51 protein-coding genes and 1 pseudogene are annotated in these 56,668 nt (G+C 63.6%); 30 read left to right on the top strand and 22 right to left on the bottom strand.

Annotation, left to right across the window (positions count from 1 at the left end):
• Window positions 1–65: 65 nt before the first annotated feature.
• The 6 genes and pseudogenes from IPF85_RS15310 to IPF85_RS15335 all read right to left on the bottom strand — a co-directional run.
• Window positions 66–362, bottom strand: a complete 297-nt coding sequence (locus IPF85_RS15310; protein ID WP_343408945.1) for a MoaD/ThiS family protein — start codon at window positions 360–362, stop codon at window positions 66–68.
• Complete coding sequence (locus tag IPF85_RS15315) at window positions 359–1,474, bottom strand: exo-alpha-sialidase (protein WP_343408946.1); 1,116 nt, start codon at window positions 1,472–1,474, stop codon at window positions 359–361. The genes IPF85_RS15310 and IPF85_RS15315 overlap by 4 nt, the downstream gene beginning before the upstream one ends.
• A 78-nt stretch (window positions 1,475–1,552) precedes the next feature.
• Entirely contained in the window at window positions 1,553–1,981 is a 429-nt protein-coding gene (locus IPF85_RS15320; RefSeq protein ID WP_343408947.1) for a pyridoxamine 5'-phosphate oxidase family protein, read from the bottom strand.
• Window positions 1,982–2,126: 145 nt separating this feature from the next.
• A complete protein-coding gene (locus tag IPF85_RS15325; protein WP_343408948.1) occupies window positions 2,127–3,236 on the bottom strand; it encodes a winged helix DNA-binding domain-containing protein in 1,110 nt (369 codons plus the stop codon).
• A complete protein-coding gene (locus IPF85_RS15330; protein WP_343409079.1) occupies window positions 3,223–3,696 on the bottom strand; it encodes a VOC family protein in 474 nt (157 codons plus the stop codon). The genes IPF85_RS15325 and IPF85_RS15330 overlap by 14 nt, the downstream gene beginning before the upstream one ends.
• Before the next feature lie 111 nt (window positions 3,697–3,807).
• Window positions 3,808–4,032 (bottom strand): annotated as a pseudogene (locus IPF85_RS15335) (metalloregulator ArsR/SmtB family transcription factor); the annotation flags it as partial.
• A 208-nt stretch (window positions 4,033–4,240) separates the two neighbouring features.
• Here IPF85_RS15335 and IPF85_RS15340 point away from each other — a divergent pair.
• The 5 genes from IPF85_RS15340 to pstB are packed head-to-tail and all read left to right on the top strand — an operon-like array spanning window position 4,241 to window position 8,459.
• Window positions 4,241–5,131, top strand: a complete 891-nt coding sequence (locus tag IPF85_RS15340; RefSeq protein WP_343408949.1) for a PstS family phosphate ABC transporter substrate-binding protein — start codon at window positions 4,241–4,243, stop codon at window positions 5,129–5,131.
• Window positions 5,132–5,137: 6 nt separating this feature from the next.
• Window positions 5,138–6,034 carry a phosphate ABC transporter permease subunit PstC gene (gene pstC, locus IPF85_RS15345; RefSeq protein WP_343408950.1) on the top strand — a complete coding sequence of 299 codons (897 nt, stop codon included), beginning with the start codon at window positions 5,138–5,140 and terminating at the stop codon, window positions 6,032–6,034.
• Window positions 6,031–6,891: a phosphate ABC transporter permease PstA gene (gene pstA, locus IPF85_RS15350; protein WP_343408951.1), complete on the top strand. Its 861-nt coding sequence runs from the start codon at window positions 6,031–6,033 to the stop codon at window positions 6,889–6,891. The genes pstC and pstA overlap by 4 nt, the downstream gene beginning before the upstream one ends.
• Window positions 6,885–7,679 carry a phosphate ABC transporter ATP-binding protein gene (locus IPF85_RS15355; RefSeq protein WP_343408952.1) on the top strand — a complete coding sequence of 265 codons (795 nt, stop codon included), beginning with the start codon at window positions 6,885–6,887 and terminating at the stop codon, window positions 7,677–7,679. The genes pstA and IPF85_RS15355 overlap by 7 nt, the downstream gene beginning before the upstream one ends.
• A gap of 9 nt (window positions 7,680–7,688) precedes the next feature.
• Entirely contained in the window at window positions 7,689–8,459 is a 771-nt protein-coding gene (gene pstB, locus IPF85_RS15360) for a phosphate ABC transporter ATP-binding protein PstB (protein ID WP_343408953.1), read from the top strand.
• Window positions 8,460–8,488: 29 nt separating this feature from the next.
• Here the strand turns inward: pstB and IPF85_RS15365 are convergent, their stop codons facing one another.
• Entirely contained in the window at window positions 8,489–10,075 is a 1,587-nt protein-coding gene (locus IPF85_RS15365) for an AAA-like domain-containing protein (RefSeq protein ID WP_343408954.1), read from the bottom strand.
• Window positions 10,076–10,197: 122 nt separating this feature from the next.
• Between IPF85_RS15365 and IPF85_RS15370 the strand changes: the two genes are divergently transcribed.
• Both IPF85_RS15370 and IPF85_RS15375 read left to right on the top strand, forming a co-directional pair.
• Window positions 10,198–10,452 carry a hypothetical protein gene (locus tag IPF85_RS15370; RefSeq protein ID WP_343408955.1) on the top strand — a complete coding sequence of 85 codons (255 nt, stop codon included), beginning with the start codon at window positions 10,198–10,200 and terminating at the stop codon, window positions 10,450–10,452.
• Entirely contained in the window at window positions 10,446–10,817 is a 372-nt protein-coding gene (locus IPF85_RS15375; RefSeq protein WP_343408956.1) for a type II toxin-antitoxin system PemK/MazF family toxin, read from the top strand. Before IPF85_RS15370 ends, IPF85_RS15375 begins: the two co-directional genes overlap by 7 nt.
• 60 nt (window positions 10,818–10,877) lie before the next feature.
• Here IPF85_RS15375 and acnA read toward each other — a convergent pair whose 3' ends face one another.
• From acnA to IPF85_RS15390, 3 genes are all read right to left on the bottom strand, one after another.
• Window positions 10,878–13,595 carry an aconitate hydratase AcnA gene (acnA, locus tag IPF85_RS15380; RefSeq protein WP_343408957.1) on the bottom strand — a complete coding sequence of 906 codons (2,718 nt, stop codon included), beginning with the start codon at window positions 13,593–13,595 and terminating at the stop codon, window positions 10,878–10,880.
• Between the two features lie 398 nt (window positions 13,596–13,993).
• Window positions 13,994–14,326 (bottom strand): DUF433 domain-containing protein, encoded by a 333-nt coding sequence (locus IPF85_RS15385; protein ID WP_343408958.1) that lies wholly within the window; start codon window positions 14,324–14,326, stop codon window positions 13,994–13,996.
• A 76-nt stretch (window positions 14,327–14,402) separates the two neighbouring features.
• Window positions 14,403–14,699, bottom strand: coding sequence for a DUF2442 domain-containing protein (locus IPF85_RS15390; protein ID WP_343408959.1), 297 nt, complete (start codon window positions 14,697–14,699; stop codon window positions 14,403–14,405).
• Between the two features lie 157 nt (window positions 14,700–14,856).
• Here IPF85_RS15390 and IPF85_RS15395 point away from each other — a divergent pair, with 157 nt between their 5' ends.
• Window positions 14,857–17,811 (top strand): SIR2 family protein, encoded by a 2,955-nt coding sequence (locus IPF85_RS15395; protein WP_343408960.1) that lies wholly within the window; start codon window positions 14,857–14,859, stop codon window positions 17,809–17,811.
• A gap of 13 nt (window positions 17,812–17,824) precedes the next feature.
• Window positions 17,825–19,027, top strand: a complete 1,203-nt coding sequence (locus IPF85_RS15400; RefSeq protein WP_343408961.1) for a hypothetical protein — start codon at window positions 17,825–17,827, stop codon at window positions 19,025–19,027.
• Window positions 19,028–19,039: 12 nt separating this feature from the next.
• Here IPF85_RS15400 and IPF85_RS15405 read toward each other — a convergent pair whose 3' ends face one another.
• From IPF85_RS15405 to add, 3 genes are read right to left on the bottom strand one after another with little or no spacing between them, the layout of a single operon-like run.
• On the bottom strand, window positions 19,040–19,279 hold the full coding sequence (locus IPF85_RS15405) for a hypothetical protein (RefSeq protein ID WP_343408962.1): 240 nt from the start codon (window positions 19,277–19,279) through the stop codon (window positions 19,040–19,042).
• A 20-nt stretch (window positions 19,280–19,299) separates the two neighbouring features.
• Window positions 19,300–20,154, bottom strand: coding sequence for a GNAT family N-acetyltransferase (locus tag IPF85_RS15410; RefSeq protein WP_343408963.1), 855 nt, complete (start codon window positions 20,152–20,154; stop codon window positions 19,300–19,302).
• Window positions 20,147–21,217, bottom strand: a complete 1,071-nt coding sequence (add, locus tag IPF85_RS15415) for an adenosine deaminase (RefSeq protein WP_343408964.1) — start codon at window positions 21,215–21,217, stop codon at window positions 20,147–20,149. Before add ends, IPF85_RS15410 begins: the two co-directional genes overlap by 8 nt.
• 219 nt (window positions 21,218–21,436) lie before the next feature.
• Between add and IPF85_RS15420 the strand changes: the two genes are divergently transcribed.
• From IPF85_RS15420 to IPF85_RS15440, 5 genes are all read left to right on the top strand, one after another.
• Complete coding sequence (locus IPF85_RS15420) at window positions 21,437–21,949, top strand: protease complex subunit PrcB family protein (RefSeq protein WP_343408965.1); 513 nt, start codon at window positions 21,437–21,439, stop codon at window positions 21,947–21,949.
• A 49-nt stretch (window positions 21,950–21,998) separates the two neighbouring features.
• Window positions 21,999–22,457: a hypothetical protein gene (locus tag IPF85_RS15425; protein WP_343408966.1), complete on the top strand. Its 459-nt coding sequence runs from the start codon at window positions 21,999–22,001 to the stop codon at window positions 22,455–22,457.
• A 78-nt stretch (window positions 22,458–22,535) separates the two neighbouring features.
• The gene (locus IPF85_RS15430) at window positions 22,536–23,474 is read left to right on the top strand and encodes a hypothetical protein (RefSeq protein ID WP_343408967.1); all 939 of its coding nucleotides are present in this window, start codon (window positions 22,536–22,538) and stop codon (window positions 23,472–23,474) included.
• A gap of 330 nt (window positions 23,475–23,804) precedes the next feature.
• Window positions 23,805–24,233 carry a CBS domain-containing protein gene (locus IPF85_RS15435; protein ID WP_343408968.1) on the top strand — a complete coding sequence of 143 codons (429 nt, stop codon included), beginning with the start codon at window positions 23,805–23,807 and terminating at the stop codon, window positions 24,231–24,233.
• A 72-nt stretch (window positions 24,234–24,305) separates the two neighbouring features.
• On the top strand, window positions 24,306–25,709 hold the full coding sequence (locus IPF85_RS15440; RefSeq protein ID WP_343408969.1) for an FAD-dependent oxidoreductase: 1,404 nt from the start codon (window positions 24,306–24,308) through the stop codon (window positions 25,707–25,709).
• A 44-nt stretch (window positions 25,710–25,753) separates the two neighbouring features.
• Here the strand turns inward: IPF85_RS15440 and IPF85_RS15445 are convergent, their stop codons facing one another.
• The 3 genes from IPF85_RS15445 to IPF85_RS15455 all read right to left on the bottom strand — a co-directional run bounded on the left by IPF85_RS15445 (window position 25,754) and on the right by IPF85_RS15455 (window position 30,321).
• Complete coding sequence (locus tag IPF85_RS15445) at window positions 25,754–27,232, bottom strand: ATP-binding protein (protein WP_343408970.1); 1,479 nt, start codon at window positions 27,230–27,232, stop codon at window positions 25,754–25,756.
• 280 nt (window positions 27,233–27,512) lie between these two features.
• Window positions 27,513–29,906: a hypothetical protein gene (locus IPF85_RS15450; RefSeq protein ID WP_343408971.1), complete on the bottom strand. Its 2,394-nt coding sequence runs from the start codon at window positions 29,904–29,906 to the stop codon at window positions 27,513–27,515.
• On the bottom strand, window positions 29,800–30,321 hold the full coding sequence (locus tag IPF85_RS15455; RefSeq protein WP_343408972.1) for a hypothetical protein: 522 nt from the start codon (window positions 30,319–30,321) through the stop codon (window positions 29,800–29,802). Before IPF85_RS15455 ends, IPF85_RS15450 begins: the two co-directional genes overlap by 107 nt.
• A gap of 738 nt (window positions 30,322–31,059) precedes the next feature.
• On the opposite strand from IPF85_RS15455, the gene IPF85_RS15460 reads away from it, so the two are divergent.
• From IPF85_RS15460 to IPF85_RS15485, 6 genes are all read left to right on the top strand, one after another.
• Window positions 31,060–31,938: an ABC transporter ATP-binding protein gene (locus IPF85_RS15460; protein ID WP_343408973.1), complete on the top strand. Its 879-nt coding sequence runs from the start codon at window positions 31,060–31,062 to the stop codon at window positions 31,936–31,938.
• 296 nt (window positions 31,939–32,234) lie between these two features.
• Window positions 32,235–33,440 carry a GNAT family protein gene (locus IPF85_RS15465; RefSeq protein WP_343408974.1) on the top strand — a complete coding sequence of 402 codons (1,206 nt, stop codon included), beginning with the start codon at window positions 32,235–32,237 and terminating at the stop codon, window positions 33,438–33,440.
• Complete coding sequence (locus IPF85_RS15470; RefSeq protein ID WP_343408975.1) at window positions 33,437–34,261, top strand: ABC transporter permease; 825 nt, start codon at window positions 33,437–33,439, stop codon at window positions 34,259–34,261. The genes IPF85_RS15465 and IPF85_RS15470 overlap by 4 nt, the downstream gene beginning before the upstream one ends.
• 28 nt (window positions 34,262–34,289) lie before the next feature.
• Complete coding sequence (gene rsgA, locus IPF85_RS15475; protein ID WP_343408976.1) at window positions 34,290–35,318, top strand: ribosome small subunit-dependent GTPase A; 1,029 nt, start codon at window positions 34,290–34,292, stop codon at window positions 35,316–35,318.
• Between the two features lie 3 nt (window positions 35,319–35,321).
• Window positions 35,322–36,272, top strand: a complete 951-nt coding sequence (locus tag IPF85_RS15480) for a GNAT family N-acetyltransferase (protein WP_343408977.1) — start codon at window positions 35,322–35,324, stop codon at window positions 36,270–36,272.
• Window positions 36,273–36,290: 18 nt separating this feature from the next.
• Window positions 36,291–37,241 (top strand): GNAT family N-acetyltransferase, encoded by a 951-nt coding sequence (locus tag IPF85_RS15485; RefSeq protein WP_343408978.1) that lies wholly within the window; start codon window positions 36,291–36,293, stop codon window positions 37,239–37,241.
• 131 nt (window positions 37,242–37,372) lie between these two features.
• Here the strand turns inward: IPF85_RS15485 and IPF85_RS15490 are convergent, their stop codons facing one another.
• The 6 genes from IPF85_RS15490 to IPF85_RS15515 form a co-directional block, all read right to left on the bottom strand.
• A complete protein-coding gene (locus tag IPF85_RS15490) occupies window positions 37,373–37,834 on the bottom strand; it encodes a Fur family transcriptional regulator (RefSeq protein ID WP_343408979.1) in 462 nt (153 codons plus the stop codon).
• 136 nt (window positions 37,835–37,970) lie between these two features.
• Entirely contained in the window at window positions 37,971–39,008 is a 1,038-nt protein-coding gene (locus IPF85_RS15495; RefSeq protein WP_343408980.1) for an SIS domain-containing protein, read from the bottom strand.
• A 160-nt stretch (window positions 39,009–39,168) separates the two neighbouring features.
• Entirely contained in the window at window positions 39,169–40,401 is a 1,233-nt protein-coding gene (nagA, locus tag IPF85_RS15500) for an N-acetylglucosamine-6-phosphate deacetylase (protein ID WP_343408981.1), read from the bottom strand.
• Entirely contained in the window at window positions 40,398–42,995 is a 2,598-nt protein-coding gene (locus IPF85_RS15505) for an AAA family ATPase (RefSeq protein ID WP_343408982.1), read from the bottom strand. The genes nagA and IPF85_RS15505 overlap by 4 nt, the downstream gene beginning before the upstream one ends.
• A 56-nt stretch (window positions 42,996–43,051) precedes the next feature.
• Entirely contained in the window at window positions 43,052–43,411 is a 360-nt protein-coding gene (locus IPF85_RS15510; protein WP_343408983.1) for a DUF86 domain-containing protein, read from the bottom strand.
• Window positions 43,408–43,788: a nucleotidyltransferase family protein gene (locus IPF85_RS15515; protein ID WP_343408984.1), complete on the bottom strand. Its 381-nt coding sequence runs from the start codon at window positions 43,786–43,788 to the stop codon at window positions 43,408–43,410. Before IPF85_RS15515 ends, IPF85_RS15510 begins: the two co-directional genes overlap by 4 nt.
• Before the next feature lie 467 nt (window positions 43,789–44,255).
• Between IPF85_RS15515 and cysK the strand changes: the two genes are divergently transcribed.
• From cysK to IPF85_RS15565, 10 genes are all read left to right on the top strand, one after another.
• Window positions 44,256–45,188 carry a cysteine synthase A gene (gene cysK / locus IPF85_RS15520; RefSeq protein WP_343408985.1) on the top strand — a complete coding sequence of 311 codons (933 nt, stop codon included), beginning with the start codon at window positions 44,256–44,258 and terminating at the stop codon, window positions 45,186–45,188.
• An 87-nt stretch (window positions 45,189–45,275) separates the two neighbouring features.
• Window positions 45,276–45,974, top strand: a complete 699-nt coding sequence (gene cysE, locus IPF85_RS15525; RefSeq protein ID WP_343408986.1) for a serine O-acetyltransferase — start codon at window positions 45,276–45,278, stop codon at window positions 45,972–45,974.
• A 99-nt stretch (window positions 45,975–46,073) separates the two neighbouring features.
• Window positions 46,074–46,583: a YbaK/EbsC family protein gene (locus IPF85_RS15530; protein ID WP_343408987.1), complete on the top strand. Its 510-nt coding sequence runs from the start codon at window positions 46,074–46,076 to the stop codon at window positions 46,581–46,583.
• Window positions 46,580–47,521 (top strand): glycosyltransferase family 1 protein, encoded by a 942-nt coding sequence (locus tag IPF85_RS15535; protein ID WP_343408988.1) that lies wholly within the window; start codon window positions 46,580–46,582, stop codon window positions 47,519–47,521. The genes IPF85_RS15530 and IPF85_RS15535 overlap by 4 nt, the downstream gene beginning before the upstream one ends.
• Before the next feature lie 193 nt (window positions 47,522–47,714).
• Window positions 47,715–49,718: a transketolase gene (gene tkt, locus IPF85_RS15540; protein WP_343408989.1), complete on the top strand. Its 2,004-nt coding sequence runs from the start codon at window positions 47,715–47,717 to the stop codon at window positions 49,716–49,718.
• 33 nt (window positions 49,719–49,751) lie between these two features.
• The gene (pgi, locus tag IPF85_RS15545; RefSeq protein ID WP_343408990.1) at window positions 49,752–51,440 is read left to right on the top strand and encodes a glucose-6-phosphate isomerase; all 1,689 of its coding nucleotides are present in this window, start codon (window positions 49,752–49,754) and stop codon (window positions 51,438–51,440) included.
• A 68-nt stretch (window positions 51,441–51,508) separates the two neighbouring features.
• A complete protein-coding gene (gene pgm, locus IPF85_RS15550; protein ID WP_343408991.1) occupies window positions 51,509–53,188 on the top strand; it encodes a phosphoglucomutase (alpha-D-glucose-1,6-bisphosphate-dependent) in 1,680 nt (559 codons plus the stop codon).
• Between the two features lie 14 nt (window positions 53,189–53,202).
• Window positions 53,203–54,147: an ATP-binding cassette domain-containing protein gene (locus tag IPF85_RS15555; protein WP_343408992.1), complete on the top strand. Its 945-nt coding sequence runs from the start codon at window positions 53,203–53,205 to the stop codon at window positions 54,145–54,147.
• A 15-nt stretch (window positions 54,148–54,162) separates the two neighbouring features.
• Window positions 54,163–55,416: an ABC transporter permease gene (locus IPF85_RS15560; protein WP_343408993.1), complete on the top strand. Its 1,254-nt coding sequence runs from the start codon at window positions 54,163–54,165 to the stop codon at window positions 55,414–55,416.
• A 29-nt stretch (window positions 55,417–55,445) separates the two neighbouring features.
• Window positions 55,446–56,636 carry an ABC transporter permease gene (locus IPF85_RS15565; RefSeq protein WP_343408994.1) on the top strand — a complete coding sequence of 397 codons (1,191 nt, stop codon included), beginning with the start codon at window positions 55,446–55,448 and terminating at the stop codon, window positions 56,634–56,636.
• Window positions 56,637–56,668: the final 32 nt, after the last annotated feature.

Genomic DNA, 56,668 nt, shown 5'->3' on the forward strand with positions numbered 1-56,668 from the left:
CACCCATCTTCTCCCATCGCGTGCAGCAAGTCCTCTTGTGCCTGCCGGCTTTTCACCTGACTCCATCAGCCGCCCGCAATCGCCCCGATGATCAGAAAAGGCTCGGCGCCCGTCGCGATTGCCGCGGGCAGCGGGGCATCCGGCGCCTCATGCGACACATCCTGGCCGCAGGCGAAGAAGCGGACCAGCGCTCGTCGCCGCTGGCTGACGTGATCGCGGAGGGTCCCGCGCAGCATCGGGTACTGCGCCTCCAACGCGTCCAGGACCGAACGCTGCGTCACCGGCCCGGCGACCTGAAGCTCCACCTCTTTGTTGATGTTCGCCAGCCTGCGCAGATGGAAGGGGAGCACGATGCGTATCATGGCAGGGTTTGGACCGCGACAGACAGGACAGCCGGAAGATCACGCACGATGGGCGCCCAGTTGTCGCCAGCATCGGCCGATGCGTACACCTGCCCGCCGGTCGTGCCAAAGTAGACGCCGCACGCGTCGAGTGTATCAACGGCCAGCGCGCTGCGCAGCACGTTGACGTAGCAGTTGCTCTGCGGCAGCCCGTTGGTCAGCGCCTCCCACTCGTTCCCGCCCGTGCGGCTGCGGTAGACGCGCAGCTTGCCATCGGGCGGGTAATGCTCCGAGTCGCTTTTGATCGGCACGACATAGACGGTCTCCGGCTCATGCGCATGCATGGCGATTGGAAAGCCAAAGTCGCTCGGCAGATTGCCGCTGACCTCGCGCCACATCTCGCCGGCGTCATCGCTGCGCATCACATCCCAATGCTTCTGCATGAACAGCACACCCGGACGCGCCGGATGCATGGCGATACTGTGAACGCAATGCCCCACCTCAGCATGAGGGTCGGGCATTTCGTAGTTGGACACCAGGCCGCGGTTGATCGGCCGCCAGGTCTCGCCGCCATCGTCGGTGCGGAACGCGCCCGCCGCCGAGATCGCGATGAACATGCGCTGCGGATCGCTTGGGTCCAGCACAATCGTGTGCAGACACATCCCGCCCGCACCGGGCGCCCACAGGTTCCCCTTGACGCTGCGCAGCCCGGCCAGCTCCTGCCACGTCTTCCCGCCGTCGCTTGACTTGAACATGGCCGCGTCTTCCACTCCCGCGTAGACCGTGTCCGGATCCGTCAGCGATGGTTCCAGGCGCCAGACGCGCTTGAACTCCCACGGATGCGGGGTGCCGTCGTACCACTGGTGCGTACCGGGAACGCCCTGGTAGACGAACTCATTGCCCACCGGCTCCCAGGTCGCGCCGCCATCATCGGATCGCTGGATTAGTTGCCCGAACCAACCGGTGGATTGCGACGCATACAGCCGATTCGGGTCAGCGGGTGACCCCTGAATGTGGTAAATTTCCCAGCCCGCAAAGTGAGGCCCGGCGACGTCCCATTCTTTGCGCCGTTCGTCCGACGTCAGAATGAACGCGCCCTTGCGCGTCCCAACCAGTACGCGTACGCTGCTCATAAGTTACTCCTTTCAAGTGGTTGCATGACAACCTCGAGAGTCCCAGCGGCACGGTTTGTCATCGTGTCTGCTCCTGAACTACATCAATCCGTAGCCGCGAATGACTTCGAACTCGTAAATCAGCCGATTTTCCTCAACCATCACATGCAGAAACTCCTCGAGGCTCAGCTCCCTTCCGAACCAATTAAGATTCCCAGTCGGGCGATTCTGCATTTGCTGGAAGAGACGCAGATTCATCTTGGGTGCATCCGCCCCTTCAAGAATACGCACAGTCGTGTCCAGAGTCAACCACCCCCAACGGGCATCGAACACGAACAGCGTGCAGCGAGGGTCACGACGCAACCTCGCAGTGCGTACACGATCCTGCGTTCCGCTGCTCCACAGCTTTCCGTCAACCAGCGCAACGCCGACACGTACTGCCCGAGGTGCGCCGTCATCACCTATGGTTATCATCGCCGCCGACTGATTGCTCTCCAAGAACGAACGCTGACTATCTGAGAGGTTCATCCCTTTCACCTTTCAATGGCACCATGATCGGTCTGAATGTGAGTGGACATGGTTCTCCTGCACGTCATTAAGTATCGCAGATTACAAAGTGTTACGGATTATAGAATATTTGTTCTATTTTGTCAAATGGTTCTGTCTAGCCCGGTTAGGGACTGCTTGTGTGAGGCAACACGACTGGCAGATCGAGAAACTCACCATACCGCTCGGCCTCGGCGTCTATCGCATGATTCTCCGCTGGGGTCAAAGGTCGGAAGGGCGCTACTTCGATGACGACGGCGTTCTTCTTGAAGGTGCGTTTCCATGTCCCTGTAACCTCGCCATCTATCACCAGGGTTGGGATGAACATGCCGTTGCTGCCGGGGCAGATGCTTTGGGCGTTGGCCGGATCGAGCACGGCGCTGCGATCACCATAGCCAAGCACATATTCGTCAAAGCCAGGCAGCAAATAAGTAGTTTTGATTCCATTAATCAAGTCTGGCAGGTCGCGCGCCAGCCAATAAACGCGTTCCGCGATGGTTTCGTGGATCAGATCCTTCCCGGCTGCCTCCAAGCCTATTTTCGCCTCTGCCGCCGTAAGCCCTGCCCACCGCATCAAATCTTGCACCGTGGCCGGCCCATGTCCGCTGAAATAACGCCTGGTCAGCTCAGCCAACGCCTCGTCGCGCGCCAGGGGCTTGGTCTGTGGAACCCAATCGTCGAGTAGCGCAAACGTATGCTGTTTTCCACGTCTCGATCCAAAGCAGATCAGCCCATCCTGCGCCGACCGCGCGAGGAGATGGTAGCCACGCTGGCCGGTCGTGGAGATAGTGGCTTGCTCCAGCGCTTGAAGCATTTCGTCGCGGGTGAGCTGCTTGCCGCCCTGAAGGGCTTTGGCAAACACCTCTTTGCTGCGCGCAAAGGTCGCTTCGTCCAATTCAAGCTGGCGAGAGCGGCCGACACTCCCGGCAATCACCCGCGGGGCGAGCAGCGCAAGCATCCAACGCACATCGTTTGCGGCGACAAAATGCAGCGTGCCGCGCATCGGCCAGGTGCGCACGATGGTTCGCTCGGCTATCGTCTGTTCGATGCCTTGCTCGGTCGCGCCAGCCATGCGCAGCCCAATCGCCCACAGTGTCCCGCCATAATCCTGCGCCTGCAGTGCACCCAACCAGGCTACGACATCGCCAGCCTCGGCAAACGTGGGGTGGGAGATGCCTTGATTTGCCAGCCGAGCAAGTGCAATTCGATGGTTGTGCGCTTGCTTAGGCCGCGTCATAGGCTTGTTGCAACGCTTTGATGTCAATTTTGCTCATTTGCAGCATGGCCTGCATGACCCTTCCTGACTTCGTAGGGTCTTTGTCTTGCAGCAACTCGCCCAAAATGGTGGGAATGATTTGCCACGACAGTCCATATTTATCTCTTAACCAGCCGCACCTTGATTCTTCTCCGCCTTCCGTCAGCTTTTCCCACAGCTCGTCCACTTCTTCCTGCGTCTCACAGTTCACGAAAAGCGAGATGGCCTCCGTGAAGATGAAGTGCGGGCCGCCGTTAAGTGCGGCAAATTCTTGCCCATCGAGCTGGAACGACACAGTAAAAGTCGCTCCCTCTGGATGTGGCCCGTCTTTCTGCTGTCGAGTAACGCTTAGGATCTTCGAATTTTTGAAGACTGAGACATAGAAGTTCGCCGCCTCTTCGGCATTGTCGTCGAACCACAGGAATGGGGTGATTTTCTGCATACGGTCTCCTTGTGTCTGCCATTCTTTGAGATAGTCGGCCAGGCGATCAAAACGCTCGCGCCATAAGTGCTCGAATGGCTTAACCCAATCGTGGACGGGCTTCAGACCTTCGCCTTGCAGCCGATACAGCCGCTGCTGTCCCAACTCACGCACGCTGACCAGTTCGACCTCGCGTAAGACCCGCAGGTGCTTGGAAACTTGCGGCTGCTTGAGCTCGAGCAAGGCGGCGATCTCATTCACCGATCGCTCGCCTTGCGCGAGCAGGTCGAGGATGTGGCGGCGTTGTGGTTCCGCCACCGCGTTGAAGGCGTCTGAAGTTGTTGCTAAGCGTGCCATGCCGACATCATATTTCGATATGGGAATATGTCAAATCTGGCGATAACCACGCGCAGTGCGGGAGAACCAGGTTTCATGTGCCCAAAACACCTGGCAGCCATGCAACCGTTGAGGCCGTACTAGCGCGAACGGTCAGAGCGGTTATAATAGAGATATGCCGAAGACAGACCTCGTCATGGCGACTTTTTACCCTTTCACCGGAGGTTGGATGTCCAGAAAAGGAACTTGGGTTGGGCTGGCTCTGCTCGGGCTAGGCCTACTCGCGCTGCTGCCCGGATGTGCGTCGCGCCCCGCGGCGGCGGGCGAAACGACGACCACGGTCGCCAGCGTGATCCAAAATACCGGCTCCGACACGTTGGTCAACCTGGCGCTGGCCTGGGCCGAGCGTTACATGCCCGCGCACCCCGGCGTGCGGATTTCTGTGACCGGGGGCGGGTCGGGCACCGGGATCGCGGCGTTGATCAATGGCACGACCGACATTGCCAACGCGTCGCGAGCCATGAAGCAGGAGGAGTTCGACGCGGCCCGGAAGAACGGCATCACGCCAATCGAATTCGCCGTGGCGCGGGATGCGATTGCGGTCGTAGTCAATCCCTCCAACCCCGTCAACGGGCTGACCCTGGCGCAGATCTCCGACATCTATCAGGGCAAGATCACCAACTGGCGGCAGGTGGGCGGCGAGGATCGGCCCATCGTGCTGCTGTCACGCGAATCGAACTCCGGCACTTACGTTTACTTCCTGGAAAACGTACTGCGGCTGGGCCAGAAGAGCGACATCCTCTTCTCGCCGGATACGCTCCTGATGCCGTCCTCCGAAGGAATCAGCGCCGAAGTGCGGCAGAATCCGAACGCCATCGGCTACGATGGCCTGGGATATGTGACCTCTGACCAAAAGGTGATCGCCGTGGCCCAGGACCCCGACGGACCTTACGTCAAGCCGTCCGTTGCTACTGTCAATGACGGCTCCTATCCCGTCTCGCGTCCCCTCTTCATGATTACGGCCGGTCAACCCACGGGCCAGGTGAAGGATTACCTGGATTGGATCCTGCGCGACGGTCAGGCGTTGGTCGTGGAGTTGGGGTTCGTTCCGCTGAGGTAGGTGTTCATGTTCAGGTCCTTGTACGCTCGTTGGGGTGAATTTGCTGTCGAAACGCTGATTCGCGTCTTAGGCTTTTCGACCGTTGCCTTTGTCCTGCTGATCTTTCTCTTTCTGCTGCGCGAAGGGTTGCCGGCGTTTTTCACGGTGGATGCGGCCAACCTCTTCGGCGCCCGCTGGTATCCCACTTTCGACCTGTTTGGTACGCTGCCGCTGATTCTCGGCTCAGTCGTGGTGACGGTGACGGCGATTGCCATCGCGCTGCCATTGGGACTGGCGACGGCGGTCTTCGTGCGCGAGGTGGCGCCGGGCTGGGCGCGCGATCTGCTCAAGCCGATGATCGAGGTGTTGGCGGGCATCCCGTCGGTGGTGCTGGGCTTTTTCGGCATCATCGTGCTGGCGCCGCTCGTCCGTCAGGTGCTTGGCGCGCCGACCGGGCTGACCGCTTTTACCGGCGCACTGATTTTGGCCTACATGGCGCTGCCCACCATGATCAGCGTGGCTGAAGACGCGCTGGACGCGGTGCCTAAGAGCTATCGCGACGCAGCGCTCGCGATGGGTGCGACTCGTTGGCAGACGATCTGGCGCGTGGTGGTGCCGGCCGCCCGCTCCGGCATCTTGACCGCGGCGATGCTGGGGATGGGCCGGGCCATCGGCGAAACGATGGCGGTGATGATGGTCACCGGCAACGCGGCGCGGCTGCCGCTCTCGCTCGACTCGCTCTTTCGCCCCGTGCGCACGATGACCGCGACCATCGCCGCGGAGATGGGCGAGGTAGCCCAGGGCAGCACGCACTATCACATCCTCTTCGGCATCGGCATCATCCTGTTTCTACTGACCTTTGCGATCAACCTGGCAGCCGCCTCGACCATGTTCCAGAAGCGCCGGCGGGGAGGGCTGCGATGATGACAAACCCCATTCGTCGCCAGCGGGTTGAACGCGCCGGCTTCGCACTGCTCGCCGTGGCCGCGCTGCTGGTCGTGTTGCCGATCCTGTTGGTCATCGTCGCTATCCTGGTGCGCGGCATCAGCGCCATCAACTGGGAGTTTCTAACCGCCATGCCCAGGGATGGCATGAAGGCTGGCGGCATCTTCCCGGCGATCGTTGGCACCCTGCTGCTGACCCTGGGCACGGCGCTGGCCGCCATTCCTGTCGGCGTGGCCGGCGCGATCTATCTGGCCGAGTATGCCCGCGACACCTGGCTGACGCGCGCGATCCGCCTGGCGGTGATCAACCTGGCCGGCATTCCGTCGGTCGTGTATGGGCTGTTCGGGCTGGGGCTGTTCGTGCTCTTCTTGCAGTTCGGCACTTCGATCCTGGCCGGCTCGCTGACCCTGGCGATCATGACGCTGCCGGTCATCATCAGCACGTCCGAAGAGGCGCTGCGCGCGGTGCCGGTCGAATTCCGCACGGTCAGCGCCAGCCTGGGCGGCACGCGCTGGCAGGCCACGCGCACGGTCGTGCTGCCGCAGGCGCTGCCCGGCATCATCACCGGCGTGATCCTTGGCCTGCTGCGCGCGGCCGGCGAAACCGCGCCGATCCTCTTCACCGTGGCCGCCTTCTACCTGCCGCAGCTGCCAGGCTCGCCGTTCGATCAAACGATGGCGCTGCCCTATCATCTCTACGTCATCGTCACCCAGGTGCCCGGTATGCCGGCCGAGATCCAGTACGGCACTGCGCTGGTGCTGTTGGTCCTGGTTCTCTCGCTCAACCTGGTCGCCACCCTGATCCGCAGCCGCTTCCGGCGGCAGAGACAATGGTAAAACACGGTCAATCCATGCTTGCTCGAACGACAACACCGCCTAAAATCTACCTGGATCACATCACCTACGCGTATGCCGACCAAGCGGTCTTGCGCGATATCACCCTGGAAATCCCCGAACACGCGGTCACCGCGCTCTTTGGGCCGGCCGGCAGCGGCAAGAGCACCCTGCTGCGGCTCATCAACCGCCTGAACGACCTGGTGGACAACACGAAGCTGACGGGCAAGGTGCTGATTGACGGGCAGGACATCTACGCGCCCGGCGTTGATGTGTCGGCCCTGCGCCGCCGCGTCGGCATGGTCTTCGCCCTGCCGCTGCCGCTGCCGGGGACCATCCGCGAAAACATCGTTTACGGGCCGAAGCTGGCGGGCGAGCGCGATCGGTCGCGGCTGGAGGAGATCGTCGTGCGCAGCCTGACGCAGGCCGCGCTGTGGGATGAGGTCAAGGATCGCCTGGATGCGCCGGCCAGCGCTTTGTCAGGCGGCCAACAGCAGCGGCTGTGCATTGCGCGCAGCCTGGCGCTGGAGCCGGAAGTGCTGCTGCTGGACGAGCCAACCTCTGGGCTGGACCCCATCTCGACCGCCAAGGTCGAGGATTCGCTGTACCAGTTGAAACGCCAGTACACGATCGTCATCGTGCCACACAGCGTCCAGCAGGCCGCGCGCGTCGCGGATTACAGCGCTTTCTTGCTCATGGGTGAACTGATCGAATACCGCCGCGGCAAGGAGATGTTCGTGGCGCCGACCGATCAACGCACCGAAGACTACATCACCGGCAGGTTTGGATGAGCGATCCTGATGAACAAAATCACCGTTGACCAACTGGGCTTCTATTACGGGGCCAAGCGCGCCCTGACCGATGTGGCCATCAACGTACCCGATCGGAAGATCACGGCGCTGATTGGGCCGTCGGGCTGCGGCAAATCCACGTTTCTGCGCTGCCTCAACCGCATGAACGATACCATTGCGGGCACGCGGGTGGTGGGCAAGGTGCTGCTGGATGATGTGGACATCTACGCGCCGGGCGCGGATGTGGTTGCGCTGCGGCGCCGGGTCGGCATGATCTTTCAGCGGCCCAACCCTTTCCCGCAGTCCATCTTTGCCAACGTGGCGTTTGGGCCAACCGTGCTGGGCATGGCGCGGGGAGGCGAGCTGGCGGACATCGTCGAGGCCAGTCTGCGCAGCGCCCATCTGTGGGATGAGGTCAAGGATAACCTGCGCGGGGATGCGTTGGGGCTTTCGCTCGGCCAACAGCAGCGGCTCTGCATCGCGCGCGGGATTGCGGTCAAGCCCGAAGTGATCCTGATGGATGAACCGTGCTCTGCGCTGGATCCGATTGCGACGTTGAAGGTCGAAGACCTGATGCGGGAGCTGGCGCAGGACTACGCCATCGTGATCGTGACCCACAACATGCAGCAGGCGGCCCGCGTGTCGGATCTGACCGCGATGATGATGCTGACCGAAGATCGCAAATCCGGCACCATCATCGAGATTGACGCCACGCCGGTCATCTTCTCACGACCGCAAGATCAGCGCACCGAGGATTACGTGACCGGGCGCTATGGGTGAAGTCGCCTCACCCTGGCCCATGCGCCCCCTCACATCCCCCAAACGGTGATTGTGCGGCCCTGGTGTGACTCTTGGCGGTGAAAGATTCTCTCGTCCCATGGCCGGTTGGGGCGAATGTCGAACAGGAGGAGATGGGCGTCGGTGGCGCCGACTTTGTCCGCATAATCTGCCGTCTGCGCCAGGCTTTCGCGCAGAATGGCGTCAGGCGCTTTGCGCAGCAGTTTGATCTCGATCACCACGCGCTGAACGCCGCCCGCATGCGGCCAGATGACGAGCAAATCGGTGCGCCGGCGCCCCAGGCCGTATTCACGATCCACGCGACCGCCGCCGTTGACGATGCGCTGCAAGAACGCCTGCAACAGCAAATGCGGCCCCGCCTCGCGGTACTCATACCGCTCCAGCCAGAACTCTGAGTTTTCTCGGAAGAACTGTTGGAAGGCTGCGAGGAGCTTCGGCATGTTCAGTTGACCATCCGCCTCGATGTACCAGGCCGGTCGCTCGATCGTCTCCAGCTTGATCTGCTGCACGACGGTCAGTTCACGCGGAATGACTTCCGCGTAGATCCGATTAGCCACCTCGAGTCCGTTCGGCCCGCGCCGCACCAGCCCCAGGTCCAGGGTGTACTGGACATCGTCCTCGCTGATGTCAGGCGTCAACTCATCCCCGCGCAGCATCGGCTCGATCACGCGCTGCACGCGCGGTTCCTTGAGTTTGTCCGAGAGCTGATGAAGGTGCGTGACCCGGCGCAAGATGAGGCGCTCTTTCGCTTCCTGGATCAACTCAGCGGTGATCGGCTGCGTTCGAATGCGACCGGCCTTCATCTCGAAGCAGGCTTCGTAGGCGAGCGCGTTGACCAGCCAGGGCTGGCCGTTGGTGAATTGCCAGATCAGTGCAAGGGCTTCTGGTGTGAAGGGTTGACCGGTTTCCTGCTCATGCTGGCCGAGCAGAAGGAAGATTTCTTCCTGGTTGAAATCTCCCAGGCGCAGCGATTTGGCCTTGATGTTGAACGCGCTGCCGCCGGTGATGATCGCTTTCTCGATGCTTGAGTGAATGCGATAGTCCTGGATGTCCCGCACGCCGCACAACATGACGCTCTGGGGAAAGAGCGCCGGACGCGTGTCATAGCCACTGCGCAATTGGCGCAGGAGTGAGATGAGGGTATCGCCGATCAAGGAGTCCACCTCATCGAGCAACAGAACGACCGGCTTGGGCGAGCGCTTGCACCAGGCGGTCAGGAACGCGCCCAGTGCCACATAACCCGATTGCTGGCGCAAGACCGCCTGCGCCAGTTGCTCGGCCTCGCTATCCGGAAAATATTGAGCTGCACGACGGGCAATCAACTGCACCGCGGCTTTCATCCCGGCTTCGACATCTTCACGCGCGGCCTGAACATCCTCCAGATTGGCGTAGACCGCCTGGTAGCGGCCGCCCTGGTTCAGGTACTCGGTCAAAGCCAACAGATAGGTGGTCTTGCCGGTTTGCCGCGGCGCATGGAGCAGAAAGTACTTCTGGCGCTCGATCAGCGTCAGCAATTCGTCGAGGCCGATGCGGTCCAACGGCGGCAGGCAATAATGATACTGGCAGTTGACCGGGCCTTCGGTATTGAAAAATCGCATCGGCGTTTTCCTTCACATTCTGTGGCGCACAGATCGGATACACTCCAACGATAGAATTGTACCATGACGCCGCCGGTCAATCAACATTGGCCGCGGATTTAGAAAGAAAGGTATAACCAATCATGCAAAACGTCAAGACGACCATTTCATTACCCAAGGCGCTCTTCGATCAAGCAGAGATCCTGGCGCGGGAACTGCACATTTCGCGCAGCCGCCTGTTCGTCCTTGCGTTGGAAGATTACATCCATCGCCAGCAGAACAGGGAACTGCTCGCCAAGATCAATGCGGCGTATGCCGATGAACCGAACCCGGCCGAAGATACACTGCGTCAGGCTGCGCGGCGCACTCACCGCCGCACCGTGGAGGGCGAATGGTAATCAGCCAGGGCGACATCTACTGGGTTGAACTGGGTGAACCCTCAGGATCCGAGCCGGGCTATCGGCATCCGCACGTGGTCGTGCAGAATAATCTGTTCAATCGCAGCCAGATTCGGACCGTCGTGGTTTGCGCACTGACGTCGAACCTGAAGCGGGCCAACGCGCCCGGCAATGTGCTGTTGGATGCGAACGAAGGCAATCTGTCCAAGCGCAGTGTGGTCAATATCTCGCAGGTCTTCACCGTGGATCGCGACCAATTGGATGAGGTCATCGGCGCTTTGTCACCCACGCGCGTGCGCGAGATCATTGCCGGCATCAACCTGCTGCTGCAACCTCGCGATCTGCCGCCCGATTTAGCGACATGAACGTAACCCCATAGATGCAGGAATTCCAATTGACATGAGCCATGCCTTCGGATCCTGGCGTTATCCTCTCAACATCTTGCGCAGGACGAACTGCAAGATCCCTCCGTGACGGTAGTATTCCACCTCGACCGGCGTGTCAATGCGCGACAGCGCCTGGAACCGGATCACCGCGCCATCGGGCCGGGTGGCGCGCACGTTCAGGGTCTGGCCGGGCTGCATGGCGTCATCCACGCCGCTGATGTCGAAGGTCTCCTGGCCGCTTAGTCCCAGGGTCTGGACATTTTCGCCGGGCAGGAACTGCAGCGGCAGGACGCCCATGCCCACCAGGTTGCTGCGATGGATGCGCTCGAAGCTCTCCACGATGACCGCCCTGACGCCCAGGAGCATGGCGCCCTTGGCCGCCCAGTCGCGTGAACTGCCGGAGCCGTACTCCTTGCCGGCCAGGATAACCAGCGGCGTGCCGTCGGCCTTGTACTGCATGGCCGCGTCGTAGATGCTCATCTGTTCGCCGGTCGGCAGGTAGAGCGTGTAACCGCCCTCGACGCCGTTCAGCATCAGGTTCTTGAGGCGGATGTTGGCAAAGGTGCCGCGCATCATCACCTCATGGTTGCCGCGGCGCGCGCCGTAGGAGTTGAAAGCGGCCGGCTGTACGCCCAACGACATGAGATAGCGTCCGGCCGGGCTGTTCTTCGCGATGTTGCCCGCCGGCGAGATGTGATCGGTGGTGACCGAATCGCCCACCATGACCAGCACGCGCGCACCCAGAATGTTCTCCATCGCTCCCGGTTCAGGCGAGAGAGCCTCGAAGAAAGTCGGCTCCTGGATGTAGCTGGAAGCGGGGTCCCAGTCGTACAGCTTGCCTTCAGGAATCTTGATCGCGTTCCAGGTTTCGTTCGCGCCAAAGACGTTGCCATACTGTCTTTCGTACATCTCCGGCTTGAGCGCCCTGGCGACAGTCGCCTGCACCTCTGCCTGGCTCGGCCAGATTTCGTGCAGGAAGACCGGATTGCCGTTGCGGTCCGTACCGACCGGCTCTGTGGTCAGATCCACGTCTATCCGTCCGGCCAGGGCAAAGGCCACCACCAGCGGCGGCGAGGTCAGATAATTGGCGCGCACCGAGGGGCTGATGCGTCCCTCGAAGTTGCGGTTGCCGCTCAACACGGCCACGGCAACCAGGTTCTCCTCCCTGATCGCATCGGCCACGGCGTCGGGCACCGGGCCGCTGTTGCCGATGCAGGTGGTGCAACCGTAGCCCACGGTGTGGAAGCCCAGCGCCTCCAGGTAGGGCGTCAGACCAGCCTCGGCCAGGTAATCGGTGACGACCCGCGAACCGGGCGCCAGGCTGGTCTTGACGTAGGGCGCAACGCGCAGCCCGCGTTCCACGGCCCTTTTCGCCACCAGCCCGGCGCCGATCATGACCGACGGGTTGGAGGTGTTGGTGCAGCTCGTGATGGCCGCGATGACCACTGAACCGTGGCGCAGATCAATCGTTTCGTGTTCGTAGCTGACGGTGGCCGCGGCGCCGGTGGACTCCGGACTGAGCGCGAAGCCGCGTTGGGCAATCGGCGCGGTCAGCGCCGCCTCGAACGACTGCTTGGCGTTGGCCAGGGCCACGCGGTCCTGCGGCCGCTTCGGCCCGGCCAGGCTCGGCTCGATTGTCGCCAGGTCAAGCGTCAGCGTGTCGGTGAACTGCGGTTCGGCCATGCCATCGGTGCGGAAAAGGCCCTGCGCCCGGCAGTAGCGTTCGACCAGGTCCACCAGCCCGGCGCTGCGGCCGGTGCCGGCCAGGTAGCGCAGCGTTTCGGCATCCACCGGGAAGAAGCCCATGGTCGCGCCGTATTCGGGCGCCATGTTGGCAATCGTGGCGCGGTCGGCCAGGCTCATGCGGCCCACGCCATCGCCGTAGAACTCGACGAACTTGCCCACAACCCCGCGGGCGCGCAGGAGCTGCGTCACGCGCAGGGCCAGGTCGGTGGCGGTGGCGCCCTGCGGCAGTTGGCCGATGATTTTGACGCCGATCACTTCGGGCAGCAGCATGTACATCGGCTGGCCGAGCATGGCAGCCTCGGCCTCGATGCCGCCCACGCCCCAACCGAGCACGCCCAGGCCGTTGATCATGGTGGTGTGCGAATCGGTGCCCACCAGGGTATCGGGGAAGGCCACGATGTCCCCCTGCGTGGTGGTTTCCGTGCGCACCACCGAGGCCAGGTATTCCAGGTTGACCTGGTGAACGATGCCGGTGGCGGGCGGCACGACGCGGAAATTGCTGAAGGACTGCTGACCCCAGCGCAGGAACTCGTAGCGCTCGCGGTTGCGTTCGAACTCGCGCTCGGCGTTGAAGAGCAGGGCGGTGCTGGTGGCGAAGTTGTCCACCTGCACCGAATGGTCAATCACCAGGTCGGCCGGAATCAGTGGGTTGATGCGCTGCGGGTCGCCGCCCAGCCGCGCCATCGCGGCGCGCAGCGCGGCCAGGTCAACCACGGCCGGCACGCCGGTGAAGTCCTGCATGATGACGCGCCCGGTCATGAACGGAATCTCCACCTGCGCCGGCGCCTGCGGATTCCAGGTCGCCAGGTTGAGGATGTCCTTCTCCGTCACCAGGAAGTCGTCCCAGTTGCGCAGCGCGGTTTCGAGCAGGATTTTGATCGAAAACGGCAGGCGCGAGACCGCGGCCAGGCCGGCCTCTTCCAGGGCCGCCAGCCGATAATAATGAACAGGCCCGCCCGCGGTTTCGAGCACCGCGCGCGAGCCATACTGGTTATGGGTGAAATTTGCCATCGTGTACTCAAACCTCTTCTTATCACAATGTTCAGGGATGTTCGCGCTAAAGCGGAAGAAACAATACGTAATTGTTCATGTCACTGACATCGCCAGCCTGGGCCCCCCCCCCCAAACCCGGGGACCCCCCCCCCCAAAAAATTTCCCCCCGGGGGGGGAAAAAAAAAACAAAAAAAAAGCGTCCCCCCCCCCCCGCCGGGCGGCCCCCCCCCGGACGCCCCCCCCCCCCGGGGAAAAAGGAAAAAAACCCCCCCCCCCCCCCCCCGGCGGGGGGGGGGGGGGGGGCGGGGGCCCCCCCCCCCCCCCCCCCCGGGCGCCCCCCCCCCCCCCCCCCGCGGGGGCCCCCCGGGGGGGGCCCCCCCCCCGTGGCACATGATGATCCATATACAGCGCAAGCGTCACTGGATTTGCTCACTTCTCAAGCGAGCCTGCAATGATGAGACTCGCGCCTGACGCCGCAGCCGTTCGACTTTTCGCAGGCGTCGCTGAATGTCGTCATCGAGTTGTTCCTGATGATCCCAATAGTAGGCCAGAGCCGAATGGATTTGACCAAGCGTCAAGTAGGGATGCTGAAAACGCAGTTCCTCAGGACTCCAGCCATGCGTCTGATAATCCAGGACAAGCTCGATGACCTTCATGGTGGTTCCGGCAATCCACGGCACCCGCTGGTCATCCAGTGAAACATGCTCATATCGAGTTGGTGCTGGTCTGGTCAGAATCGCAGTTGTCATCGCTCCTCCAATACTAACGAAACACAAGCATACGCAAATAGGATATATGTGCAATTGTTCGTGATCTGCTATTTGTCTAGGCCAAAACAGCGTCCCATTGCCGTGCTCGCATTACCAATTCATCCTGATAGATCGGCCAGTGTCGCAGGGTCTCGGGATCAAAATCGGCGCCAGTCGGCCAGCACAGTGTGCGTGCAATTGGGTCAATCATCGCCTGGTTGAACATGTCCTTGTCGCGCAAAGGACCCCAGATTTCTCCGTGAAGCATCGGCTCGAAATCAATAACCTGCTCCGCGTCATCATTGAATCTGACCCACACGACATAGTCATGCAAGATGTCGAAATCTACAACGTGATATAACTGATGGAACATTTTTCCCTCAATTACAAGCCAGCGATTCGGGCACAAGCATAACGCAAATTGGGTATGCGTGCAACTTTTCGTGACCCGTTGTTTGGTGGTACAATCAGTTCGACGAATGTTCCCGGCCGGTAAATCCCCTCCGCCCTGCACCGTGCGAGCGCAGCCAATGACCCTGACACGTGACCTGGCCGCCGAGCTGGCGGCCGACAACGCACTGCTCTTCGTGGGCGACAGCCTGCGCGGTGACGCCGCGCCCCTGCCGCTGACGCAAATCACCGAGTTGCTGGCCCAGCAGATCGGCTACGACCGGCCGGATCGTTCGCTGGCCGCGGTGGCGCGTGACTTCGAAGCCCTGCGCGGGCGCCAACCCCTGGTGCAGGCCCTGCGCGACGCGCTGCACAGCCTGGCCCTGCAACCTTCCGCGCTGCACGAACTGTTGGCCCAAGCCGTGCTCCCTTCTTCCAAGATCATCACCACCGCCTATGACGCCCTGCTCGAAGAGGCGCTGCGCATGGCCGGCAAATCCTATGTCCTCATCGTGCGCGACGCGGACGTGCCCTACTTCGATGAGAGCAAAGTGGTCGTCATCAAAATGCAGGGCGATCTCAGCCAGCCTGACTCCCTGGTCATCACCGAAGACGACTTCGATGAATTCCTGGCCCGGCTGCCCACCCTGTCCGACCTGATGCGCGCCTTCTTCGCCACCAAAACGCTGATCTTCCTGGGCTATGATCTCAGTTCCCCGGCCTTCAGACGCCTCTTTGCCCAGGTGACGCGCAGCGTGCGCCAGCACCGGCGCCAGGCCTACGCGGTCATCGAACAGCCGCTCACGCCGGCCGATCAGCAGTACTGGGCGCAAAAAGGGGTGATGCTGCTGTCCGAAAACGCGGCGCAGTTCTTGCAGCGGTTGCTGGCCGACATCCAGGCGCTGACCTCGCCAGCGGCGATGGCGGTCGCGGCCGCGGTCGAACCGACGCCGGACGCGCCCCTGCCCGCTTCGCCCTACAAGGGCCTGGACGCGTTCGCGGCCGGCGACGCGGCCATCTTCTTTGGCCGCGAGGAGGACAGCGCGCGGCTGGCGAACAAAATCCTGGCCAATCCCCTGGTCGTGCTCTACGGTGAATCGGGCAGCGGCAAAACTTCCCTGCTGGCCGCCGGCGTGACCCCGCGGCTGGTCCGCGCCGGCTTTCACGTCCGCCTGCTGCGGGTGCGAGACCTGGAGGCAAGCGCCGGCGCCCTGCCCGATCTGCCCCCTGCGGCGGTGTTGATCCTGGACCAGGCCGAGGAAATGGTGCTGCTGTGGGGCGAGGCCCGGCGCCAGGCCTTTGCGCAGGCGTTGATGGCCGCCCTGGCCGACCGCGGCCGCGATTGGCGGGTGGTGCTGGCCCTGCGCAGCGATTTCTTGCCGCAGTTGGCCGGCCTGGAAAGGCAACTGCCCGGCCTGTTCGACCGCCGCTACTGGCTGGACCGCCTGTCGTGGGAAGGCGCGGGCGAGGCCATCAGCGGCCCGGCCGCTCGTTTTGGCGTGACCTTCGAGCCGGCGCTGGTAGAGCGCCTGCTGCGCGATCTGTGGCAGGACGGCGTGGCGCCGCCGCAACTGCAACTGGTGTGCGACCGCCTCTACCGCCAGTTTGGCCGGCCCGGCGCGGCCATCACCCTGGCCGACTACCAGCAGGTGAGCGGCGCCGCGGGCATTCTGGCCGCGTATCTCAGCGACGCGCTGGCCGCGTACAGCGATGAGGAACGACCGCAGGTGCAGGCGGTGCTCGCCAGCCTGGTGACATCCAACCAGACGAAGGCGGTGCTGAGCGTGGACGAAGTCGCCGCGGCCAGCGGTCTGCCGGTCCCCATTGCCGCGGCCCTGCTGAATCGCCTGCTCGGTCAGCGCCTGCTGCGCCGCCTGGACGATGATCGCTTCGAGTTGGCGCATGATTACCTGGCTGCGCGCATTGCCGGCTGGCTGGACGCCCAAGAGACGGCGCTCAAACAGGCGCAGGAACTGCTGGCGCGGCTGCTGGCCGATTGGCAGGCGCGGCGCTCGTTCGCCTCGCAGGGCGATTTCGATCTGCTCGACGCGCAGCGCGGCCGCCTGCGCCTGACGCCGGAAGCCGCCGCCTTCTTGCTGCGCTGCGCGGTGCGCTACAACCGCCAGGTGGATGCCTGGCTGGCGCTGACGCCCGAAGCCGGCCTGCGCACGCAGGTGCTGCTCGACCTGCTGACGCACCGCGAGGCGGAGGGCCGCATGCAAGCCGCCGCGCGCCTGGGCGTCAGCGCGCCGGATGCCATGACGCCCGCCATTCTCCCCGCGCTGGTGCAGGCAGCGCTGACCGACGCGGAGCCGGCGGTGCGCACCGCGGCCGCGGAGGCCTTTGGCCGTCTGGCCGGCGACGCGCGCGAGCCATCCCTGGCCGCGGCCCTGGCCGACCCGGCGCAGCGCCCGGCCGCCCTCCTGGCCCTGGGCGCGGCGCGTGATGTCAACCCCCGCGCGCTGGCCGGCCTGCCCGCGGCCGATCAGCGCGCCGCGTTCTGGCTGACCAGCCGGCGGCGCTATCAGCGCGCCGCGGTCTTCGTTCGCCGGCAAACGATCGCCGGCGTCGTCGGCGGCGCGCTGGGCTTTGGCCTCGGTTTTGGCCTGCTGGCCCTGCTCTATTACGACCGGCGCCAGACGCTGACCGAGACGATGGCGCCGGCGGCAATTTTCGTGGTGGCCGTCGTCATGGGGCTGCTGGGCGCGGGCGGGGGCGCCCTGGTCAGCGCGGCGCGGGCGTTGGGCCAGGTCATCTGGCAGGAAAGGCCGTGGGCCGGCGCGGCGCTGGGCGGGGCCGTGGGCGGCAGCCTGGCCTTCAGCCTGATCCTGGGCGCGGTCGGCCTGATCGCCGCGCAGGCGCCGCCCCTGTGGCTGGTCAGCAGCCTGGGCCTGGCGCTCCTGTTGGGGGTGGGCCTGGCGTCGGGCAATTTTCGCCTGCGGATCATCACGGCCCTGGCGGCCGGCGCGGCGGGGATGATCCTGGCGAATCGCTTTGGCCTGGCCCTGGATTTTCTCGATCTGGAGGCCGGTTTGACCGGCGCTGTGATCGGCGCCAGCCTGGCGTGGGCGCTCGGCGCTTTTTCTAAAGATTGAAGGGGAGGGAATCATGGCGTCTCGCATGTTACGCGTTGGCACGATGATGCTTTGCATCGGCCTGCTGTTGGCCGGCTGCGGCGGCCGCCGGTCGGAGACGGTCAAGGCGGAGGCGGAGCTGGACGCGGTGACCGTGCGCACCGGCGGTAATCGCGCTTTTCAACCCCTGGCGACGAGCGCAACGACCGATCTGCGCACGGGCGATCAGTTGGATGTCAGCGCCAGCGGGCGGGCGCTGCTGCGTTTTGGCGACGCGATCACCCTGGAGGTGTTTCGCGATGGCGACCTGGCGCTCAAGAGCGTGCCGGTACGCGATAGCGATCCGGTGGTTACGGTCCTGTTGAGCTTCGGCGCGCTGTTTGGCCGCGTGGATCAAGCCGCGGCCACGTCCCGCGTCAGTGTGCAGACCAATCTGTTGGAGGTGGTCTCCACCGGCACCGAGTTCCTGGTGGTGAGTGAAGCCGGCAGCGGTCGCGATTGGGTGTTTGGGTTCAAGGACAGCGTGCGCGTGCATTCCTGGAACGAGCCGCAGGTCGAGTGGAGCGTCGGCGCGGGGCAGGCTTCCTGGACCGATCCCAGCGGCCCGGCCAACGAACCGGTGACGCTGGGCGAGGAGCGGTGGGCGCGGTTGCTGGCCTGGTACCGGAGCGCCCGCGCCGGGAGCACGGTGCAAGATGTGCAGGAGGCCGTTTTTCCGGATGGGATTCCGGGCGCGACGGGCAGTGCGGCGCCAGACTGCAATTTCGTGCTCAATTTTCAGGACGCACAGACCGACGACTGGAGCAAGTTCCGTATGCCGGCGCCTGCGGGCGAGGGATACGTGGTCTTCACCCTGGGCGAGGGACAGTACGCGGGCGCCTACTGCGGCGGCAATTTCCCGCTGCCCGCGCTCTACGGCGCCACCCTGCGCATGGACTTCAGCAGCCTGAAGTGTCAGATGCGCCAGGTGTCCATCGTATCCTTCAACCCGGTCGCCGCCACCGGCGCGCCGCAGGACAACCCGGTGCAAATGGCCGGTTATGGCGCCGATGGCGCACAGGTGGCTCGCGGCAGCGAAATTGACACCGATAACCCGGCTGTCAAGCGCCTGTTTGCTGTGCGCGTCCGACAGCCGTTGACCGCCGTTGCCCTCACCGGCAGCGGTCTGTGCATTCCCTGCGTGAGTTTTGGGCCGCTCGATGCCGCGCCTTACGATTGCAGCGCGGTGCTGCGGTAGGCGCCCGGCTGCTCATTCCGATTCGTTGATCCAGCGTTCGAGCAGGCTCAGCAGCAGCCAGAGGACGAGGATGACGCCGGCGCCGGCCAGCAGGCAGATCAGCGCGGTGGCCGCGGCCCAGCCGCCGTAGATGAGGCCGATCAAGGCGCCGCCGCCCACCACGAGGAGGGCCAGCACTGCGATCAGCAGCTTGCGGTCGGTTTCGCGACGGTAACGCCGGTAGTCGGTCGGTTCTGTTGGTTTTTGGGCCATGCTGTAATTCCTGACCGCTTTCAGGTCACCAGCCAGCGCATCTCATGCTGGCGCTCGATGACGTAGTAGCCCAGGGCCACAAAGACCCGGTTCCAGGGACTCTCCACCGGCTCATTGCCCAGGATGACGTTGGCGTCGAAGTGACGCAGATGAAAGCCTTGCAGGAGTTCGCGTCCCAGGCCTCGCGGCTCGTGGCCGGGCGCGATGCCGATATCGGCCAGGCGAATTTGACCCTGCATCAGATGCCGCATGAGCAGGTAGACCGGCGTTTCTCCGCTCTGATCGGTCACGGTGAACGCCTTGAGATCGGTCATGTGCAGGAGCGAGCCAACGCTGCGCTGCCAGCAGGGCGGCGTGGTGTGCCAGGCGGACGCCTGCTGCAAGGCCCAGGCTACGCTGGTCGGCTGCAGTTTGAAGTACGGATCCGGCAGCGCGCCCTGTTCCACGCGGCGCTGCCAGGTGAGCAGCTCCCGCTGCACCTGGAAGCCGGCGACTTCGTACAGCGCCTGCGCCTGCGTGTTGCGGGTAAGAACCTCCAGATCAACGTGACTCAGGCCCGCACGCCGGGCATTGGCTTGAACCTGGTGCAGCATGTGCAGGCCGATCCCCTGCCGGCGCCAGGCAGGCAGCACGCCCATGCTGCCGATCCAACCGGCCTGCCCGCGGCGACCCAGCAGCGCCACGCCCACTGGCTCGTTCTCCATCCACGCGATGACCGACAGCGCCGGCTCGATATCCCACACCGCATGGTGGATCGCCACCTGCTGGCTGGAGCGCTGCACCGGCAGCGCGTAATCGGCATAGACCGCGTTGAGCAGCGCGGTCAGCGCTGTCAGGGGCAGGGAATCTGCCGCGGTCAGGCGCATCTCAGGCATGGGGCGCCTCCGCGGCCGGCATGTTCAGCGCCTGGCGCAGGTCGGCGAAGCGGCCGCGAAATTCACCCTGCATCTGGCGCCGGCCGGCCGCATCCAGGCCCAGGGGCGCGGCCGCGGCCACGGCGTTCAGGCTGATTTGCTCCAGTTCCGCGGGCGTGAAGTCAAAATGCGCAGCCAGCACGCCGTATTCCGCGGTCAGGGTGGTGTCGAACATCGGCGGATCGTCGGAGTTGACCGTCAGGTAGACGCCCGCGTCCCACAGGCGGCGCAGCGGATGGTGGGCAAAATCGGGGTAGACGTTGAGGCGCAGGTTGCTGGTGGGGTTGACCTCCAGGGGAACCTGGTGCTCCACCAGGTAGGCCACCAGGGCCGGGTCTTCGCTGCTGCGCACGCCGTGCCCCAGGCGCCGCGCGCCGAGATGGCGCAGCGCGCCCCACACGCTGACCGGGCCGGCCACTTCACCGGCATGAGGAACGCTGTAGAGGCCGGCCGCGATGGCGCGCTGGAACGGGGCGATCCACAGCTCTGGCGGCGCTTTGGACTCGTCGCCGCCCAGGCCAAACCCCACGACGCCCTTGTCCATGTGCTGGATGGCAAAATCGGCGGTCCAGGCGCCGGCCGGTTCAGGCAGGTTGCGCGGGATGTCGAACACCCAGCGCATCTCCACGCCAAAATCACGCCGCGCCCGCGCCCGGCCATCCTCCAGCCCTTCGATGATCTCCTCGGGCCGGATGCCCTTCTGCTGCCAGATGTGGGTGTAGGGCGTGACCGTCACCTCGGAGTAGCGGATGGCCTGGCGGCTGCGGTCCGCGCCCAGCTCATACGCGATCAAGGCAAAGTCGTCGGCCTGGCGCAGGCAGGCCTGGCCCATCAGGTAGACTTCGATGAAATGGCGAAAGGTGGTGAAATGGTACCACGCCTGCAGGCCCTGCACATCCTCCGCGGGCAGCGGCCGGCCGTGACGTTCGGCCAGGCGCAGAAGGGTGGCCGGCGCAATGGCCCCTTCCAGGTGAATGTGCAGCTCGGCCTTGGGCATGGCCTCGATGAAAGCAGCAATAGACAAGGGCAGACTCCTGAACACAGAATCGAGACGACCCATTTTACTGGCATTAGCTATTTACCGCAAGGGATTTGACGGTGACGCGGCCTAAGCCAGCTGCGCCCAGGTCGGCTGACATCGCAGCAGCGGGCGCGCGAACTTTGGACGCTAATTCACGTTAGGCTACCCCAAGAAGGAGGCGTTTCATCAAGTGATTTGCCTTGACGAATGGAGAGTTTTGAAATGAAGTACAAGACTATATCTATGCTTTGCCTTCTTTTTGCCTTGGCCGGGCTGAACGCCTGTCAACCTCAGGAAACCGATCTGTCTTTCGAGACTATCGAGCAGCGCGATGCTTCTGGCACCAGGCAAATTTACCAGGACAAGCAACCTGGCTTAATAGTTATTACCACGCTGGAAGAGGTGGCTAACCTAGACGCCCGGGTTACGCCCGAGGCCCAGGCACGACTACAGAGTCTGAATTACGATGCAGATTTCGTCCTTGCAGTGTTCCAGGGTTGGAAACCAACCGATGGTTACGATATTCAGGTCGAGCGTATCACTCACCTGAGAGACAAAGTCACCGTCTTCGTCCGGCTTCAAGAACCCCCACCTGATAGGAAGAAAAATGACATAGTAACCTCACCCTATCATTTGGTTCAGGTGCAGAAGGTGGGTACCTGGGATGGGGATGCCACGTTCAACGTAGTTGTAAACGGGACTGTAATTGCTTCGGTTTCGCACAATATTCCATAACGACAGTGTAAGGATGCGCAACGAATCCCTTTCTCGCAGAGTGTTCTCTATGGCTCTAGTGTTGGCGTTGGCCGTGCTGGCCGCCGTTCTCCTTGCTCAGTCCCCACTTGGTGTGGTTCTTGGGTCAGGGCTGTTTGATTCGCCACTTGCCACTCCTACCCCTGCGCGCTACGTGGGCGCCCCCCTGGCCGTGGGAACGACGCCTCGTTTCGAGATCGTCCAGGAGGGCGGGGTGTGGCATTACCGGGTGGATGGAACGGACGTGGCCGGGCTGCCGGCAGCGGCCACGACGCTGAACCTGACGAATCTGTACCCCCTCGCCCTGGGACGCGCCCGCAACACCTGCGACCAGGCAGGCACGACATTCCAGGAACTCGAGTTCAGGCAGGGAACGTGGGCCCCTTGGGGCAACGTGGTGCAGGAGACCGACAACCATCCCGGTTTCTACTTCTGTGCGGTGTCTGCCAACAAGTTCAAGATCAACCCCGATGCCATCTCCTGTCCGTAGGGGCGCACCCTTGCGGTCGCCCAGGCGGGCAGGTGCAAGGCCTGCCCGCTACTCGATGTCAGATACAAGGAGGATCTCATGATAACGTTGTGGAACAAGGACCTGCGGATCGTGCAGGTACGACATTGGATCACGGCCGCGACCGTGGCCGTGGGGCTGTGTACATTGCTGCTGCTGGTTGCATGTACGCCGCCCAGCTCACCCATGACAGGATCGTTAGCGATGGAGGGAAGACCCGCCCTGGGCGAACCTTTCATGCTGCGCCTGGAACTGCGCACCTCGATGGCCTTCACCGATGTGGCGGTGAGCTTCGTCTTGCCGGCGGGCGTCGAATTGCTGGACACACCCGGCGAATGGCGGATCGAGAACATGGAGGCAGACCAAACCTATGTCTTCACCGCAACTGCTCGAGTATTGGAAAATGGATACTACAAGATCGTAGGGCTTGGTCGCAAAGACACTCCCTATGGAAGTTCTTTCCCTGGTCCAGATGCCCTATACCTCCTGGTAGAAGGCGAAGACACCTGGGTCAGCCATGACCCGCCGCCCAATCATTGGGAGTCGGCGCACACAAGCGTCCCAGGAGGAGGACCGGGGCTTCAACCTGGGTTGATCCAGAACCGGCTGTATCTGTCGGGCACACTGGCCTTGAACCAACCGGTGACCGTGGTCTACGAAGTGACGCCGTTGGTGGATTTACAGGATGCAGCGGTTGGCATCGTGACTTCCATCGGTGGCCTGCAATCGAGCGAGCCGCGCGTAGAGGTAGAAGACACCGCCCTGGCGGCCGCCCTCAGATTCTCCAGTTATAGAGAGGGCGTGTATTACTGGTTCGGAACCATGAAAAGCCAGCAGACCTACTCGTTCTATCTGACCCTGGAAGCAACGGCCGGTGGACAAGGAGGTGTGCGAGCGGGCGTAGGCGAAACCGGGGTTGTTGACTCGGTATCACAGTCAATCATCGAAACAGGTCAATCCCTGGCCCTCAGTCTGTATTCGCCGTCATTGGCGCGCTGAGCGAGGCAGGTCGGAGATAGGATCAGGAAGTAGGACAGAGATCAGAGATCAGAGATCAGGAAGAGTCAGAATGTCCCGCACACTGCATTTTGCACTGATCACTTTGGACTTTGCAGGTCTCAATCTCCGGTCTCACTCTCCGGTCTCTGCACTCCATCACTTTCCACTCATCACTCTGCACTCATCACCGGTCTCCTCTCCGGTCTCAATCTCCACCGGTCTCCAATCCCCAATCTCCAATCCCCCCAAGTGGCAAAACTGCCCACAAAGTGATAGAATGAATGCTGTGACAGGCAGTGAGACGCAGGGCAGTGAAAGGAGCAGGTAACGATGAAAACCAGTCTGGTTCTGGCAAAAAAAGGGCCGAATGTGGCAACGATTCATCCCGAACTCACCATCAGGGACGCGATCGGGGTCCTGGCGATGCACAACATTGGGTCGCTGGTGGTGGTGGATGACAACCGCCGCCCGGTTGGCATTCTGGAAGAGCACGACATCATCCGCCGCGCGGCCAGCGATGAGGCCATTTTCGAGCGCCGCGTGGGCGAGGTGATGAAGAAGGACATGGTGATCGGTTCGCCGCATGATGATTTGCGCATGTTGGCGCACACGATGACCGAGACGCGCACCCGCCATGTGCCCATCCTGGAAGATGGCGAGTTGGTGGGCATCGTTTCCATTGGCGACATTCTGAAGGCCGAGCGCGACACGTACATGGGCGAGGTGGATCGCCTGCAAATCGAAATGATGGGCAGCTAGGCCTGAGACGCCGGTGTGCGCACAGGTCTGATGGCAATCATTCACCCAGAGTTCGAGGCAAAGGAGCATCGAATGACACAACCAGGTACAGCCGGCAATCCCCTACGCGTGGCCATCATCGGCGCTGGCCCGACCGGCTTCTACACCGCCGAGCATTTACTCAAGCAAACCAATCTCAGCGTTGAGATTGACCTGTTCGATCGCGTACCCACGCCCTTTGGCCTGGTGCGCGCAGGAGTGGCGCCCGACCACCTGAAGATCAAGACCGTGACCGCAGTCTTCGACAAGACCGCGACCCATCCGCATGTTCGTTTTTATGGCAACGTCGAGATCGGCAAGCATCTGACGGTGGACGAACTGAAGATGCACTACCATCAGATCGTTTATACCACCGGCGCGCAGACCGACCGCCGCATGGACATTCCGGGCGAGGATTTGGCCGGCAGCCACCCGGCCACCGACTTCGTGGCCTGGTACAACGGCCATCCTGACTACCGCGACCTGCAGTTCGACCTTTCACAGGAGGCGGCCGCGGTCGTGGGCATTGGCAACGTGGCGATTGATGTGGCCCGTATTTTATGCCGCACGCCTGATGAACTGCTCAAGTCGGACATTGCCGATTACGCGCTGGAGGCTTTGCGCCACAGCCGTGTGCGCACCGTTTACGTGTTGGGGCGCCGCGGCCCGGTGCAGGCCGCCTTCAGCAACCCGGAGATCAAAGAGGTTGGCGAGATGGCGGACGTAGATGTGATCGTGCCGCCCGCTGAGGTGACGCTGGATCCGTTGAGTCAGGCCGAGCTTGATCGCAACAACGACCGCACCCTGTTCAGGAAGGTCGAGATTTTGCAGGAGTATGGGCGACACGAGCCAACCGGCAAGTCACGCCGCCTGATCTTCCGCTTCCTGGTTTCGCCTACCGCGCTGGAAGGGGACGAGACCGGGCATGTCAAGATGATGCGCCTGGCACACAACAAGCTGGTGGCTACCGATACCGGCACACTGCGCCCGAAAGCGACCGGGGAGACCGAGGAGATTCCGGTTGGCCTGGTCTTTCGCTCGGTTGGCTACCGCGGGGTGCCGGTGCCGGGTGTGCCCTTCAAAGAAAGTTGGGGCGTGATCTTGAATCAAAAGGGACGTGTGTTGAACCCGGAAACGCAGCAGCCGCAGGTGGGCGAATACACCGCGGGCTGGATCAAGCGCGGCCCCAATGGCGTGATTGGCACCAACAAACCGGATGCGGTCGAAACGGTGATGTGTATGCTCGAGGATTTGGCGCACGGCCAGACCCTCACGCCGGCCCGGCCCGATGTCGCGGCCCTGGCTGACCTGGTCAAGGCGCGGCAGTCGAACTATTTCTCCTACGCGGACTGGCAGCGCCTGAACGAGATGGAATTGCGCCGCGGCCAGGAACAAGGTCGCCCGCGTGTGAAGTTCACCAGCGTGGCCGAGATGCTGGCCGCGCTGGGGCGAGCGTAACATAGGCTGTGCATGAATCCGGCGCCCCGCACGCCGGATTCATGCTACTCTGACCAGGCGGTCAGGTCGTCATCCACCTGCGTCAGATCGAGCAGGCGCATTCCGGCGCAGGTCCAATTTCTGCCTGCGGGCGGCCTGTCCTGAAGCTCTGCGGCGTATGCCTGCGCCGCGTCCGTCCAGCCGCTGCGCGAAAAGCCAACGAAAAACACTCTCCAACTCCCCTGCTCTGGCACTACCCGATCTGCCTTTTCCTCGACCAGTTCGGTCATCACCTTGCGCGACGCGGCTTCGAGCGTCCATTTCGATTCTCCCAGGATCAACGTCTTGTGCATGGTGTTGTTGCCGACCACATCCACCTGCACCGTGCGATTCCAGGCGCTGCCGACCTCATCGGGCATGAACGGCAGCACTCCGCGTGCGCCCGCGCGTAGCATCCACTCACGACACAATTCTTCCCAGGTGTAAGTACCGATAAAGTCAATCAGATGGCGGCTGATCTCGGCCAATGCCTGATCTTGAATTTTCAATGCGAACTGATGCTGCCGGGTCGCCAGGAAACGAAAGTAGAAACGCAGGTACGGGTCTGTGATGTGATGGCGTCCCGTGCGTGACGCAGTTGGTGCGGTGACCGACACGCGCCGTTCGACGAATCCCGCTTCGGCCAGCACACCCAGGTATTTGGGCGCCTGCACGTTTGGCAGACCGGTCAGGTCGGCAATCTCTTTGGGCGTGCGTGCGCCGTTGGCGATGGCAGTCAGGATTGCCGCGTAGTTGTGCAGATCGGAGACAAAATCGTGCAGGAGCAGGGCCGGCTCGGCCTGCATCAGGTTGTTGGGGGTCAGCAGTTGGGTTTTGATGTTCTGTGAGACTGACTGGTTCGGATCAATGCGTTCCCAGTAAGCAGGGATGCCGCCGAAGATGGCGTAGATCGCCACGCGGTCCACGGCGCTGTAACTCGGGAAATAGTCCCTGGTCAAGCCAAAGGGCAGAGGCTGCAGGTGAATCTGCATGGTTGCACGACCATACAGCGGCGCCTGGTAGGAAAGGAATTCGTGCTTCATCATGCCGAGATGCGAGCCAGAAAGGCACAGGAGCAAATCGGTTTTGCTGAGCACCTGATCCCAGAAATTTTGCAGCTGCCCGGCGATGCCCGGCGTCACTTCCAGCAAATAGGTGAATTCGTCAATGACCAGGAATAGACGGCCTGCACGCGTCAGATTGGCCGCTTCACGCCAGGCCTGCTCCCAGGTGCTGTACGTGAAATCGCTGCCGAACGGCACATTCGGATTGGCGAACTCATACACCACCTGGGAGAAGGAACGCAGTTGGGCCGCGGCCGAGGTGGGTGAGGCGACCCAGTAGAGGGCACGCGCGCCGCTGCGCTCAAGCCAGGTGGAGATGAGCGATGTCTTCCCCACGCGCCGCCGGCCGTAAAGCACCAGGAACCGCGGCCCGGCAGCCCGCCACTGCGCATCGAAAAGACCCAGTTCTTGCTCGCGGCCAACGAATCGGTTACCGATCATGTCTGTTTTCCGTGTGACAGATTATACTTTCAAGTATTATACTTGAAAGTATAATGATGGGAAAGCCTGGGGAACCGAGCACGACAATTGCAGCCCCAACCGTATTTTTCACCGCAAAGGAATCATAAATTGCGTTAGGCTTCGATGTATCGCCGCGCTCCTTGATTGGATGTGCGCCAAATCAGAAGACGTGCGCCTGTAACGCAAGCCAGAGGCTTGCGTTACAGACGCAGGGAAGTGTGCTCCGGCGCAGACAGCGTTGTCACGCCGGAGGCGTGACCTACGGTTTGGGGGAGGCTTCGGGCGGGGCGACCACTCCCAGGCAGTCCTGGTCCCACAGCGGCGTGACCTGGGTGATGTCGTAGATGGTGATCATGCCGTCGCCGTCATAATCGTAGGGCGGGCCGGCGGCTTGTCCCCACAAGCTGGAGATCAGCGCGACGTCCTCGACGCCAACGCCGGCCGGGGCGGTGAAGTCCGGGCAGATCGGGCCTAAGCTGGTGGCAAAGTTCAGTGCACCGTTGCCGGCGCCGTAACCCAACGCTTCGATGGAATAGGTCGTGCCGGCCTGCATGGCCACCTGCGTTTGCGACTGGTAGCCGCCGCCGGTGTCATCGTTGCATGCGGCCAGGCTGAGCGCGCCTCGGCTGCCGGTCCAGATGCCGAGCACGGTGTCGTAGTTGCTGGTTAGCGTGCTCGCCGTTAAAACGCGGCTGTAAGGCGACGTGATCGTGTACCAGACGCTGTGCGAACCCTGACCATTGAAGTAGTTACCGCAGGTGAACGACGGATCGTCGTCGGTGGTCGTGGCATTGCCCGTGTTTTCGTAGTCCACATAGGAGTCACCGGCCGCGAAGGCATAGTCGAAGTCGTCGTTCGGCGGCGGGAGCAGTGTGACAGACAGGTTTTGCAAGCCTCCATTGGTGTTGCCATACGACATGATTTCAATATAGTAGGTGGTGCCGCCGTAGAGCGTGACGTTCAATGACGAGGTCCAATTCCCGCCAGCGTCGTCGTCACAGCCCTGGCTGGTGAGGAAACCCCACGACCCGGTCCATGCCGCGACAACGGTATCGTAGTTGCTGCCGATCGTGTTGATGTTGTAGTTGCCGGTGATGGGCGGTGTGTAGCTGTACCAGTCGCTGCGCGATTGCCTGGGATACGAGCCCGACGCACACGTGGTCGGTGGGTCGTTGCCTTGTGTCGTCGCATTGATCGTATTCCACCCATTCCAAGCAAAGGGCACCGAGCCGATGCCCCACGCCGAAGCAAAATCGTCGTTGAAGGGGCCGCCGCGGTAGTTGATCGTGTTCTGGTAGAGGTCCATGATCGGCCCCCAGCTTACGTTGCTGTGCCCACGCACCAACCAGTGATACCAGAAGTCGGCCATCACGTTGTCGTTGGCGTTGTACGAGACGTCCCACAGATTCACAAAGGCGCCATCGGAATAGGTGTCATCGCCGTCGTTGTTGGCGTCGTAGATGTCCCACAGCGCGCCGGCGACGCGACCTTCAGGCCAGTCGCCGTTGTCCCATCCAAACGTTCCCCAGGTCGGGTATTCCAGGTCGAGACTGGCGCCGCTCGGCCAGTAGAACGTGGGGCTGTTGTTGACGGCCGACGTCAGGAACTCGGCCCAGCCTTCCGTCCAACCGCAGCCAGCGCTGAGGGCAGCCGGGATCGTGTGCGGATTGCAGTTCGGGTTGGGCGGCATGTAGTTGCCGTAGATGTTGTACATGACATTGTGTCCGTACTCATGCTTGGCGACCACGCCCAGGGGTGACAGTGGATCAACCCCCATCAGGTGAACGTTGCCGCCGGGGTTGTAGTAGGTGCCGTCGGTGCTGTCAATCTTCCATTGCACAGTGGTTGGGCCGGAAGTGCCCCCGCCACCGGTGAAATAGACAAAACGCCAGGTTTCGTTCAGGTCGCGCTGTGTCCAGTAGGCACGCTCGTAGTTGCTGCCGTTGAAGACAAACCAGGCGCCAATGTCATGCGTGCCGTCAGGGAAAACGACGACGCCGCTCTGCGTCGGAAAGGTGAAGCCGATGGCATTGGTAGTGCCATAGTCGGGGTTGACGACGGCCAGAATGTCGCCGTTGGGGTTGTAATTAGTCCAGGAGCGCAGCAGGGTGCGCACACCCACCCCACCGGGGTTGCTCACCGGCCCACACGCGTAATTGCCACTCAGGTCGGTGAAACAATAGGCCAGGTGCCCGCCGTTATCGCCGCGCACCAGCTCGACCAGCATCTCCAGCGCGCCGACGTAGTTGTCGTCCCGGTCGTAATAGGCCCAATTGCCGGTCACGGTCAAGGAGTTCGGAACCAGGGCCGCTTCTGGACTGACCGGCGCTGCGGGCAGGACTGGCGGCGCCGCGGGCGCTGCGGGCGGTGACTGTGGTTGATCTTTGGGATTTGGCGAAGGCGCCGGTGCAGCGGGTGCGGCGGGTGCGGCCGGCGGCGGCAAAGGGTTGTTGGCCGGCGGCGCCGCGACGATCCGATTGGGATCCGGATAGGATGCCGGCGTATCTGCCAGAAGGCGACCATCGCCCGCGCGCTGCAGGCCGCCGTTATGCACGCGTTCGCTCACCGGGATCGGCGCAAAGCCCGCCTTGATCTCGTCCGCGCTGACCGGAGAGATAGAGCGCGGCCAGGTCTCCCCAACTGTTCCTGGCATCCACCGTGTGCAGGGCGCGGCACAGAATGGCGGTATCGCCCGGCGCGGTGAAGACAACGGTGACTGCGATCTCAACCGGTTGATTGGCGGTCAGATCACCTTGCCAGGTCAGGCTACCCACGCTCCGCGTGACGTTACCGGGCAACTCAATCTGGGCCGTGGTTCCGGGGGCGTCCTGCGTGCTGGAAACCTGGCAGGTCAGTGTGGCCGGTTGACCGAGCGTGGCTGGCGCCTGGAGGAACAACCTGGCATGAATGGGCGTTTCTGGATCGCCGCCAGACGGCGCTGAAGAAATCACCCCTGTCGCGGCCGCGGCGGGAAGCGCCTGCCCGGCCGGAAGGGCCGTTATCAGCAAGGCGAAAACAAAGCAAATGGTGCAGACTCTGCGGGCCTGCAATGTGCGTACTGGAAACATAGTCGTACTCTCCTGAGATTCGAGATTCACGCAAAGCGATAATAAGCGGCCACGCTGCCATGAGTGGATAACTTTCTATCTCTTTTCGGCGGGTGCCTACCGTGGGCGCCCTTCGGTGGAAAGATGTTTCATGGGGGGGCTTATGCTACTGGGTGCAAACCGGGTGTTTGACATGGGGCGCGCAGCACGCATGCAACGGCATGACCCCGTCGCCAGCCTGTCTGACGACGGGGTCATGCCGCCCGTTACGCGCACGCTTCGTGAGAGGCAAGCGCAAGAACACGCATGCCCCACGAATTTTTCACCGTGTCCAGTTTGACAACCTGCGGGCGGTTATGCTAGAATCTCTCTTACGGTTCTGGAAAATAAAATCACCAATTTCCTGAACAGTCATCTTAACGAAAGGGGCAGTGTACGTTGATGAGTCGCATGACTATCGTCCGCACGATCGTTTATCGTGTCCGTATCACCGGTGACGGTGATGTTGCTCTGCGCGTTCGACGTGCGCCCTCTGTCAGGTTGACATAACACAAGATTCGTGTTAAGTACATCCAGGCCGTGGGCGAACGTCTCGCTCCACGGCTTTTTTGTTGGCTGATGCCCGCGCATCAGCGCGACCAGAGCCGTGGGGTCATCTCCACGGCTCTCTTATTGCCCGGTCGAGAGCGGCTTGTGGTTCAACAAAATGGTGCGGTGGAGGGGCTTAGGTGTGCGCCCTTGAGATACGAGGAGGAACTTATGAGTTTCGAACCAGCTTTACAGGTTGACGGCGCCCTGAAGACGTTTGGCAAACAAGGGTCCGGTTTTGCGCTCCCGTTCAGGAAACGTTCCAACGGCCAGGCCACAAGCAGCGGTGCAACCAACGGGCATCTCGATGGCAAATCGAAGCAGACGGTGGCGGTCAACCGAGTCAGCTTCAGTGTGCCGCGGGGAGAGATCTTTGGGGTGCTGGGGCCAAACGGCAGCGGCAAGTCCACCCTGATTCGCCTGATTGCCACGCTGCTCATCCCTGACGGCGGCCAGATCAATGTCTTTGGACATGATGTGGTCAAAGACCCGATGGCGGCGCAGCGCCTGCTCAACCGGGTCTCGGTGGAAGCCAGCTTCTTCAAGAAGCTTTCGCCGATGGAGAACCTGCTCTACGGTGCGCGGCTCTATGGCGTAGGAGCCAGTACTGCCCGCGCCCAGGCCAAGAGTATCCTGCTGCGCCTGGGCCTGGAGGAGAAGGCCATCTTCCAGCCGATGGAAGAGATGTCACGCGGTATGCAGCAGAAGGTCGCGATTGCACGGGCATTCCTGACGCACCCGATCCTGCTGCTGTTGGATGAGCCAACGACCGGCCTCGATCCCCGTTCGAAGCGTGAAGTGCAGGCCTTTGTGCGTGAACTGCGCGACACGCACGACGCCACGATCCTGTTGACGACGCACGATATGATGGAAGCGGATATCCTGTGTGATCGCATCGCCATCATTGACGGCGGCAACATCGTGGCGTTGGATACGCCGGCTAACCTCAAGCAGCGAATCCCGCAGACCAACGGTCATGTGCCGAGCCTGGAGGAAGTCTTCTTGCAGTTGACCGGCAAGAAGCTCGTGACGGAGGATCAAGTCGCATGATGCCCAACACGTTTTGTAGTGTTTGTCTGTCCACGGCGCCCTGTGAGGGGGATGTCATCATGAGACTGTGGGGGGCCTGCGCGACCGCGGTGCGACCGACTGATCGCGCAGGCCCAACGCCCTGGACTCCCCCCTGCGCTGAAGGGCAATCCCCGCGTTCGGCGTTGCTCGCTGCTCTGCATGGCGCCGCTGAGAGCCAAGCCGTCTGAGCGCCATGCGCGCCTGCTTGGCGGGATGGCAAACGTTGGGAAAGATACGAACAGACAGAGAACAGACAGAAAGGAAGACGATCAACCATGAATCAAGCGCTTTTTGATGGCGAACTGATTTACCTGGCCGTGCCGGACCCAGACAGGGATGCGGAGGTGGAGGCACGTTGGACACAGGATGCTGACTACATGCACCTGTTAGGCTCCGAGTCGGCCTATCCGCTGACGCCGGGGCAGATCAAGCAGCGGTACGAGGAGTCGCGCAAGCAAGGGGATCGCGAGTTTTGGTTCACGATCCACGCCCGCGCCGATGATCGGCTGATTGGTTTCAGCAAGCTCATCTGGATCGAGTGGTCGCAACAGAGCGCTGCCTTGCAGTTGGGCATCGGTGATGCCGCGGACCGCGGGCGCGGCTATGGTCGCGAAGCGTTGCGCCTGACGCTGCACTACGCGTTCAATGAGTTGAACCTGCAGCGGTTGGCGGCGATGGCGCCGGGGGACAATGTGGCTGCGCAGCGCCTGCTCACCCAAGCGGCCTTTAGCCTGGATGTGCGCCTGCGCGACGCGTTCAACCGCGGCGGCCGGCGTTACGATCGGTTGCACTACGGCATTTTGCAAGACGAGTGGCGCCGCGGACTGCCCGATGTCGGCGGGGTGGCGCGGATTGATGCGCCCGGCGCGGACATTCCCCGGCTGCCCGCGCTGCAGAGCACGCGTCTGTTCGAGGGCGATAAGGTGCGCTTAGGCCCCATTACCCCCGAAGTGGTCGCCCCCCTCTTCGCCGCCTGGTCACGCCAGGCCGAGTATCGGCGTCTGCTCGATGCGGACCCGGTGCGGCCCTGGCTGACCGGCGTGGTCAAGGAGGACCTGGTAAAGGATCAACTGCGCGACGCACAGCGCAGGTCGCTCGACGAATACTGGTTCATGATCTATCGTTTGGCTGACGACCGCCCGATCGGCTTCGTCAGCGTCAACGGCATCCAGTGGATGCATGGCACCGGCTGGGTGAGCATCGGCATCGGTGAAGCGGATTGTTGGGGGCAAGGTTACGGCAGCGATGCGATGCGCATCATGCAACGCTATGCGTTCACCGAGCTGAACTTGCAGCGTCTCACCCTGAGCGTGTTTGCCTACAACGCACGCGCCCGGCGGTCGTACGAAAAGACCGGGTTCGCGGTCGAGGGGATTGGTCGCGCCGCCCTCCTGCGTGAGGGCCGGCGCTGGGATGAAGTCTTCATGGGCATCCTGCGCGACGAGTGGCAGGCGACTGCACCTGGAGGAGGTATCACATGAGCACACTCGCTTTTGAAGTAAAGGCCAGTTATGCCTTTATCGAGCGCAATTTCTTTATTGTCAGACGCTACTGGGCCTGGGAATTGGTTTGGCTGGTCTATTCCATTGTCAATTCTCTGTCCGTAAGCTACATCGGCTTTGGCATGGAGAAGCTGGGCGGGCAAGGCATTGACAGCCACTTCCTGGTCGTCTACCTGGCGATCGGGACCCTGGTCTGGCGCTATCTCTCGTCGGTCTTCTACTGGGTCACCGACGTGGTCGGTATGGAGCGTTGGGAGGGCACGATCGAGTATACGTTGATGGCGCCGATTCGGCGCGTCACCCACATGCTCGGCCAGACCGCCTTCGCGGTGGTCTACAGCCTGTTTCACACGGCCGTCATCCTGGGTGCGACGCTGCTCTTCTTTGACATTCGCCTGGCCAACGCCAACCTGGCGGGCGCTGCGGTGATGTTGATGGCAGGCAGCCTCTCGTTCATCGGAATCAGCATTGTGGGCGCGGTGCTGCCGCTGCTCTTCCCGGAGCGCGGCTCGCAGATGACGCATGTCATCATCGCCTTGCTTCTGCTTGTCTCCGGTGTATACTACCCGGTGGATGTGCTGCCGGCCTGGCTGCAGGTGGCGTCGAAGTTCTCGCCGGCCACCTACGTGCTGGACGGCGTGCGCGCCACGTTGCTGGATGGCGCCGTCACCGGCAGCCTGTGGCCCTACATCTGGCCGCTGCTCGTCATCGGCCTGCTGACCATCCCCGCCGGCCTGCGCATCTTCCGCTGGGCCGAGCATTACGCCAAGCGCACCGGTAAGCTGCACCGCAATGGGTAACCCGATGCCCGTTGCTGAATGGAGTCCTATGCCAAAACCAAAAGCGCACACAGATCTGCGCCTCCCCCAGGACGCCTCGCCGCTCACCGGCGTCGTCTTCAAGAAAAAACTGGGCGCCTACTACCTGCAAGTAGACGATCAGATCGTCTCCTGCACGCTGTCGTCCAAGCTGCGTAAGCGCCTGGTCTACCCCACGGCCGATCGCTCGTCCCTGGGGCACCGCAGTGTGCAGGAGGTCAAGGATATTCGCGAACTCGACCCGGTCGCGGTCGGCGATGTGGTGCGCTTCGAGGATGCCGGCAACGGCAGAGGCATGATCGTCGAGGTGCTGCCGCGGCGCAACAAGTTCGTGCGCCCGGCGGCCGGCAGCAAGGAGCAGGCGCAGGTCATCGCGGCTAACCTGGACCAGGTGGTGATGATCTTCGCGGCCGCGCAGCCCCACCCCACCTGGCACCTGCTCGACCGCTACCTGATCGTGGCGGAGGCCGAAGGGTTACGGCCGCTCATTTGCATTACCAAGGCGGACTTGATGGAAACCGATACCCTGCTGGCCGATGTGGATGTCTACCGACGCCTGGGCTACCCGGTGGTGATTACCAGCGTGCGCCTGGGAACTGGCCTGGACGAGCTGGCCGCGGCGCTGCGCGACAAACTCTCGGTCTTCGTGGGCAAGTCGGGCGTGGGCAAAACCAGCCTGCTCAACGTGCTGCAGCCGGGCCTGGGCCTGCGCGTCAACGAGATCAGCGAGAGCACCGGCAAGGGACGCCACACGACGACACACTTGGAGATCTTCGACCTCGATCATGACAGCCGGGTGGTGGACACGCCAGGGGTCAAAGAGTTTGGCCTGTGGGGTCTGGATGAGTACGATGTGGAACTGGACTTTCTGTTCCCGGAGATGCGCCCGTTCCTGGGCCAGTGTCAATTCGGCAACAGTTGTGTTCACCTCAGCGAACCGGGCTGCGCGGTCAAGGCTGCGCTGAGTACCGGCGCCATCACCGAAGGACGTTATCGCAGTTATACGCTGATCATGAACGAAGCAGCGAGTCAGGATTGAATCATGAACAACCACGAGTTTCAACTGCGCCCCGTGCAGCCAAGCGATTTTCAGGCGGTGCTTGATCTCATCATCGCCTTCGATGTGGCCGTGCTCGGTGTTCCCGATACCACCGAAGACGATCTGCGTACCAACTGGCAACAACCCCGCTTCAACCCGGCAACCGATGCCTGGGTTGCCACGCTGGCCGATGGCCGCCTGGTGGGCTATGGCGAGGTTTGGTTGCGCGAACCACACAGCCGTCTCGATTCCGACATGTATGTGCATCCGGCCCTGGACGAGCCGGAACAGCAGGCGGTCGGCCTGGCCCTCTTCGATCGCGCCCAGGCCCGCGTGGCCGGGCATGTGGCGGCCGCGCCGCCGGGCGCGGCGATCAAGCTCAGGCAGGGGATCGTGCATGGCGAGGAGCCGTTCATGCAGCGCCTGCTGGAAACGAACGGTTTCGAGGTGGTGCGCCACTTCTGGCGTATGGAAATCGGTCTGACCGCGCCGCCGGCCCCGCCCGCCTGGCCGGCCAACATCACCCTGCGCCCCTTCGATCTTGCGGCCGATGCCCGCGCCGTACATGCGGCCGTCGAAGATGCGTTCGCAGATCACTGGGAACACGCCTACTCGCCTTTCGAGGAATGGGCCGCCTGGAACCTGGAGCGCAGCAACCTGGACCCCACGCTCTGGTTTCTGGCCCAGGATGGCGCCGAAATCGCGGGCGCGGCGCTCTGTTTTCCTGAACTTGATGGGGGCTGGGTGCGCCTTCTCTCGGTGCGACGCCCCTGGCGCCGCCTGGGATTGGGCCAGGCGCTCTTGCAGCAGGCATTCGGCGAGTTCTACCGCCGGGGCCGCCCCTGGGTGGGGCTGGGCGTGGACGCCAGCAATCCGACCGGCGCTACCCGGCTCTACGAACGCGCCGGCATGGCCGTTAGCAAACAGTTCGATCTCTATCAGAAGATGGTGTAACCGACCATGAGCCAAACAATGCCTTTTGTCATCCGCCCGTTTGTCGAGCCTGATTTCGAGGAGGCGCTGCGGGCCATGCAGGCCGCGGAGGAGGCCGACAGCACGCCGGAGCACACAACCGCGGCCGATCTGCGCTTTCACCTGGCGGACCCGGTCCGGCGACCGGAGGATCAATTCGTGGCCGTCATGCCAGGGGCGGGCGTGGTGGCCTTTGCCCTTGCCATGCAGCGCGACGGGAGCGAGGGCTACTTCTACCTGACCGACGGCGCGGTTCATCCGGCCTGGCGCCGCCGCGGGATTGGCCGCGCCTTGCTGCAGCAGCATTGGCAGCGGGTGCAGGCCGTTTCAGCCGGACTGAACCGCCCGGTGATCATGGCGGGCCGCGCGTTCTCCACGCAAACGGGCGTCGAGGCGCTGTTCAGCGGGTTTGGCATGACGCCGCTGCGCTACTTCTTCGAGATGCGGCGGTCGCTGGCCGAACCACTGCCGGCGCTGGAGCTGCCGGCCCATTTGACCCTGCGCACCTGGAGCGAACGACGGGCCGATGAGGCGATCTGGCGGGCGCTCAACGAAGCCTTTGCCGATCATTGGAACCATGCTGAGATGCCATTCGCGGAGTTCATGCACCGGCTGGCGCAGGGCCGGGCCAATGCGGATGCCAGTTTCGTGGTGTGGGACGGAGATGAGGTGGCAGGCGTCGCCATCAACGACATGGGGCCAGGGGCCGCGGCGCGGCGGGGAAATCAGCACGGCTGGATCAGTATGCTCTCGGTGCGCCGACCCTGGCGCCAGCAGGGCCTGGGCCGCGGCCTGCTCATCGCCTCCTTGCAGGCCGGCGCGGCGTTGGGCCATCCCGGCCTGGGGCTGCACGTTGATGCGGCCAATCTGACCGGCGCGGTGCGTCTGTACGAGGGGGTGGGTTTCCGGGTGACGGCCACACGCGCCATGTATCACAGGGCTTATCCCTGATGGCGGGCCGGCGGGAAGGGGGGGGGGGGGGGGGGGGCCCGCCCCCGGCGGGGCGGCGGGGGGCCAAATTGAGAAGATACGGCCGGCGATTGAAATCGCGCCTGATGCGCGCCGCGCCAACCGGCGCCGGTTCAGCCCTGACAGGCGTCGCACAGCCCTTCGAAGCAGACGCAGGCGTGCGTCACCCTTAGCCCGTGGCGCTCGCCCACCGCGCGGCTGACCTCCGCAATCAGCGGGGTGCTGAACTCGATCACGCGGCCGCAGTTGGTGCAGGTGAAGTGATAGTGCTCGCTGCGCCGGGTTGGCTCGTAGTATTCTTTGCTGTGAGCACGCGCAAAATAGCGTTGTTCTACCAACCCCAGTTTCTTGAATACCGCCAACGTGCGGTAAACCGTGGCCAGGCTGATGGAGGCATCCTCCGCGCTGGCGCGCTGGTACAACGACTCGGCATCCATGTGCTCGTTGGCCTCTTCGAGCAGGCGCAACAAGAGCACCCGCTGCGGCGTCACCCGATGACCGGCCACGCGCAACTGCTCTGCGGGTGAGAGCCGCGATGGCGGCAGTGGCAGCAATGCAATTCGCTCGAGCTGCATGATGAACTCCTCGTCTGGAAACTCTGCAGGCAACCGCCGCCGGCCGCCGCCGCCGAATGAATTCGGGGCGAAGGGGCGTCCCGCCGCAAGGTCGGCCTGACGCCGACCGGCCGCCGCTCCCCCGGGCGGTGGTTTCTTAGCGCGTTTCCGTGATTTTATGGATGCTGCGCGGCTGTTCGGTATCGAATCCCTTGCCGCGCGTCAGGTGATAGCAAAAGAGCTGCGCCGGCACGATGCTGACCAAGGGGCTGAGCCATTCGGGGATGCCCGCCGGCAGGCTGACCGGCGCCTGCGCCAGGGCCAGGCTGGACGCTTGATCCGACAGCACCATCAAATCGGCCTGCTGCTGGCGGCGCAGGTAGGTGATGAATTCCAGCAGCGACGCGGCCATGCGACCGCTGGGCGCCACCGCCAGCACCGGAAAGCCCGGCTCGATCATCGCCATCGGCCCGTGCTGAAAATCGGCCGCCGAATAAGGCTCCGCCTGCACGTAGGTCAACTCCTTGAGCTTCAATGACCATTCGAACGCGGTGGCGTAGTTATAGCCGCGGCCGATCACCACGCACTGCTGCAAGAAACGATAGCGCCGCGCCAGATCACGCAGCGTCTCATCCTGCTGCAAAACCGTTTCTATCCAGCTCGGAACCGCCCTCAGCTCCTGCCAGGCGGCCGCATCATCGCTCAGCGCGGCCGACAGCATGGCGATGCTCATCAGCTCGGCGGTGTAGGTCTTGGTCGCGGCCACCGCGTGCTCTGGCCCGGCCTGGATGTCGAGCACGAAATCGGCCGTCTGCGCCAGCGGCGACGCCGGCGCGTTGGTGATTGCCAGCGTCAGGCAGCCCTGCCGCCGCCCTTCCGTCAGCACCTGCACGATGTCGGGCGACTGGCCCGATTGCGACACGCCAACGACCAGGGCATCACGCAGACGCGGCGGCTGCTGGTAAAAGGTGAACAGCGAGGGCGCGGCCAGGGCCAGCGGCAACCCGTTGCGTGCGCCCCACAGATACATCGCATAGCGCCCGGCGTTATCTGACGTGCCGCGGGCGGCCAGAAAGGCAAAGCGCACATCCCTGTCGCGAATGGCGGCCGCGATCCGTTCGACCTGGCCGCGCTGCCCGGTCAACATCTCCGCCAGGCGCTGCGGCTGCTCGCAAATCTCACTGTGCAGGCTCATACGTGCCTCCGTGCCAGAGTGCCAGAGCGATTGAAATCGCGCCTAAAGGGCGTGCCGCCGGGCGTCCACCTGCGTGGACGCGATGCTGGTCGGCGCAGGCCGACCTTGCGGCGGAACGCCCCTTCGCCCCGAATTCATTCGGCGGCCCTTCGCCCCGAATTCATTCGGCGGCCTTGAAAATTTCACCACCGACGATGGTCATGACCACCTCGCCCTGTGGCGTGACCAGGGTCAGGTCGGCCGCGGCGCCCGCTCGAATGCTCCCCAGGGCGCCGGGCAGACCGGCCGCGGCGCTCGCCTCCGGCCTGTCCAAGCCAAGCAGCCGGGCCGGCGTGCTGGTGATGGTGGGCAGCGCCTCGTGCAGCGAGCATCCGCAGAAGGCCGCCAGGTTGCGCAGGGCCGCATCCAGGGCGAGGACGCTGCCGGCCAGGGTGCCATCGGCCAGGCGCGCCGTCTGCTGCGCGACCGTGACCTCGTAACCGCCCAGGTGATAGACGCCGTCCGGCATACCCAGGGCCGCCATGGCATCGGTGACCAGGGCCAGATCCTGGCTGCCTTTGCACTGCCAGGCCAGGCGCACCAGGGCCGGATGCACATGGATGCCATCAGCGATCAGGCCGGTCACAACACCCGCGGTGGTCAACAGGGCGCCGGCCAGGCCAGGCGCGCGCGATTGCAGGGTGGGCATGGCGTTGAAGAGATGGGTGCCCATGTTGACGCCGGCCTGGAAGCCAGCCTGCGCCTCGTCGAAGCTGGCCAGCGAATGGCCGGCGCTGACGACGATCCCGCGGTCGCGCAGCGCCGCGGTGACCGCCAGTGCGCCCGGCAGTTCGGGCGCCAGCGTCACCAGGCGCACCCCGTTGGTCGGTGTCCAACCGGCGATGGCGTCCAGGCTGGGCTGGCGCATGAACGCGGGATCATGCGCGCCTTTCTTGCCCGGATTCAGGAACGGCCCTTCCAGGTGAAGTCCGAGTGGCCGCGCCCCGCGCCAACCGGACGGCGGCCCGGCGCGCCAGACCGCCAGCGCGTGGGTCACGACCTCCGGCGCCGCGGTGATGATGGTGGGCAGGAAGGCGGTCACACCATGGGTCGGCAGCCGGGCGGCCACCGTCCACAGGGAAGAGGGGTCGTGCGTAAAGTCATGGCCGCAGCCGCCGTTGCACTGCAGGTCCAGCCAGCCGGGGGTTGCTATCAGGCCCTCGGCCGCAATGCATGTGGCGTTGGCCGGCGGCGGCAGTTCAGCGGTTGGCGCCAGCGCGGTGATGCGACCGCCTTGCAGCCAGACGCTGTGGTCGTCGAGCCGCAGCCACGGGGTCATGACCGTCGCGTGTTCGATGACGAGTAGCGATTGAAATCGCGCCTGATGGCGGGGTTCGTCATCCGCGCGATTCATGGGGTCATCGCCCAGGGCGGTCGCGGTTGGTGGCGCCGCCGCGCGGTCGTTTGCGGCCGCGGCGGTTCCGGTTCATCCGTTGGCAGCTCAGGCTCGTGCGGAGGTTGTTTTTCCGGCTCGCGCGCCGATTTCGAATGGCCCTCTTTGGCCGGCGGGCGTCCAAAGCGCTGCAACTGCTCGGCCAACTGGCGCAGGCGACGGTCCACACGGCCATTGATGGTGTCTGGCGGGTAGGCGCCCTCGGCCCCGCGCTCACCGGCGGGTACGTCAGTCAGCAGCTCGATCGCCTCATCCAGGGTGCGCACCGGGTAGATGTGGAATTGCCCGGCGGCCACCGCTGCCACCACATCTTCTTTGAGCATCAGGTTCGATACGTTGCTGGCGGGGATGACCACGCCCTGCTCGCCGCTGAGACCGGGAGGCATCGCCTTGCAGGCTTCGAAAAAGCCCTCGATCTTGTCACTGACCCCGCCGATGGCCTGGATTTCGCCGTGCTGGTTGATCGAGCCGGTGACAGCCAGGGACTGTTTGATCGGCGCGTCGGCCAGGCTGGAGAGCAGCGCAATCAACTCGGCCGCGGAGGCGCTGTCGCCATCAATGCTGTCATAGGCCTGCTCGAAGGTGATGCTGGCGTTGAGGCTCAGCGGTTTGTCCTGCGCATAGCGGCCGCCCAACAGCCCTGTGATGATGAGCGTGCCCTTGTCGTGAATGCGGCCGCTGAGCCGCGCCTCACGTTCGATGCTCACAATGCCCGACCGCCCCTCATAGGTGCGTGCGGTGATGCGGCTGGGCCGCCCAAAACTGTAATCGCCCAACTGCAGCACGGCCAGGCCGTTGATCTGCCCGACAATGGCGCCCTGCGTGGCGATCATGATCTTGCCGTCGGCGATCATCTCGCGCAGGCGTTCTTCGAACTGGTTGGAGCGATAGACCCGCTCGTCAATCGCCTTATCCACATCGGCGGCCGTCACCAGGGTGTGACCGGCGCGCTGCGCCCAGAAGGCCGCTTCGCGCACAATGTCGGTCACATGCGCAAAGCGGGTGGTGAGCTTGCGCTGATCCTCCACCAGGCGGCCACTGTACTCCATCACCTTTGCCACCCCGCTGATGTCGAAGTGCGGCAGATGTTCTTCCTCGCAGCGGCTGCGGATGAATTGGGCGATCTTCTGCTCGTTCTCCGCGGTCCACGCCATTTCCACGGCAAAATCGGCGCGCACCTTGAACAGTTTCTCGAACTGCTCATCGTACTCGTACAGCAGGTAATACGTGGAGGGGTCGCCGATGAGCACCACTTTGACATCCAACGGAATCGGTTCGGGCGCCAGGCTGGCGGTCGCCAGGACGCCCATCTGCTGGCCCATCTCTTCGATGCGGATGCACTGATTGCGCAGCGCCTGCTTGAGCGCCTCCCAGGCCAGCGGTTGGCGCAGCAGACTGCGCGCATCGAGCACCAGGTAGCCGCCGTTGGCCCGATGCAACGCCCCAGCCTTGATATGGCGAAAATCGGTGACCAGCGTGCCATATTCGGCCCGCATCTCCACGCGGCCGATCAGGTTGAGATACGTGGGGTTGGTCTCCAGGACGACCGGCGCGTTGGTGAGCGCGCTGTTATCCACGATGACATTCAGGCGGTAGCGATCATACGGCGACCCGGCGGCCGGGCGAAACCAGAGCGAGGGCTGGGCGCTTTCGCCCTCTGCGCCGCCCTGCGCGCCCTCCGACTCTTCTTCTGCCTCAGCCGGGCGCCTGAGGTCGTCGGTGTGCTCACTGATGTGGGTATGGACGCTGCTCAGGAATTCGGTGATATCGGGCCAGTCCGCGTAGGCGGCCTCGACGCGGTCGAACAGCGGCTTGGTGGTCACTGCTGCAATCTCGCGGTCCAGGTTGGTCAGGCGCACCTCTGCCTCGTCGTTGATTTCGCGCACCTGGCGCATCGTGCGCTCCAGGGCATCCTGGATTATCGGTTCGCGTGTGTGAAAGACCTGCTTCTCTTCCTCGCTCAGGGCTTCGAACTGCTCCTGCGACATCGCCTGGCCGTCTTTGAGCGGTGAAACCATCAACCCCATGGGCAGGCGTACTAGCACGAATCCTTGCTCGCGCGCGAACTGATCGAGCTGGCGCAGGCGGTCGGCCCGCTGTTGGTCCAACTGATGCACCAGGGCGCCGCGGTGTTCCGCGTACTGTTCGCTGGTGAAGGCCTTGCTCAGCGTTTCGGCCACTTGGTTGAGAAGCTGGTCAACCTCAGCGCGCACACCGGCGCCGCCGCGCGGGGGCAAACGCAGGGCGTGAGGACGGTCTGGGTCGTTGAAGTTGTGAACGTAGCCCCAATCGTGGGGTACAGGCCGTGTTTGGGCTTTGCGCTGCAAAAATCCGGTGATGATCGTGGTCTTGCCCGCGCCCACCGGCCCCATGGCAAAGATGTTGTAGCCCTGGTAAGGGATTTCGATGCCGAACTCGATCGCGCGGGTGGCGCGTTCCTGGCCGATGATCTCGTTGAGCTCAGGCGCGTCCGCCGTGGTGGCGAACGGCAGGCTGGTCAATTGCATTCGACGGCGCAACTGCGCGGCGGTCAGCTCTGTAATCGGCTGAATCATACATCAATCTCCTACATTCATCCGGCGGGTGGTCTGTGCGACAACTCTTCGCTGTTCTATCCAGCAGTCCGCTGTTCCGCCAAAGCCGCCCTCATGACATCGGGCAAAATTGTCGGAATAAGCATGCTGGCGGTCTCCCATACAATCTCCGGATCTACTCCGAAATAACCGTGTATGAGTCTGTCTCGCATGCCTGCCATCCGCTTCCATGGCACTTCTGGATAACGATTGACAATTTCTGCGGGAACCTGTTTGGTTGCCTCACCAATAACCTCAAGCGCGCGGATTACAGCAAACAAGGTCTTGTCGTCCATGACGAACTGATCCAGAGTCATGTCCGCAATGAACTCCCCAATCTTCTGCATGGCAGAAATGATGTCTGTCAGATAATCCGTGTAATTACGTGGAGCAGTCATACCGGAACAACCTCCGCCAGGATTCGTCTCCCGATCTCGCCCCTGAGTGATCTGCGAGTCACAAGGTCTATTGGGATACCCAATAAATTGGACAAATCATCTTCCAGGTCCATCATCTGAAAAAGATTCGGCGTTTGCGAGAACTCGACCAGAATGTCCAGGTCGCTTTGGGTGTTCGCTTGCCCGAATGCATATGAGCCAAATATCCCGATGGATGACACGTGGTAATGTTGCGCCAATCTCACCCGATGCGCCTGCAAGAGAGCGCGAATCTGCGCTACGGACCGGGCGCCTGGTCTGCTGTTGCCGTTGGCGTGTCTCGCCGTCATGGGTGGGGCTGCAGTCTCGGTTTGGATGGTTTGGGATACCGCTGACATCGGATGCCTAATCTCCTACCCTATCTGAACGATCATTTCGACTCATGTCTCATTGTAACACGAACAGGCATACCAGAGAAAATCGTCCTCTGTATCGGACGGCCGTCAGCCGTCAAGACGATTTGACAAATCAGCCATGCTTGGTTACACTTTGCCCCATGTTCACGCGAACGTCCAAGCCGCATTTTCTGTTTTGGTTCTCCACTTGCTCGTGTTGCAAGCGGGCGTGTACCGGTCTCGGCCGGGCACCCCGCTATTATTGCGTGCGAGCGATGAGTCGTGAGGCGCAGAGACGGCGCTGACATTTCAATTCATGACACGATTCGCTTGACGGACTGACGCCCTTCTGGGGCGGCGACCCGTCTGGCGACGAAAAAGGACTCATCCGCACGGCCTGGCGCCGGGATGAGTCCTTTTTATTTCCAAGCCTGTTTTTCAGAAACTTCCAAGCCAGAGGAGATCGAACGATGTCGAACATTGCCAACAACGTAACCGATTTGATCGGGAACACCCCCCTGCTGCGCCTGCACCGGGTGACGGGCGGCGCGGCGGCCGAAGTGCTGGTCAAGCTGGAGTTCTTCAGCCCCGGCGCCAGCGTCAAAGACCGCATCGCCAAGAGCATGATCGCCGCGGCGGAAAAGGCCGGCAAGATCGGCCCGGACACCATCCTGGTGGAGCCGACCAGCGGCAACACCGGCATCGGCCTGGCGCTGGTGGCCGCGGCCAAAGGCTACAAGTGCCTGTTGGTGATGCCGGACACGATGAGTATCGAACGGCGCAAGCTGTTGCGCGCGTTTGGCGCGGAGCTGATCCTGACCCCGGGCGCGGAGGGGATGCCCGGCGCGATCCGCAAGGCGCAGGAAATCCTGGATTCTAACCCACGCTACCTGATGCTGCAGCAGTTCGACAACCCCGCCAACCCGGAGGTTCACCGGCTGACCACGGCCGAGGAGATCTGGCGCGACACCGACGGTCAGTTGGACATCTTCGTCTCCGGCGTCGGCACCGGCGGCACATTGACCGGCGTGGGCCAGGCGCTCAAGCCGCGCTTGCCGCATCTGCGCATCGTGGCGGTCGAGCCAGACGCCTCCCCGGTCCTCTCCGGCGGCAAGGCCGGCAGTCACAAGATTCAGGGCATCGGCGCCGGCTTCGTGCCCAGTGTGCTGCAGACCGACCTGATTGATGAGATCGTGCGCGTGACCAATGACGAAGCGATTGCGATGGCACGCCGCCTGCCGCAGGAAGAAGGGCTGCTCGTCGGCATCAGCTCGGGCGCGGCTGTGCATGCCGCGGTCAGCCTGGCGCAGCGCCCGGAAAACGCCGGCAAGCGCATCCTGGCCGTGGTCGCCTCCTACGGCGAGCGCTATCTCAGCTCGGTGCTGTATGCCGACCTGCAGTAACGCGGCCTCTCCTCAACCCCCGGCCCCTTCTCCTCTCCGCGGTGCGGAGAGGAGAAGGGGGGTAGGGGGGGGATGAGGAAAAAGAACATGCTCGAAACACTTCGTCAGGACATTCAGGTGATCTTTGCCCGTGACCCGGCCGCGCGCAGCGTGACCGAAGTGGTGCTGTTCTACCCCGGGCTGCATGCGGTGTGGCTGCATCGCGTGGCGCACTGGCTCTGGCAGCGCAAGCGTCGGCTGCTGGCCCGCGGGGTCAGCCACGTGGCGCGCGCGGTAACCGGCATCGAGATTCACCCGGGCGCGCAGATCGGCCCGGGCTTCTTCATTGACCACGGCATGGGCACCGTCATCGGCGAAACGGCCGAGATCGGCGCCCATGTCACCCTCTACCACAACGTCACCCTGGGCGGCGTGAGCTGGGAGAAGATCAAACGCCATCCCACCCTGGAGGATCACGTGGTGGTCGGCGCCGGCGCGCAAATCCTGGGGCCAATTCGCATCGGCGCGCACAGCCGCGTCGGCGCTAACGCGGTCGTCGTCAAGGATGTGCCGCCCGGCTCCGTGGTTTCCGGCGTGCCCGGACGCGTGCGCGGGCGTAACGGCGACCCCCTGCCCGAACCCGCGCACGAGGACCTGCAGCACAACCGCCTGCCCGACCCGACCATGGAACTGCTGCGTGAGCTGGCCGCCCGTGTCGTGACCCTGGAAGGCGTGGTGCAGGTGCTGCGCCTGGAGGACGACCGCCGCATGGCCGATGCCTGGGTCGAAAGTGGCGCGCACATCTGAAGTCTGATAGACTTCCGCAGTCGCGCAAACTTCGGAAGTCTCACCTTGCAGACTGTGCAGGCCGCAAACGCATACTTCGGAGGTCTTGGATCTGGTCCTATGATTCACCCGTATCTTACACCGCTCGACTTGGCCGCGTTCATCCGGGACGCGGGCCTGGCCGCTGAGTTGATTCCCATGGCCGTGGATACACCCACCGTGCCGGCCGCGGCCGCCGCGCTGGGCGTCGCAGCCGGCCAGATCATCAAATCGCTCTTGTTCGAGGTGCAGGGCGCGGCGTGGCTGGTCATTGCCAGCGGGGATGACCTGGTGGACCGCCGCGCGCTGGCCGCGCACTTCGGCGTGGGCAAGAAGCAGATCAAGCTGGCAGAAGCGGCCACGGTGCTGCGCGTCCTGGGCTATCCGGTCGGCGGGGTGCCGCCCTTCGGCCACATCAGCCGCGTGCCGGTTCTGCTCGACCGCGCGGTGGCGCGCTGGGATGTGGTTTACGGCGGCGGCGGCGACGACCGCACCATGCTGCGCCTGACGCCGGCTGAGCTGCAGGCCGTGACCGGCGCAACCTGGATTGACCTGGCCGCAGACCCGGCCCTTGCGCCGGCCGCGCCATGAGCAGCGCAGGTGACGGGCAAATCGGCCCGGCGCGCGTGCTGCTCAATGCCTGGTTTTGGGGCCAGGAAACGACCGGCAGCGGGCAGTATGTGCAGCAGTTGGCGCAGCAGCTTCCCCAGGTCGCGCCGGCTGCCGCCTGGGGATTGGCCGCGCCGCGGCCGCTGACCGCGCCGCCCGGCTGGCAGGTGATCGTGGCCGCGCCGCCGTCCTGGTTGCGCGGCGAAAATTTAGCCAAGCTCTGGTTCGAGCAGATCGGCTTTCCCCGCGCGTGCCGTCAATGGCAGGCGACGCTGGCGCACGTGCCCTACTGGGCCGCGCCGCTGTGGACGCCGTGCCCGCTAGTTGTCACCATCCATGATCTGATCCCACTGCGGCTGCCGGCCTACCGCGGCGGCCCGCGGCAGCGGCTCTACACCTGGCTGGTCAGCCGCAGCGCGCGCCGCGCCCGCCTGGTGCTGACCGATTCACAGGCCTCGCGACAGGACATCATCGAACACCTGCACATCCCGCCGGCGCGCGTGCGCGTGACCTACCTGGCGCCCGGCGCGGACTTCCGGCGCATCAGCGACTCGGCCCGGCTGGCTGCGGTGCGCGCCCGCTACGGGCTGCCCTTGCGCTTCGTGCTCTACATGGGCGGCTTCGACACGCGCAAGAACGTCGGCGCAGTGCTGGCCGCGTTTGCCCAGGCGCTGCCCGCGCTGCCCGCCGACGTGATGCTGGTGATTGCGGGGCGCTTGCCGGCGCATGACAGCGCGTTTACGCCCGACCCGCGACCGCTGGCCGCCCGGCTGGGGATCGCGGGCCGCGTCATCTTCACCGGCTGGGTGGATGAAGCCGACAAACCGGCGCTCTACAGCCTGGCCGAGGTGTTCGTCTTTCCATCGCTCTACGAAGGCTTCGGCCTGCCCGTGCTGGAGGCGCTGGCCTGCGCCGGGTGATCCATCTCGTCCACCGTTAATTTTGACGCAGACTCCTCGCCCCTGCCCATCTGCGCCGAAGGCGGAGATGGGCAGGGGCGTTTTCTGAAGATCCTGTTTCCTGCCGACGATGACAAAGGTGAATGCAGGCGCTTTGACTGTCAGGCATCCCCGTGCGATAATGGGAGCGATATCTAAATTCGTGAGGATTGTCATGCAGGAAACCAAAGAACTTCAAGCATTAGCTATCAATACCATTCGCTTCCTTTCTGCGGACGGCATTCAGCAGGCCAATTCGGGACATCCGGGCTTGCCCATGGGCGCGGCGCCCATGGCCTACGCAGTCTGGACCCGCCACCTGCGCCACAACCCGGCCAACCCGGCCTGGGCCAACCGCGACCGCTTCATCCTGTCCGGCGGGCATGGCTCCATGCTCCTGTACAGCCTGATCTACCTGACCGGCTATGATCTGCCGCTGGACGAATTGAAGCGCTTCCGCCAGTGGGACAGCCTGACGCCCGGCCACCCGGAGTACGGCCTGACGCCCGGCGTGGATGCCACCACCGGCCCTCTGGGGCAGGGCCTGAGCAACGGCGTTGGCATGGCTATCGCCGAGGCGCACCTGGCCAAGGTCTATAACCGGCCGGGATATGAAATCATTGATCATTACACCTACGCCATCGTCACCGATGGCGATCTGATGGAAGGCGTCGCCGCGGAGGCCGCGTCGCTGGCCGGTCACCTGGGCCTGGGCAAGCTCATCTACCTCTACGACGACAACCGCATTTCCATCGAAGGCTCCACGGAGATCGCGTTCACCGAAGACCGCGGCAAGCGCTTCGAGGCCTACGGCTGGCATGTCCAGGCTGTGGCCGACGGGCTGGATGTGGAGGCTATTGACCGGGCCATCCAGACCGCCAAAGCGGACCCGCGGCCCTCGCTCATCGTGGTGCGCAACATCATCGGCTACGGGCTGCCCACCCGCCAGGGCACCGCCAAGGCGCATGGCGAGCCGCCAGGCGACAAAGAACTGAATGCGGCCAGGGACAACCTGGGCTGGCCCCAGGAACCCCGCTTTTACGTGCCCGATGAGGCGCTGGCCTTCTTCCGCCAGGCCGCGGCACGCGGCGCCGAGCTGGAACAGGCGTGGCAGCAGAAGTTTGCAGCCTACCGCGCCGCGTTCCCCGAACTGGCCGCCGAACTCGAGCGCCGCCTGGCCGGCCAACTGCCGGATGGTTGGGCCGACACCCTGCCCGTCTTCCCGCCCGATGCCAAAGGACTCGCCTCGCGCGCCTCATCTGGCAAGGTGCTCAACGCCCTGGCCGACCGCCTTCCCGACCTGGTTGGCGGCTCGGCCGACCTGGCGCCCTCGACCGTCACCTGGATGAACAACAGCCCTGCGTTTGCCCCTGATTGCCGCGAAGGACGCAACCTGCATTTCGGCGTGCGCGAGCACGGCATGGGCGCGGTGGTCAACGGCATGGCCTACCACGGCGGCATCATTCCCTTCGGCGCGACGTTCATGGTCTTCTCCGATTACATGCGCCCCGCGCTGCGCATGGCTGCGCTTTCGCACCTGGGCGCCATCTTTATTTTTACCCATGACAGCATCGGCGTGGGCGAGGATGGCCCCACCCACCAGCCGGTGGAGCAGATGGCCGCGCTGCGGGCGATCCCCAACCTGACGGCCCTGCGCCCCGCGGACGCCAACGAGGCGCGCGAGGCCTGGAAGATCGCCATCGAAAATCGCCACCGCCCCACGGCCCTGGTGCTGACCCGACAGAACCTGCCTACGCTGGATCGGTCCGTCGTCGCGCCGGCCGCGGGTGTGCGCAGGGGCGCTTACGTGCTGGCCGACCTGGGAGAGGGCCAACCACAGATCATCCTGATGGCGAGCGGCTCGGAGGTGAGCCTGATCGTCGAGGCCGGACAGCGCCTGGCCGCACAGGGCGTCACAGTTCGCCTGGTTTCGTTCCCCAGTTGGGAGCTGTTCGGCGAGCAGGACGCCGCCTATCAGAACGCGGTGCTGCCGCCGGAGATCACGGCGCGGCTGGCGGTGGAAGCCGGTGTGACGATGGGCTGGCATCGTTGGGTTGGCTCACAGGGCCGTGTGCTGGGCATTGACCGCTTTGGCGCCTCGGCCCCCGCGGCCACGGTCTTCGAGAAATTCGGCTTCACGGTGGAAAACGTGGTGAAGATCGCGGAAGGACTGCTGTAGAGCGTAACTGCTCAGGATGTAAAGGTGGCAAGTATGCCTGTACTCAAAGAATTGCCTGCCTGGCAGGCATTGGCTGCGCATCAAAGGGAGATGGCCGCTGTCCACATGCGGGATCTCTTTGCCCAGGATCCGCAGCGCTGCGAGCGTTTCTCGCTGCGGCTGGGCGACATCCTGCTCGATTACTCCAAGAATCGCATCACCGAAAAAACGATGGCGCTGTTGCTCGATCTCGCACGCCAGGCCGGCCTGCAAGCGAAGATCGAAGCGATGTTCTCCGGTGAAAAATACAACAACACGGAAAAGCGCGCGGTGCTTCACATTGCCCTGCGCAACCGCGCCAACCGGCCGATCCTGGCGGATGGTGTGGACGTCATGCCCGCGGTCAATCGGGTGCTGGCGCACATGCGCGAGTTCAGCCAGGCGGTGCGGTCGGGCGCGTGGCGCGGCTACAGCGGCCAGGCCATCACCGATATCGTCAACATCGGCATCGGCGGCTCGGATTTGGGGCCTAAGATGGTCTGTGAGGCGCTGAAGCCCTACGGCGGGCGGTCGTCAGGCCCGCCTCTGCGCGTCCATTTCGTTTCCAACGTAGACAGCACCGACCTGGTCGAAACCCTGAAACTCGTCAACCCGGAGACCGTGCTGTTCCTGGTGGCTTCCAAGACTTTCACCACCCAGGAAACGATGACCAACGCGGGGACCGCGCGGGCCTGGTTCCTGGCCGCGGCCGTAGGGGCAGGTCTTGCGCCTGCCCAGGCCGAAGCCGCGGTGGCCAGGCATTTCGCGGCCATGTCCACCAACACGGCCGCGGTGACGAAGTTCGGCATTGACCCGAAGAACATGTTCGAGTTCTGGGACTGGGTGGGCGGCCGCTACTCGCTGTGGTCGGCGATCGGCCTCTCGATTGCGCTCTACCTGGGGATGGACAACTTCGAGGCGCTGCTGGCCGGCGCGCATGCGGTGGACGAACATTTTCGGTCGGCCCCGTTCGACCAGAACCTGCCTGTGATCCTGGGCTTGCTCGGCATCTGGTACAACAACTTCTTCGACGCCCAGTCGCACGCCATTCTGCCCTACGACCAATACCTGGTGCATTTTCCGTCCTACTTCCAGCAGGGCGACATGGAGAGCAACGGCAAGGGCGTCACCCGCAATGCCGAGTGGGTGGACTACACGACCGGCCCGATCATCTGGGGGCAGCCCGGCACCAACGGTCAGCATGCCTTTTACCAGTTGATCCACCAGGGTACCAAGCTCATCCCGTGCGACTTCCTGGCCGCGGCCCAAAGCCACAACCCGCGGGGCGATCATCATTCCATCCTGCTCTCGAACTACCTGGCCCAGACCGAAGCGCTGATGAAGGGCAAAACGACGGCGGAGGCCCGCGCCGAGCTGATCGCCGCGGGCAGGCCGCCCGGGCCAGAGCTGGACAAGCTGGCGATCCACAAGACCTTCACCGGCAACCGGCCGACCAACTCCTTGCTCTATCCGAAGCTGACGCCGACCGTTCTCGGCTCACTCATCGCGCTGTACGAGCACAAGATCTTCACGCAGGGCGCGATCTGGGATATCAACTCCTTCGATCAGTGGGGCGTTGAGTTGGGCAAGCAGCTCGCCACGGCCATCTTGCCGGAGCTGCGGGCCGAGGGCGATGTATGCACCCACGATGCTTCCACCAATGGCTTGATCAACGCGATCAAGCGGTTTCGAATCGAAAGTTGAAGATTCGATTCCCGGAGAGAAGGGATGAACCTGTTGACTCTATTTCTAAGCGAGAAAGGAGCTTTGCCATGAGCTTACACCTGCTGGCGGGCAAGCCGGCCCCCTTCGAGACCCTTGTCAATGTGCCGCGCCTGATTTCGGCCTACTACACCGGGGAGCCGGATCCGGCCAACCCGGCGCAGCGCGTGGCCTTCGGCACCTCCGGGCACCGCGGCTCGTCCCTCAAGGGCAGTTTCAACGAAAGCCACATCCTGGCGATCTCGCAGGCCATCTGTGAGTATCGCCGGGCGCAGGGCATCACCGGCCCCCTCTTCATCGGCATGGACTCGCACGCCCTGTCGGAGCCGGCGCTGATGAGCGCGATCGAGGTGTTTGCCGCCAACGAGCAGGAGATCATGATAGATGCGGACCGCGGCTACACCCCAACGCCGGTCATCTCCCATGCCATCCTCACCCACAACCGCGGCCGGACGAGCGGACTGGCCGACGGCGTGGTCATCACACCCTCGCACAATCCCCCGGACGACGGCGGCTTCAAGTATAACCCACCGAGCGGCGGCCCGGCCGACACAACCGTCACGAAGGCGATACAGACCCGCGCCAATGAGATTCTGCAGAATGGGATCCTGCAGGACACAGCGCGCACCGTCAAGCGCATGCCGCTGGCTCGCGCCCTGAAAGCCGGGACCACGCACCTCTACGATTTCATCACCCCCTACGTGGCGGACCTGCGCCACGTCATCAACTTCCCGGCCATCGTCGCGTCTGGCCTTCGGATCGGGGCTGATCCTATGGGCGGCGCCAGTGTGGCCTATTGGGAGCCGATTGCGGAGACCTACGGCTTGAACCTGACCGTGGTCAATCCAAGAATAGATCCTACCTTCTCCTTCATGACCGTGGACAAGGACGGCAAAATTCGCATGGACTGCTCGTCGCCCTATGCCATGGCGAGCCTGATCGGGCTGAAGGACCGTTTCGACATCGCCTTCGGCAACGACACGGACGCGGACCGGCATGGCATTGTCACGCCCAGCGTCGGGCTGATGAATCCAAACCACTACCTGGCCGTTGCCATCTGGTATCTGTTCCAGAACCGGCCCGGCTGGCGAGCGGACGCGGCCGTGGGCAAGACGCTGGTGTCCAGTTCTATGATTGACCGCGTGGCAGCCTCCCTGGGCCGACGGTTGTGTGAGGTGCCCGTGGGCTTCAAGTGGTTCGTGGATGGCCTGGTGGACGGCTCCTTTGGCTTCGGCGGCGAAGAGAGCGCGGGCGCGTCCTTCCTGCGTCAGGATGGCGCCGTGTGGACCACCGACAAGGATGGCATCATCCTCGACCTGTTGGCGGCCGAGATCACCGCGGTGACAGGCCGCGATCCGGGCGAGCATTACCGGAACCTGACCGCGCAATTCGGCAGCCCGGTCTATGAACGCGCCGATGTCGTCGCCACGCCGGCCCAAAAGGCCGCGCTGGAACGGCTGTCGCCAGACATGGTCGCCGCGCAGGACCTGGCAGGCGAGCGGATCGTTGCCAGGCTGACCCGTGCGCCCTTCAACCAGGCGCCAATCGGCGGTTTGAAGGTGGTCACTGAGAACGGCTGGTTTGCGGCCCGGCCGTCGGGCACGGAGGACATCTACAAAATCTATGCGGAGAGCTTCCGCGGCGCGCAGCACCTCCAGCTGATCTTCAGCGAGGCGCAGGAGATCGTCGCGGCGGCGTTCAACAAGGCAGGAACAACGTCTTCGACGTGAAGGACGGGATACATATGTCTCCAATTCTCGAAGTTTATGAACTGGTCAAGCAGTACGGCAACTTCACCGCGGTGAAAGGCATTTCCTTCGCAGTCCAGGAGGGTGAGATCTTCAGCCTGCTCGGCCCCAACGGCGCCGGCAAGACCACCACCATCTCGGTGCTTTCCACCCTCTACGCACCCACCCGCGGGGATGCAGTCATCGCCGGCCATTCCGTGACCCGCAGTCCGATGGATGTGCGCCGGGCTATCGGCGTTGTGCCGCAGGAACTGGCCCTTTACGACGACCTGACCGCCCGCGAAAACTTGGTCTTCTGGGGCCAGATGTACGGCCTGGCCGGCAAGGCGCTGGCCGCTCGCGTGGACGAGGTGCTGGCGCAGATCGGCCTGACCGGGCGCGCCAAAGAGCGCGTCAAGACCTACTCCGGCGGCATGAAGCGCCGCGTCAACATCGGCGTTGGCCTGCTGCACAAGCCCCGGCTGCTCTTCATGGACGAGCCGACCGTCGGTATTGACCCGCAGTCCCGCCGCGCCATCCTCGACTCGGTCAAGGAGCTGAACCGCCAGGGCATGACCATCCTCTACACCACCCACTACATGGAGGAGGCCCAGGAGCTTTCGCACCGGGTTGGCATCATGGACCACGGCGAACTGATCGCCCTGGGCAGCCAGGCCGAGCTGACCCGCCAGGTGGGCGAGAACGAGACCCTGGTCCTGCACGTCGGCGCGGACGAAGACGCCGAGGCGCTGGCGCAGTCGCTGCGCCCCATTGCAGGCGTTTTGCAGGTCAACGTCACCGATCACGAGATCGCGCTGACTACACACCAGGCGGAGGAAATCCTGGCGCCGGTGGTGACGCGCGCCAACGACCGCGGCATCAAGATTCATTCCATTGACATGCGCGAGCCGAACCTGGAAGCGGTGTTCCTCCAGCTAACCGGCCGCGGCCTGCGCGATTGACCAGGGAGCCAGATCATGAAAAAGCTCATCCTCATCGGTCTCAAAGATGTCAAACTGATCTTCCGCGACCGCGCCGCGCTCACCTTTATGCTCCTCGCGCCCTTTCTGCTGACCATCGGCCTGGGCTTCGTCACCGGCCAGATGGGTCGCAGCAGCACCGGCGGGCTGGCGGCCATCCCTGTGCTGGTCGTCAACCAGGACGACGGCCAGTTGGGCCAGGCCCTGGCAGACCTGCTCCGATCTGAAGATCTGGCCGGGCTGCTGCTGCCCACGCTGGCGGCGGATGCGACCGGGGCTCGCGGCCAGGTGGATGCGGACCAGGCGGCCGCGGCGGTCATCGTACCGGCGGGCTTCAGCGACAGCATCATTCCCCGCAGCGGTCAGACGCCGTCCGGGCAGGCGGTGAAAATCGAAGTCTATAAAAACCCCGGCCGGCCGGTGAGCGCCGGGGTGATCCAGGCCATCGTCGAAGGGTTCATCAGTCGCGTGGAGACGGGCCGCGTGGCCGGCCAGGTGATCGTCGTGCAGGCGCTGACCGCCGGCCTGATCGCGCCCGACCAGGCGCAGGATTTCGCCGTGGCCGTAGGCCAGCGCCAGACCGCAGCGTCTGCAGCCGAGCCGCTCATCCGGCTGCAGTTCTCTGCCAGCGGCGAGGAACAGCAGCCCTTCAACCCGATGGCCTACATGGCGCCGAGTATGGCGCTCCTGTTCCTCATGTTCACCGTCACCAACGGCGGCCGCTCGCTCCTGGCCGAAAAGGCGCAGGGCACGCTGGCGCGGCTGCTCATCTCGCCCACTACCGGCGCCCAGGCGCTGCTCGGCAAACTGTTCGGCGCCTATCTGACCGGCGTCTTGCAGATGCTCATCCTGATCCTCACCGGTTCGCTGTTGTTCGGCCTGCGCTGGGGCGACCCGCTGGGCCTGCTGGTGCTCATCCTGGCCGCGGTGTTCGGCGCGCTGGGCTGGGGCATGCTCATCACCGCGCTGGCGCAGACGCCGGGCCAGGTTTCCGCCGTCGGCACGGCTGTCATGCTCACCTTCGGCATCCTGGGCGGCAGCTTCGTGCAGACCAACATCATGCCATCGTGGTTCCAATGGCTCAGCAGGGTCACGCCCAACGCCTGGGGGCTGGATGGCTTCACCATCCTGGGCCTGGGCGGCACCCTGGCCGATCTGGGCCGGCCCCTGCTGGGGCTGCTGGTGATGGGCCTCGTCCTGGCCGCCGCGGCCATCGCCCTGTTCAACCGCCGCTCGCTGCTGCAAGCCTGAGGTGAGAAGCAAATGAGTTGGGAGTCGTCATGAAAATTTTGAGCATCATCTGGAAAGACACCTTGCTGCGCTTTGCGAGCAGGTCGGAACTGCTTTTTTTCCTCATCCTGCCCATCGTCTTCACTTTCATTCTGGCCGGCGGCACGGGCGCGCCGGCCGACAACCGCATCCACCTGTTGGTGGCCGACCAGGCCGGGTCGCCCCTTTCGCAGCAGATCATCGCGGAGCTGGCGAAATCGGAGTCGGTGCGGCCTGAAGTGGTGACCCTGGCGGAGGGGGAGGCCGCGTTCGCAGATCGCGCCGCCTCGGCCCTGCTGGTCATCCCGGCCAACTGCGACCTGGCCGCCCTGGAGACGGGCGAGATCGTCCTCGACCTGCGCCAACTGCCCAACAATCTCAACGGCGCGGCGGCCGGCCGCTCGGTGCAGGCCGTGCTCTACCGGCTGGGCAGCGCGGTCAGCATTGGTCGCCAGGCCGTGGCGGAGGCGGAGCGCCTGCGGCCCTTCGCAGACGAGGCCGGTCGCAGCGCCTTTTTCGACGCCGCCCTGGTCGCGGCCCAGGATCTGATGGCGCAGGCGCCGGACCGCCTGGAACCGGTCCTGGCCAGCACCGAGGATCCGGTCAAGTACGACCCGGCCGCCAACTCCTCGGCCGGGCAGTTGATCACCTGGGTCTTCATCCCGCTCATCGGCATCTCGGCCGCGTTCGCGTTCGAGCGGCAGACCGGCACCCTGCGCCGTCTGCTGACCACGCCGACCGGCAAGGGCGCCTTCCTGCTCGGCTCCATCCTGGGCAACGTCTTCTGGGCGTTGGTGCAGATGACCCTGCTGATCCTGTTCGGTGTCGTTGTCCTGCGCGTGAATTGGGCGGATCAGCCGGCCGGGCTGGCGCTGGTGATGATCGCCTCGACGCTGGCCGCGGCCGCGCTGGGCGCCATGCTCGGCGCCTTCGTCAAGACAGCCAGCCAGGCCAACGGCCTGAGCATCATGCTGGGCATGGTCATGGCCCTGTTGGGCGGGTGCTGGTATCCCATCGAGCTGTTCCCAGAAACGGTGCGCACGGCCGTCAAGGTGCTGCCCACCACCTGGGCCATGCAGGGCATGACCGATCTGCTGCTGCGTGGGCAGGGCGTGATGGGGGTGCTGCCGGAGGTGGGCGTCCTGCTCGGCTTTGCCGCCATCTTCTTCGCGGTGGGGGTGGCGCGCTTCCGGTACGAGTGAGATCAGAGAAACACCCTGAAAATCCGTCTTGA

The sequence above is a fragment of the Candidatus Amarolinea dominans genome (assembly GCF_016704685.1).
In the GTDB taxonomy this organism is placed as follows: Bacteria; Chloroflexota; Anaerolineae; order SSC4; family Amarolineaceae; genus Amarolinea; species Amarolinea dominans.

Bases quoted from the DNA above. Each gene is read 5' to 3' on its own strand.
- IPF85_RS15310 (WP_343408945.1), bottom strand. From the start codon at position 362: ATGATACGCATCGTGCTCCCCTTCCATCTGCGCAGGCTGGCGAACATC.
- IPF85_RS15315 (WP_343408946.1), bottom strand. From the start codon at position 1,474: ATGAGCAGCGTACGCGTACTGGTTGGGACGCGCAAGGGCGCGTTCATT.
- IPF85_RS15320 (WP_343408947.1), bottom strand. From the start codon at position 1,981: ATGAACCTCTCAGATAGTCAGCGTTCGTTCTTGGAGAGCAATCAGTCG.
- IPF85_RS15325 (WP_343408948.1), bottom strand. From the start codon at position 3,236: ATGACGCGGCCTAAGCAAGCGCACAACCATCGAATTGCACTTGCTCGG.
- IPF85_RS15330 (WP_343409079.1), bottom strand. From the start codon at position 3,696: ATGCAGAAAATCACCCCATTCCTGTGGTTCGACGACAATGCCGAAGAG.
- IPF85_RS15340 (WP_343408949.1), top strand. From the start codon at position 4,241: ATGTCCAGAAAAGGAACTTGGGTTGGGCTGGCTCTGCTCGGGCTAGGC.
- pstC (WP_343408950.1), top strand. From the start codon at position 5,138: ATGTTCAGGTCCTTGTACGCTCGTTGGGGTGAATTTGCTGTCGAAACG.
- pstA (WP_343408951.1), top strand. From the start codon at position 6,031: ATGATGACAAACCCCATTCGTCGCCAGCGGGTTGAACGCGCCGGCTTC.
- IPF85_RS15355 (WP_343408952.1), top strand. From the start codon at position 6,885: ATGGTAAAACACGGTCAATCCATGCTTGCTCGAACGACAACACCGCCT.
- pstB (WP_343408953.1), top strand. From the start codon at position 7,689: ATGAACAAAATCACCGTTGACCAACTGGGCTTCTATTACGGGGCCAAG.
- IPF85_RS15365 (WP_343408954.1), bottom strand. From the start codon at position 10,075: ATGCGATTTTTCAATACCGAAGGCCCGGTCAACTGCCAGTATCATTAT.
- IPF85_RS15370 (WP_343408955.1), top strand. From the start codon at position 10,198: ATGCAAAACGTCAAGACGACCATTTCATTACCCAAGGCGCTCTTCGAT.
- IPF85_RS15375 (WP_343408956.1), top strand. From the start codon at position 10,446: ATGGTAATCAGCCAGGGCGACATCTACTGGGTTGAACTGGGTGAACCC.
- acnA (WP_343408957.1), bottom strand. From the start codon at position 13,595: ATGGCAAATTTCACCCATAACCAGTATGGCTCGCGCGCGGTGCTCGAA.
- IPF85_RS15385 (WP_343408958.1), bottom strand. From the start codon at position 14,326: ATGACAACTGCGATTCTGACCAGACCAGCACCAACTCGATATGAGCAT.
- IPF85_RS15390 (WP_343408959.1), bottom strand. From the start codon at position 14,699: ATGTTCCATCAGTTATATCACGTTGTAGATTTCGACATCTTGCATGAC.
- IPF85_RS15395 (WP_343408960.1), top strand. From the start codon at position 14,857: ATGACCCTGACACGTGACCTGGCCGCCGAGCTGGCGGCCGACAACGCA.
- IPF85_RS15400 (WP_343408961.1), top strand. From the start codon at position 17,825: ATGGCGTCTCGCATGTTACGCGTTGGCACGATGATGCTTTGCATCGGC.
- IPF85_RS15405 (WP_343408962.1), bottom strand. From the start codon at position 19,279: ATGGCCCAAAAACCAACAGAACCGACCGACTACCGGCGTTACCGTCGC.
- IPF85_RS15410 (WP_343408963.1), bottom strand. From the start codon at position 20,154: ATGCCTGAGATGCGCCTGACCGCGGCAGATTCCCTGCCCCTGACAGCG.
- IPF85_RS15420 (WP_343408965.1), top strand. From the start codon at position 21,437: ATGAAGTACAAGACTATATCTATGCTTTGCCTTCTTTTTGCCTTGGCC.
- IPF85_RS15425 (WP_343408966.1), top strand. From the start codon at position 21,999: ATGGCTCTAGTGTTGGCGTTGGCCGTGCTGGCCGCCGTTCTCCTTGCT.
- IPF85_RS15430 (WP_343408967.1), top strand. From the start codon at position 22,536: ATGATAACGTTGTGGAACAAGGACCTGCGGATCGTGCAGGTACGACAT.
- IPF85_RS15435 (WP_343408968.1), top strand. From the start codon at position 23,805: ATGAAAACCAGTCTGGTTCTGGCAAAAAAAGGGCCGAATGTGGCAACG.
- IPF85_RS15440 (WP_343408969.1), top strand. From the start codon at position 24,306: ATGACACAACCAGGTACAGCCGGCAATCCCCTACGCGTGGCCATCATC.
- IPF85_RS15445 (WP_343408970.1), bottom strand. From the start codon at position 27,232: ATGATCGGTAACCGATTCGTTGGCCGCGAGCAAGAACTGGGTCTTTTC.
- IPF85_RS15450 (WP_343408971.1), bottom strand. From the start codon at position 29,906: ATGCCAGGAACAGTTGGGGAGACCTGGCCGCGCTCTATCTCTCCGGTC.
- IPF85_RS15455 (WP_343408972.1), bottom strand. From the start codon at position 30,321: ATGTTTCCAGTACGCACATTGCAGGCCCGCAGAGTCTGCACCATTTGC.
- IPF85_RS15460 (WP_343408973.1), top strand. From the start codon at position 31,060: ATGAGTTTCGAACCAGCTTTACAGGTTGACGGCGCCCTGAAGACGTTT.
- IPF85_RS15465 (WP_343408974.1), top strand. From the start codon at position 32,235: ATGAATCAAGCGCTTTTTGATGGCGAACTGATTTACCTGGCCGTGCCG.
- IPF85_RS15470 (WP_343408975.1), top strand. From the start codon at position 33,437: ATGAGCACACTCGCTTTTGAAGTAAAGGCCAGTTATGCCTTTATCGAG.
- rsgA (WP_343408976.1), top strand. From the start codon at position 34,290: ATGCCAAAACCAAAAGCGCACACAGATCTGCGCCTCCCCCAGGACGCC.
- IPF85_RS15480 (WP_343408977.1), top strand. From the start codon at position 35,322: ATGAACAACCACGAGTTTCAACTGCGCCCCGTGCAGCCAAGCGATTTT.
- IPF85_RS15485 (WP_343408978.1), top strand. From the start codon at position 36,291: ATGCCTTTTGTCATCCGCCCGTTTGTCGAGCCTGATTTCGAGGAGGCG.
- IPF85_RS15490 (WP_343408979.1), bottom strand. From the start codon at position 37,834: ATGCAGCTCGAGCGAATTGCATTGCTGCCACTGCCGCCATCGCGGCTC.
- IPF85_RS15495 (WP_343408980.1), bottom strand. From the start codon at position 39,008: ATGAGCCTGCACAGTGAGATTTGCGAGCAGCCGCAGCGCCTGGCGGAG.
- nagA (WP_343408981.1), bottom strand. From the start codon at position 40,401: ATGAATCGCGCGGATGACGAACCCCGCCATCAGGCGCGATTTCAATCG.
- IPF85_RS15505 (WP_343408982.1), bottom strand. From the start codon at position 42,995: ATGATTCAGCCGATTACAGAGCTGACCGCCGCGCAGTTGCGCCGTCGA.
- IPF85_RS15510 (WP_343408983.1), bottom strand. From the start codon at position 43,411: ATGACTGCTCCACGTAATTACACGGATTATCTGACAGACATCATTTCT.
- IPF85_RS15515 (WP_343408984.1), bottom strand. From the start codon at position 43,788: ATGTCAGCGGTATCCCAAACCATCCAAACCGAGACTGCAGCCCCACCC.
- cysK (WP_343408985.1), top strand. From the start codon at position 44,256: ATGTCGAACATTGCCAACAACGTAACCGATTTGATCGGGAACACCCCC.
- cysE (WP_343408986.1), top strand. From the start codon at position 45,276: ATGCTCGAAACACTTCGTCAGGACATTCAGGTGATCTTTGCCCGTGAC.
- IPF85_RS15530 (WP_343408987.1), top strand. From the start codon at position 46,074: ATGATTCACCCGTATCTTACACCGCTCGACTTGGCCGCGTTCATCCGG.
- IPF85_RS15535 (WP_343408988.1), top strand. From the start codon at position 46,580: ATGAGCAGCGCAGGTGACGGGCAAATCGGCCCGGCGCGCGTGCTGCTC.
- tkt (WP_343408989.1), top strand. From the start codon at position 47,715: ATGCAGGAAACCAAAGAACTTCAAGCATTAGCTATCAATACCATTCGC.
- pgi (WP_343408990.1), top strand. From the start codon at position 49,752: ATGCCTGTACTCAAAGAATTGCCTGCCTGGCAGGCATTGGCTGCGCAT.
- pgm (WP_343408991.1), top strand. From the start codon at position 51,509: ATGAGCTTACACCTGCTGGCGGGCAAGCCGGCCCCCTTCGAGACCCTT.
- IPF85_RS15555 (WP_343408992.1), top strand. From the start codon at position 53,203: ATGTCTCCAATTCTCGAAGTTTATGAACTGGTCAAGCAGTACGGCAAC.
- IPF85_RS15560 (WP_343408993.1), top strand. From the start codon at position 54,163: ATGAAAAAGCTCATCCTCATCGGTCTCAAAGATGTCAAACTGATCTTC.
- IPF85_RS15565 (WP_343408994.1), top strand. From the start codon at position 55,446: ATGAAAATTTTGAGCATCATCTGGAAAGACACCTTGCTGCGCTTTGCG.